This is a genomic window from Janthinobacterium sp. HH104 (genome assembly GCF_001758715.1).
In the GTDB taxonomy this organism is placed as follows: domain Bacteria; phylum Pseudomonadota; class Gammaproteobacteria; order Burkholderiales; family Burkholderiaceae_D; genus Janthinobacterium; species Janthinobacterium aestuarii.
In genome coordinates this window covers 1-56,377 of the sequence record NZ_LRIB01000047.1, presented here as the reverse complement: position 1 = coordinate 56,377, position 56,377 = coordinate 1, and the positions used below count along the sequence as shown (strand labels likewise).

The 56,377-nt window shown below is 63.4% G+C and carries 55 protein-coding genes (1 of these 55 cut by a window edge); 31 read left to right on the top strand and 24 right to left on the bottom strand.

Annotated features, from left to right (window positions below; all coding sequences use genetic code 11):
* The 3 genes from JAB6_RS21535 to JAB6_RS21525 all read right to left on the bottom strand — a co-directional run.
* Positions 1-83, bottom strand: the 5' portion of a protein-coding gene (locus JAB6_RS21535) for an acetyl-CoA C-acetyltransferase (protein WP_034752893.1). It extends 1,096 nt beyond the left edge of the window; only the first 83 of its 1,179 coding nucleotides appear in the window; the start codon lies at positions 81-83; its stop codon lies beyond the left edge, outside the window.
* 213 nt (positions 84-296) lie between these two features.
* Positions 297-782 (bottom strand): TIGR01841 family phasin, encoded by a 486-nt coding sequence (phaP, locus tag JAB6_RS21530; RefSeq protein ID WP_070304455.1) that lies wholly within the window; start codon positions 780-782, stop codon positions 297-299.
* A gap of 129 nt (positions 783-911) precedes the next feature.
* Complete coding sequence (locus JAB6_RS21525; protein ID WP_034752892.1) at positions 912-1,820, bottom strand: LysR family transcriptional regulator; 909 nt, start codon at positions 1,818-1,820, stop codon at positions 912-914.
* Between the two features lie 118 nt (positions 1,821-1,938).
* Here JAB6_RS21525 and metE point away from each other — a divergent pair, with 118 nt between their 5' ends.
* The 4 genes from metE (at position 1,939) to minE (ending at position 6,341) form a co-directional block, all read left to right on the top strand.
* On the top strand, positions 1,939-4,257 hold the full coding sequence (gene metE, locus JAB6_RS21520) for a 5-methyltetrahydropteroyltriglutamate--homocysteine S-methyltransferase (RefSeq protein WP_070304454.1): 2,319 nt from the start codon (positions 1,939-1,941) through the stop codon (positions 4,255-4,257).
* Between the two features lie 228 nt (positions 4,258-4,485).
* A complete protein-coding gene (gene minC, locus JAB6_RS21515) occupies positions 4,486-5,235 on the top strand; it encodes a septum site-determining protein MinC (protein ID WP_034752890.1) in 750 nt (249 codons plus the stop codon).
* Positions 5,236-5,272: 37 nt separating this feature from the next.
* Entirely contained in the window at positions 5,273-6,088 is an 816-nt protein-coding gene (gene minD / locus JAB6_RS21510; RefSeq protein WP_034752889.1) for a septum site-determining protein MinD, read from the top strand.
* A gap of 1 nt (position 6,089) precedes the next feature.
* The gene (minE, locus tag JAB6_RS21505) at positions 6,090-6,341 is read left to right on the top strand and encodes a cell division topological specificity factor MinE (protein WP_034752886.1); all 252 of its coding nucleotides are present in this window, start codon (positions 6,090-6,092) and stop codon (positions 6,339-6,341) included.
* A gap of 3 nt (positions 6,342-6,344) precedes the next feature.
* Here the strand turns inward: minE and JAB6_RS21500 are convergent, their stop codons facing one another.
* Complete coding sequence (locus JAB6_RS21500) at positions 6,345-6,848, bottom strand: hypothetical protein (protein WP_070304453.1); 504 nt, start codon at positions 6,846-6,848, stop codon at positions 6,345-6,347.
* A 168-nt stretch (positions 6,849-7,016) separates the two neighbouring features.
* On the opposite strand from JAB6_RS21500, the gene JAB6_RS21495 reads away from it, so the two are divergent.
* From JAB6_RS21495 to JAB6_RS21465, 7 genes are all read left to right on the top strand, one after another.
* Positions 7,017-7,706 (top strand): response regulator transcription factor, encoded by a 690-nt coding sequence (locus JAB6_RS21495; protein WP_034752882.1) that lies wholly within the window; start codon positions 7,017-7,019, stop codon positions 7,704-7,706.
* A gap of 81 nt (positions 7,707-7,787) precedes the next feature.
* On the top strand, positions 7,788-9,062 hold the full coding sequence (gene hemA / locus JAB6_RS21490) for a glutamyl-tRNA reductase (protein ID WP_034752880.1): 1,275 nt from the start codon (positions 7,788-7,790) through the stop codon (positions 9,060-9,062).
* 96 nt (positions 9,063-9,158) lie between these two features.
* Positions 9,159-10,235, top strand: a complete 1,077-nt coding sequence (prfA, locus tag JAB6_RS21485; protein ID WP_034752877.1) for a peptide chain release factor 1 — start codon at positions 9,159-9,161, stop codon at positions 10,233-10,235.
* A 182-nt stretch (positions 10,236-10,417) separates the two neighbouring features.
* Complete coding sequence (locus JAB6_RS21480) at positions 10,418-10,888, top strand: disulfide bond formation protein B (RefSeq protein WP_034753580.1); 471 nt, start codon at positions 10,418-10,420, stop codon at positions 10,886-10,888.
* Between the two features lie 11 nt (positions 10,889-10,899).
* The gene (prmC, locus tag JAB6_RS21475) at positions 10,900-11,730 is read left to right on the top strand and encodes a peptide chain release factor N(5)-glutamine methyltransferase (RefSeq protein ID WP_070304452.1); all 831 of its coding nucleotides are present in this window, start codon (positions 10,900-10,902) and stop codon (positions 11,728-11,730) included.
* A gap of 216 nt (positions 11,731-11,946) precedes the next feature.
* The gene (gene gshA / locus JAB6_RS21470) at positions 11,947-13,548 is read left to right on the top strand and encodes a glutamate--cysteine ligase (protein WP_070304451.1); all 1,602 of its coding nucleotides are present in this window, start codon (positions 11,947-11,949) and stop codon (positions 13,546-13,548) included.
* 28 nt (positions 13,549-13,576) lie between these two features.
* On the top strand, positions 13,577-14,620 hold the full coding sequence (locus tag JAB6_RS21465; RefSeq protein WP_070304450.1) for a histone deacetylase family protein: 1,044 nt from the start codon (positions 13,577-13,579) through the stop codon (positions 14,618-14,620).
* A gap of 81 nt (positions 14,621-14,701) precedes the next feature.
* On the opposite strand, the gene JAB6_RS21460 is transcribed toward JAB6_RS21465, so the two are convergent.
* Together JAB6_RS21460 and JAB6_RS21455 are read right to left on the bottom strand one after the other, a co-directional pair.
* Positions 14,702-15,484, bottom strand: coding sequence for a LytTR family DNA-binding domain-containing protein (locus tag JAB6_RS21460; protein WP_139143472.1), 783 nt, complete (start codon positions 15,482-15,484; stop codon positions 14,702-14,704).
* The gene (locus JAB6_RS21455; protein WP_070304448.1) at positions 15,471-16,736 is read right to left on the bottom strand and encodes a histidine kinase; all 1,266 of its coding nucleotides are present in this window, start codon (positions 16,734-16,736) and stop codon (positions 15,471-15,473) included. The genes JAB6_RS21460 and JAB6_RS21455 overlap by 14 nt, the downstream gene beginning before the upstream one ends.
* 284 nt (positions 16,737-17,020) lie before the next feature.
* Here JAB6_RS21455 and JAB6_RS21450 point away from each other — a divergent pair, with 284 nt between their 5' ends.
* Positions 17,021-17,446 (top strand): organic hydroperoxide resistance protein, encoded by a 426-nt coding sequence (locus JAB6_RS21450; protein WP_034752862.1) that lies wholly within the window; start codon positions 17,021-17,023, stop codon positions 17,444-17,446.
* A gap of 62 nt (positions 17,447-17,508) precedes the next feature.
* On the opposite strand, the gene JAB6_RS21445 is transcribed toward JAB6_RS21450, so the two are convergent.
* Entirely contained in the window at positions 17,509-18,342 is an 834-nt protein-coding gene (locus tag JAB6_RS21445; protein ID WP_070304447.1) for a type 1 glutamine amidotransferase domain-containing protein, read from the bottom strand.
* 120 nt (positions 18,343-18,462) lie between these two features.
* On the opposite strand from JAB6_RS21445, the gene JAB6_RS21440 reads away from it, so the two are divergent.
* Genes JAB6_RS21440 through JAB6_RS21430 form a run of 3 tightly spaced genes read left to right on the top strand, consistent with a single transcriptional unit; the run spans position 18,463 to position 20,555 of the window.
* On the top strand, positions 18,463-19,371 hold the full coding sequence (locus tag JAB6_RS21440) for a LysR family transcriptional regulator (protein ID WP_070304446.1): 909 nt from the start codon (positions 18,463-18,465) through the stop codon (positions 19,369-19,371).
* A gap of 39 nt (positions 19,372-19,410) precedes the next feature.
* On the top strand, positions 19,411-19,881 hold the full coding sequence (locus tag JAB6_RS21435) for a GNAT family N-acetyltransferase (protein ID WP_070304445.1): 471 nt from the start codon (positions 19,411-19,413) through the stop codon (positions 19,879-19,881).
* Positions 19,878-20,555, top strand: coding sequence for a diphthine--ammonia ligase (locus JAB6_RS21430; protein ID WP_070304444.1), 678 nt, complete (start codon positions 19,878-19,880; stop codon positions 20,553-20,555). The genes JAB6_RS21435 and JAB6_RS21430 overlap by 4 nt, the downstream gene beginning before the upstream one ends.
* A gap of 66 nt (positions 20,556-20,621) precedes the next feature.
* Here JAB6_RS21430 and JAB6_RS21425 read toward each other — a convergent pair whose 3' ends face one another.
* Positions 20,622-21,083, bottom strand: coding sequence for an FKBP-type peptidyl-prolyl cis-trans isomerase (locus tag JAB6_RS21425; protein WP_034752853.1), 462 nt, complete (start codon positions 21,081-21,083; stop codon positions 20,622-20,624).
* A 169-nt stretch (positions 21,084-21,252) separates the two neighbouring features.
* Positions 21,253-23,130: a potassium transporter Kup gene (locus tag JAB6_RS21420; RefSeq protein ID WP_034753579.1), complete on the bottom strand. Its 1,878-nt coding sequence runs from the start codon at positions 23,128-23,130 to the stop codon at positions 21,253-21,255.
* 238 nt (positions 23,131-23,368) lie between these two features.
* On the opposite strand from JAB6_RS21420, the gene rarD reads away from it, so the two are divergent.
* Entirely contained in the window at positions 23,369-24,253 is an 885-nt protein-coding gene (rarD, locus tag JAB6_RS21415) for an EamA family transporter RarD (RefSeq protein ID WP_070304443.1), read from the top strand.
* An 87-nt stretch (positions 24,254-24,340) separates the two neighbouring features.
* Entirely contained in the window at positions 24,341-26,008 is a 1,668-nt protein-coding gene (gene ettA, locus JAB6_RS21410) for an energy-dependent translational throttle protein EttA (RefSeq protein WP_034752850.1), read from the top strand.
* Positions 26,009-26,080: 72 nt separating this feature from the next.
* On the opposite strand, the gene JAB6_RS21405 is transcribed toward ettA, so the two are convergent.
* Positions 26,081-26,662, bottom strand: a complete 582-nt coding sequence (locus JAB6_RS21405; protein WP_034752848.1) for a porin family protein — start codon at positions 26,660-26,662, stop codon at positions 26,081-26,083.
* Positions 26,663-26,886: 224 nt separating this feature from the next.
* Here JAB6_RS21405 and JAB6_RS21400 point away from each other — a divergent pair, with 224 nt between their 5' ends.
* Positions 26,887-27,468 (top strand): molybdopterin-dependent oxidoreductase, encoded by a 582-nt coding sequence (locus JAB6_RS21400; RefSeq protein ID WP_070304442.1) that lies wholly within the window; start codon positions 26,887-26,889, stop codon positions 27,466-27,468.
* Between the two features lie 15 nt (positions 27,469-27,483).
* Here JAB6_RS21400 and JAB6_RS21395 read toward each other — a convergent pair whose 3' ends face one another.
* Positions 27,484-27,846 (bottom strand): hypothetical protein, encoded by a 363-nt coding sequence (locus tag JAB6_RS21395; RefSeq protein ID WP_034752842.1) that lies wholly within the window; start codon positions 27,844-27,846, stop codon positions 27,484-27,486.
* A gap of 267 nt (positions 27,847-28,113) precedes the next feature.
* Here JAB6_RS21395 and JAB6_RS21390 point away from each other — a divergent pair, with 267 nt between their 5' ends.
* Positions 28,114-29,568 (top strand): sensor domain-containing diguanylate cyclase, encoded by a 1,455-nt coding sequence (locus tag JAB6_RS21390; protein WP_070304441.1) that lies wholly within the window; start codon positions 28,114-28,116, stop codon positions 29,566-29,568.
* Position 29,569: 1 nt separating this feature from the next.
* Here JAB6_RS21390 and JAB6_RS21385 read toward each other — a convergent pair whose 3' ends face one another.
* The 7 genes from JAB6_RS21385 to JAB6_RS21355 form a co-directional block, all read right to left on the bottom strand.
* Positions 29,570-30,412: a Rossmann-like and DUF2520 domain-containing protein gene (locus JAB6_RS21385; protein ID WP_070304440.1), complete on the bottom strand. Its 843-nt coding sequence runs from the start codon at positions 30,410-30,412 to the stop codon at positions 29,570-29,572.
* Positions 30,413-30,421: 9 nt separating this feature from the next.
* Complete coding sequence (locus tag JAB6_RS21380; protein WP_083292886.1) at positions 30,422-31,009, bottom strand: DUF924 family protein; 588 nt, start codon at positions 31,007-31,009, stop codon at positions 30,422-30,424.
* A gap of 16 nt (positions 31,010-31,025) precedes the next feature.
* On the bottom strand, positions 31,026-31,766 hold the full coding sequence (locus tag JAB6_RS21375; RefSeq protein WP_034752834.1) for an MgtC/SapB family protein: 741 nt from the start codon (positions 31,764-31,766) through the stop codon (positions 31,026-31,028).
* Positions 31,767-32,015 carry a hypothetical protein gene (locus JAB6_RS21370; protein ID WP_034752831.1) on the bottom strand — a complete coding sequence of 83 codons (249 nt, stop codon included), beginning with the start codon at positions 32,013-32,015 and terminating at the stop codon, positions 31,767-31,769.
* Positions 32,015-33,826, bottom strand: a complete 1,812-nt coding sequence (locus JAB6_RS21365; protein ID WP_070304438.1) for an aminopeptidase P family protein — start codon at positions 33,824-33,826, stop codon at positions 32,015-32,017. Before JAB6_RS21365 ends, JAB6_RS21370 begins: the two co-directional genes overlap by 1 nt.
* Before the next feature lie 108 nt (positions 33,827-33,934).
* Positions 33,935-35,983, bottom strand: a complete 2,049-nt coding sequence (locus JAB6_RS21360) for a DUF4132 domain-containing protein (RefSeq protein WP_139143471.1) — start codon at positions 35,981-35,983, stop codon at positions 33,935-33,937.
* Positions 35,970-36,668 (bottom strand): Crp/Fnr family transcriptional regulator, encoded by a 699-nt coding sequence (locus JAB6_RS21355; protein ID WP_034752824.1) that lies wholly within the window; start codon positions 36,666-36,668, stop codon positions 35,970-35,972. The genes JAB6_RS21360 and JAB6_RS21355 overlap by 14 nt, the downstream gene beginning before the upstream one ends.
* 180 nt (positions 36,669-36,848) lie before the next feature.
* Between JAB6_RS21355 and JAB6_RS21350 the strand changes: the two genes are divergently transcribed.
* The 9 genes from JAB6_RS21350 (at position 36,849) to JAB6_RS21310 (ending at position 46,289) form a co-directional block, all read left to right on the top strand.
* Positions 36,849-38,780: an AMP-binding protein gene (locus tag JAB6_RS21350; protein ID WP_034752822.1), complete on the top strand. Its 1,932-nt coding sequence runs from the start codon at positions 36,849-36,851 to the stop codon at positions 38,778-38,780.
* Between the two features lie 14 nt (positions 38,781-38,794).
* A complete protein-coding gene (locus JAB6_RS21345) occupies positions 38,795-39,610 on the top strand; it encodes an ABC transporter ATP-binding protein (protein WP_034753577.1) in 816 nt (271 codons plus the stop codon).
* 19 nt (positions 39,611-39,629) lie between these two features.
* Positions 39,630-40,526: a branched-chain amino acid ABC transporter permease gene (locus JAB6_RS21340; protein ID WP_175444594.1), complete on the top strand. Its 897-nt coding sequence runs from the start codon at positions 39,630-39,632 to the stop codon at positions 40,524-40,526.
* Positions 40,527-40,604: 78 nt separating this feature from the next.
* Positions 40,605-41,663, top strand: a complete 1,059-nt coding sequence (locus tag JAB6_RS21335; protein ID WP_034752817.1) for a branched-chain amino acid ABC transporter permease — start codon at positions 40,605-40,607, stop codon at positions 41,661-41,663.
* A gap of 58 nt (positions 41,664-41,721) precedes the next feature.
* Positions 41,722-43,041, top strand: coding sequence for an ABC transporter substrate-binding protein (locus tag JAB6_RS21330; protein ID WP_034752814.1), 1,320 nt, complete (start codon positions 41,722-41,724; stop codon positions 43,039-43,041).
* 124 nt (positions 43,042-43,165) lie between these two features.
* Entirely contained in the window at positions 43,166-44,002 is an 837-nt protein-coding gene (locus tag JAB6_RS21325) for an ABC transporter ATP-binding protein (RefSeq protein ID WP_070304436.1), read from the top strand.
* Between the two features lie 16 nt (positions 44,003-44,018).
* On the top strand, positions 44,019-44,378 hold the full coding sequence (locus tag JAB6_RS21320) for an MmcQ/YjbR family DNA-binding protein (protein WP_046681883.1): 360 nt from the start codon (positions 44,019-44,021) through the stop codon (positions 44,376-44,378).
* On the top strand, positions 44,375-45,631 hold the full coding sequence (locus JAB6_RS21315) for a phenylacetate--CoA ligase family protein (protein ID WP_070304435.1): 1,257 nt from the start codon (positions 44,375-44,377) through the stop codon (positions 45,629-45,631). Before JAB6_RS21320 ends, JAB6_RS21315 begins: the two co-directional genes overlap by 4 nt.
* 76 nt (positions 45,632-45,707) lie before the next feature.
* On the top strand, positions 45,708-46,289 hold the full coding sequence (locus JAB6_RS21310; RefSeq protein WP_058049341.1) for a hypoxanthine-guanine phosphoribosyltransferase: 582 nt from the start codon (positions 45,708-45,710) through the stop codon (positions 46,287-46,289).
* 90 nt (positions 46,290-46,379) lie between these two features.
* Here the strand turns inward: JAB6_RS21310 and JAB6_RS21305 are convergent, their stop codons facing one another.
* The 3 genes from JAB6_RS21305 to JAB6_RS21295 form a co-directional block, all read right to left on the bottom strand.
* Complete coding sequence (locus JAB6_RS21305) at positions 46,380-47,333, bottom strand: nitronate monooxygenase family protein (protein WP_034752807.1); 954 nt, start codon at positions 47,331-47,333, stop codon at positions 46,380-46,382.
* Positions 47,334-47,431: 98 nt separating this feature from the next.
* Positions 47,432-48,355, bottom strand: a complete 924-nt coding sequence (locus tag JAB6_RS21300; protein WP_070304434.1) for an MBL fold metallo-hydrolase — start codon at positions 48,353-48,355, stop codon at positions 47,432-47,434.
* A gap of 7 nt (positions 48,356-48,362) precedes the next feature.
* The gene (locus JAB6_RS21295) at positions 48,363-48,596 is read right to left on the bottom strand and encodes a DUF1289 domain-containing protein (RefSeq protein ID WP_070304433.1); all 234 of its coding nucleotides are present in this window, start codon (positions 48,594-48,596) and stop codon (positions 48,363-48,365) included.
* A gap of 277 nt (positions 48,597-48,873) precedes the next feature.
* Here JAB6_RS21295 and JAB6_RS21290 point away from each other — a divergent pair, with 277 nt between their 5' ends.
* Both JAB6_RS21290 and JAB6_RS21285 read left to right on the top strand, forming a co-directional pair.
* Positions 48,874-49,287: a CopG family transcriptional regulator gene (locus JAB6_RS21290; RefSeq protein WP_034752801.1), complete on the top strand. Its 414-nt coding sequence runs from the start codon at positions 48,874-48,876 to the stop codon at positions 49,285-49,287.
* A gap of 54 nt (positions 49,288-49,341) precedes the next feature.
* Entirely contained in the window at positions 49,342-50,613 is a 1,272-nt protein-coding gene (locus JAB6_RS21285; RefSeq protein ID WP_235194242.1) for a PHB depolymerase family esterase, read from the top strand.
* On the opposite strand, the gene JAB6_RS21280 is transcribed toward JAB6_RS21285, so the two are convergent.
* The 3 genes from JAB6_RS21280 to JAB6_RS21270 form a co-directional block, all read right to left on the bottom strand.
* Complete coding sequence (locus JAB6_RS21280) at positions 50,606-51,757, bottom strand: two-component system response regulator (RefSeq protein ID WP_070304432.1); 1,152 nt, start codon at positions 51,755-51,757, stop codon at positions 50,606-50,608. The genes JAB6_RS21285 and JAB6_RS21280 overlap by 8 nt on opposite strands.
* A 31-nt stretch (positions 51,758-51,788) precedes the next feature.
* Complete coding sequence (locus tag JAB6_RS21275) at positions 51,789-54,836, bottom strand: response regulator (protein ID WP_070304431.1); 3,048 nt, start codon at positions 54,834-54,836, stop codon at positions 51,789-51,791.
* Positions 54,837-54,931: 95 nt separating this feature from the next.
* Positions 54,932-55,132 carry a cysteine-rich CWC family protein gene (locus tag JAB6_RS21270; protein WP_070304430.1) on the bottom strand — a complete coding sequence of 67 codons (201 nt, stop codon included), beginning with the start codon at positions 55,130-55,132 and terminating at the stop codon, positions 54,932-54,934.
* A 231-nt stretch (positions 55,133-55,363) separates the two neighbouring features.
* Between JAB6_RS21270 and argB the strand changes: the two genes are divergently transcribed.
* A complete protein-coding gene (gene argB / locus JAB6_RS21265) occupies positions 55,364-56,257 on the top strand; it encodes an acetylglutamate kinase (protein ID WP_010393729.1) in 894 nt (297 codons plus the stop codon).
* The last annotated feature ends 120 nt before the right edge of the window (positions 56,258-56,377 follow it).

The window sequence follows — 56,377 nt, the reverse complement described above, 5'->3', positions numbered from 1 at the left end:
TCGGACGCAGGAATCTTGGCCAGGCTGCCACCGAATTTGCCGACTGCGGTACGGCCAGCGGCCACGATTACGACATCATCCATTTATTTCTCCGATATGCAGGCCACGAGGGCCAAGGTCAAGGTGTTAATAGAATCCAATGAGAATCCGGGAAGACACAGCAAGCTGCGTTTCATTCTAGCGCGGCATGCGCCGCAGTTCCAGCGCCGCACCGCAGGCGGCGGCGATGACAGCCTGCTTGCGGTGGCGACGGGCGGCCAGGCGCGGCGGATAGCCGCTGCCGGGCCGCAAAACGCTTACGCCTGGCGCGCAGGATGCGTGTTTTTATTTTTATCATACCCTTCATCTGCGCTGCCGAAAGTGGTTTTTAGAAAATTATTGAAGGGAATAATCAGGGGTACGGGGGTTTGCTTTACCACCTGCAACAGCTCGCCAAATTTTTGACGCGATGCAGCAAACTCACCCTTTGTCACAGTCTCGAATTTCTCCTGGGTTTCCTGGGCAACATCCTTTGCCTGGCGGCCATATGCACCGATGCGCTCGATGGCCAGTTGCGACTGCGTGCGCGACAGTTGCAGCAGCGCTTGCGGGTCCTTCACGGACAGCAGCTGATTGCCCGCCACCGTAGCGGCGGCCAGCGCTGCGCGGGCCGCATCGAGCTGCAAGTCCAGCACGCTGGCGCCGCTGTCGACGGCGGCCTGGGCATACGCTTGCGCGCTGATCAACTGCGCTTCCACCACGGCCTTGCCGGCCAGTGCCCATTGTTCGGAAAATGAAAACATGTCGTTCCTCCCCAAAGAGTAGGCAGCGCCATGTTGCGCCGCACAGTGCTCAACTGTAAGCGGTGGTTCATTGCTGAACCTTGATATTTATCAAGCTTTGCTGTTGGTTTGTTTCCAACTCAACGTTGATCAAGACAACAACTTGATACCATCGAGCGAGGCCGCGCACTGCTCGCGTATCACGCTGACGAAATCGCGCACGTACGCCTTGTCCTGCAGATGGTCGGGCACGGAGACATACAGGTCGCTCCACAGGCCATGCTCGCCCACCGGGCGCGCCACCACATAATCGTAATCGACGTAATTCTTGATGGCCCAGTTCGGCAAGGCGGCGATGCCGCGCCGGCTCGCCACCAGTTGCAGCACGGCGACCGTCAATTCGGCCGTGCGGCGCTCGAACTGGATGCCGGCGGGTTTGAGCACTTCGCGGATCAGGTCGATGCGCTCTTCCGGTACGGGATAGGTAATCAAGGTCTCGCCCGTAAAGTCGGCCGCCGCCAGCCGGCGCTGTGCCTGCAGCCGGTGCTTCTGCGCCATCACCACCAGCATTTCAAAGCGGAACAGGGGAAACACGGTGAAATCGGGGCCATACGGCGAGCCGATGACCAGGTCCGCCTCGCCCGAACGCAGCAAGTCGGCCGGTTCGCTGTGAAAGCCGGAAACAAGATCGATTTCCACTTCCGGCCAGCGCTGGCGGAACGCATCCATCACGGGCATCAGCCAGTCGAAGCAGGTATGGCATTCGAGCGCCACGCGCAGCTGTCCCTGGTCGCCCTGCGACAGGCGCGCCACGTCGCGCTCGGCCAGTTCGATCTCGGGCAGCAGCTTGTCGGCCAGCTCCAGCAGCCGGCTGCCCGTGGCCGTAAAGGCGATCGGCATCGACTTGCGCTCGAACAGGGGCGCCTTGTAGCGCTCTTCGAGCAAACGGATCTGGTGCGACAGGGCCGACTGGGTCAGGTTGAGCAGCTGCGCGGCGCGCACCAGGCTGCCGGACGAACGCAGGGCACTCAGGGTGCGCAGGTGGCGGATTTCTAGCATCGGGAAATTGGGGGATGTACGTGAATTATTTTCATGTTATTCGTCAAAATGTTTCGTTTTGATTATAGACCAAGTTGCCGCACACTCTAGCGCATTCACATTAAATCTCGATGACATCATGACCATTCGTACCCACATTCTTGGCTTTCCCCGTATCGGCGCCGCGCGCGAACTGAAACTGGCACTGGAAAGCCACTGGCGCGGCGAGCTGACCGAGGCGGCGCTGGAAGCGACGGGCCAGCAATTGCGCGCGCGCCACTGGGCGCTGCAGCGCGACGCCGGTCTCGACTACGTCACCGTGGGCGACTTCGCCTTCTACGATCAGGTCGCCAACCATATCCAGCTGCTGGGCTGCGAACCGGCCCGTTTCAGCTTCACGCCGGAGCAGTCGCCGCTGTCGCGCTATTTCACGATGGCGCGCGGTGCAGAGACCGGCACGCATGCGGAGCACGCGGACTGCGACCACGCGCACCCTGCACATGCCGCAGGCACTGCCGCGCTGGAAATGACCAAGTGGTTTGACACCAATTACCATTACCTGGTGCCCGAATTGTCGCCGCAGACCCAGTTTTCTCTCGCTTGCGAGCGCCTGCTGGCGGAAGTGGCCGAAGCGCAGGCGCTGGGCCACCAGGTCAAGGCGGCCCTGATCGGCCCCCTCACCTTCCTCTGGCTGGGCAAGGAAAAGACACACGGCTTCGACCGCCTGTCCCTGCTGGAACAATTGCTGCCCGTCTACGGCGCCCTGCTCGACCGCCTGAAACAGCAAGGCGTGGCGTGGGTGCAGATCGACGAACCGATCCTGGGCCTGGACTTGCCCACTGCGTGGCGCAGCGCTTTCGAGAGCGCCTACTGGCAGCTGAACCAGGTAGGTATCAATATCCTGCTGGCCACGTATTTCTCGCCGCTGGAAGAAAACCTCAGCCTGGCCTGCCGCCTGCCCGTGGCCGGCCTGCATGTGGACGGCATCCGCGCGCCGCATGAACTGGTCAGCGTGACGGACTGGCTGCCCGCGCATAAAGTCTTGTCGATCGGCATAGTCGATGGCCGCAACATCTGGCGCACCGACCTTGACGCGGCCCTGGCCGTGCTGCAGCCGCTGGCGGCCAAGCGCAACGGCCAGCTGTGGCTGGCGCCGTCGTGCTCCTTGCTGCACGTGCCGTTCAGTCTGGAAGCGGAAACAGAGCTCGACGGTGAAATCCGGACCTGGCTGGCGTTCGCCACGGAAAAACTGGCGGAGATCGCCATCCTCAAGGGCGCGCTCGAAGGCCATCCTGATGACAGCGCACTGGCCGTTTCCCGTCAGGCCATTGCCGGCCGCCGCGCCAGCGCCCGCGTGCATCGTCCGCAAGTGGCGCAGCGCCTGCAAGCGCTCACGCCCACCGTGGACCGCCGCGATTCCAGCTTCCCGCTGCGCCAGGCAGTGCAACGCGCGCGTTTCCAGCTGCCCGACTTCCCGACGACAACCATCGGTTCCTTCCCGCAGACGACAGCCATCCGCGCCGCCCGCGCCAGCTATAAACGGGGCGAACTGGCCATCGCCGATTACGAACAGCAGATGCGCGCCGAAATCGCCCACGCCGTGGGCCGCCAGGAAGCGCTGGGCCTGGACGTGCTCGTGCATGGCGAAGCGGAACGCAACGACATGGTCGAATACTTCGGCGAGCAGCTGGACGGTTTTATCTTCACGCGTCACGGCTGGGTGCAATCGTACGGCTCGCGCTGCGTCAAGCCGCCCGTCATCTATGGCGACGTGCAGCGCCCGGCCGCCATGACGGTGGCCTGGACGGTGCACGCGCAAAGCCTGACGCATAAACCGGTGAAGGGCATGCTGACGGGGCCGGTGACAATCTTGCAATGGTCGTTCGTGCGCGACGACCAGCCGCGCGCCACCACGGCGCTGCAGATCGCCCTGGCCATCCGCGACGAGGTGGCCGACCTGGAAACGGCCGGCATCGGCATCATCCAGATCGACGAGCCGGCCATCCGCGAAGGCTTGCCGCTGCGCCGCGGCCAGTGGGATACTTACCTGGCCTGGGCCACACGCGCCTTCCGCATCGCCGCGTCCGTCGTCAGCGACGCGACGCAGATCCACACCCACATGTGCTATGCCGAGTTCAACGACATCCTGCCGCAGATCGCCGCCATGGATGCCGACGTGATCACGATCGAGACAAGCCGCTCGGACATGGAGTTGCTGACGGGCTTTGGCCAGTTCCAGTATCCGAACGAAATCGGCCCCGGCGTGTACGACATCCACTCGCCGCGCATCCCCTCGACCGTCGACATGGTCAAATTGCTGCAAAAAGCCAGCGTCGTGATTCCACCGGCCCATTTATGGGTCAACCCCGATTGCGGCCTGAAGACGCGGGGCTGGGCGGAAACGGAGGCGGCATTGAAAAACATGGTGGCGGCGGCGCGGCAGATGCGCGCGGCGTGATCCAGGACAGCGCCGCCAAGGCGCATTCTCGGCGGCTTCCAGGGCGGCGCACCGGTTTTCCGGGGCGCCGCCCGTTTTTTTTGACATGAAGTAGGTGTTGCCCTGCGGAATAGCACGCGCCAGGCCCCTGACGCCGATTTTTTTGCAGTAGAATGCAAGAAATTTACTGCTCCCATTGTTGCCGTACGGAACATCTGGCCTGCCGCAGTTTCACTTTGATAAATGTTTATGTCCAAAAGCCCGTCGCAGAAGCCTATCGAAATCAAGATTTCCACCGTCGTTGCTGTCTCCGCCATCATGCATAGCGCCGATACGCAGGCCCTCGATGCCGCCTTGCGCGACATGACGGGAGGCGTGGCCGACTTTTTCGAGGACGACCTGGCCGTGCTGGACGTGGCGGCCTTGCCGCCCGGCAGCGTGCCCATCGACTGGGCCGCCCTCGTGGCCCTGCTGAAGAAATACCGTTTGAATGCCGTGGCCGTGCGCAATGCGCCGGCCGACATGCATGACGCCATCCTCGCGCAAGGCTTGAGCCTCGACAGCGGCAAGACGCGCGACGATGCGCCGCCCAAGGATGGCCCCAAGGATACGCCCACGGCGGCGGCCCAGTCGGGCGCCGATGCCCAGGTGATGGTGATCGACACGCCCGTGCGGGCCGGCCAGCGCATTTATGCGCGCGGCTGCGACCTGATCATCACCGCTGTCGTCAACAATGGCGCCGAAATCATCGCCGACGGCAGCATCCACGTATATTCCTCGCTGTACGGCCGCGCGCTGGCCGGCGCCTCGGGCAATGCCCAGGCGCGCATCTTCGCGCTGGCCATGGAACCGGAACTGGTCTCGATCGCCGGCGTGTACCGCACGTTCGAGGATGGTTTCCCTGCGGAAATGGCGCGCGGACCCGCGCAAATTCGTTTGGCTGGAGACAGAATCGATATACACTCTGTCAATCCGGTCACTCCCGTGAACCGCTCTTAAGCTGCACAATTCAAGAGATATCTGAAAAGGATTATTTGTGGCAAGAATTATTGTTGTGACGTCCGGCAAGGGCGGTGTCGGCAAGACGACCTCTAGCGCCAGTTTTTCCACTGGCCTGGCCATGCGCGGCCACAAGACAGCCGTGCTCGACTTCGACGTGGGCCTGCGTAACCTCGACCTGATCATGGGTTGCGAGCGCCGCGTCGTCTACGACCTGATCAATGTGATCAATAAAGAGGCCACCCTGAACCAGGCCCTGATCAAGGACAAGCACTGCGACAACCTGTTCATCCTGCCCGCGTCGCAAACGCGCGACAAGGATGCCTTGTCGGAAGAAGGCGTGGAACGCGTGTTGAACGACCTGATCAACATGGGTTTCGAGTTCATCATCTGCGATTCGCCGGCCGGCATCGAGCATGGCGCGCTGATGGCGCTGACGTTCGCCGACGAAGCCATCATCGTCACCAATCCGGAAGTGTCGTCGGTGCGCGATTCGGACCGCATCCTCGGCATCCTGCAAGCCAAGTCGCGCCGCGCGCAGACGGGCGGCGAGCCGGTCAAGGAACATTTGCTGATCACCCGCTACTCGCCGAAACGCGTGGAATCGGATGAAATGCTGTCCTACCAGGACGTGCAGGAAATCCTGCGCATCCCGCTGGTGGGCATCATTCCGGAGTCGGAGCAAGTGCTGGCCGCCTCGAACCAGGGCAACCCGGCCATCCATTTCACGGGCACGGACGTGGCGCAAGCCTATGAAGACGTGGTCTCGCGTTTCCTCGGCGAAGAAGTCGAGTTGCGCTTTACCAACTATGAAAAGCCTGGATTACTCCAGCGCATTTTTGGGGCGAAGTGATATGGCCTTGCTTTCTTTCCTCTTCCCCCCCAAGCCGAAGACGGCCACCGCGGCCAAGGAACGCCTGCAGATCATCATCGCCCGCGAACGCAGCGGACGCGATGGTCCGGACTTCCTGCCCGCCCTGCACAAGGAATTGATCGCCGTCATTTCCAAGTACACCAAGGTCAATGCCGACGACATCAAGATTTCGCTGGACCGCCAGGGCAACCTGGAGGTGCTCGACGTCAACGTGGTGCTGCCGGACGCGTAATATTTAATCCGGCCTGACCGTGAGCAATTCCTGCGCCACCGCGGCGCAGGCGTTCACGTGCTGGTTACCGATCTGGCGGAACACGGCGTAGCCGATGGCTGCCGCCACCGCCTGGCCGGCGAACGGCACGAAGCGCGCCACCTGCTTGGTGGCTATCTTGACGCCACTGCGCTTGAGCAGGTGGAGGATCAGTTCGCGCGACACCAGCTTTCCCACCAGCATGCCGCCCATGCCCACCGCCGCGCGGTAGGCCATCATCTTGAACTGCGGGTTCAGGCGCTCGATCTGCTCGGGCGTCAGGCCGAATTCGTGGTTGATATCGTTGATCAGCATGGAAAACAGGCCTACGTCGGACATCAGGTCGACGCCGGGAATGGGAATGGCCGAGGCGCCCGCCGACATCATCGCGCGCCGCTGCACCAGGCGCCGGCAACGCTCGCGCACTTGCTCGATTTCCGCACGACTGGCCGGTATCAGTGTCCAATCGGTAGTGCTCTTGTCTGGCATGGCCGCTTCTCCACAGTAGGGGGTAGATGAACAAGTGTAACGTAAAGGCTCCGCCCTCCGATTTCACTGGACACAGTTGCAATCTCTGTTATATTTCACTTGAGCATTCCTTAACATTACGATAAGCAGAGCAGACCGTCTGTTTGTTGCTACACACTCCAGCCAATTATGCGAATTGCCGTACTCGATAGCGACCATAGCCAGGCAGAGCTGATCTGCCAGGTGCTCACCGCCGCCGGCCACGCTTGCCACGAGTTTCAGAGTGGTAAGGAAATGCTGGGGCAACTGCGCAAGGACAGTTGCGACATGCTCATCCTCGACTGGCATGTGAGCGATCTGGACGGTGCGGAAGTCTTGCGCCGTGCCCGCGAAAAACTGGCGCCGAAGGCGCCCGTGTTGTTTATGACCAACAGTTCCGGCGAAGACGATGTGGTGGCGGGCATGACGGCCGGCGCCGACGACTACATGATCAAGCCCCTGCGGCGCAGCGAACTGACCTTGCGCACCCAGGCGCTGTTGCGCGTAGCCTACCCGGCCCAGAATGGCGCCGAGTACTTGCAATTCGGGTCCTACACGTTTGAAACCCGCCCCGGCCGCCTGCTGCGCGATGGCGAAGTGCTGGACGTGACGCACAAGGAATTCGCCCTGGCGCTGCTGTTTTTCCGCAACCTTGGCCGTCCCCTGTCGCGCGCCTACATCCACGAAGCCGTATGGCAGCGCGACACGGCCCTGCCTTCGCGCACCATGGATACCCACGTCTCGCGCGTGCGCAACAAGCTGCAGCTGAAACCGGAACACGGCTACCGGCTCGTGCCCGTCTACAGCTACGGTTATCGCCTGGAAAAACTGGGCGGCTGAATGGCGGCAAATGGCTGACCTGCTCAAAGCGCGGGCACAAAGCGCTATAATGTCGGCATAAGTCACCCCAACAGCCCTGAAATGCAACTGCTCGCCGTCGGCCTCAACCATACCACCGCTCCAGTGTCGCTTCGCGAACAGCTGGCGTTTGCTCCTGAGCACTTGGGTTCGGCGGTGATGGCGGCGCGTACCTGGTTCCAGCGCATCGACTTGCGCGACAACGACGAAGCGGCCATCCTGTCGACGTGCAACCGCACCGAGCTGTATGCGGCCAGCCATGTGCCCAATCCGCTCGACGCGGGCGCGCATTTCCTGGCCGACTACCACCAGCTCAACTACAGCGAGCTGCGCCCGCACTTGTATATGCTGCCGCAGCACGATGCCGTGCGCCACACCTTCCGCGTCGCCTCCGGGCTCGATTCGATGGTGCTGGGCGAAACGCAGATCCTCGGGCAGATCAAGGACGCCATCCGCACGGCCGACGAGGCGGGCGGCCTGGGCACGTATCTGCACCAGTTGTTCCAGCGCAGCTTTTCCGTCGCCAAGGAAGTGCGCAGCAGCACGGAAATCGGCGCCCACAGCGTATCCATGGCGGCCGCCGCCGTGCGCCTGTCGCAGCGCATCTTCGACAAGATCGCCGAGCAGAACGTGCTGTTCATCGGCGCCGGCGAAATGATCGAACTGTGCGCCACGCACTTCGCGGCGCAAAACCCGAAAAGCATCACCATTGCCAACCGCACCATGGAGCGGGGCGAGGAACTGGCGCACCGCTTCAACGGCAAGGCCATCCGCCTGGCGGACTTGCCCGAGCAGCTGCACCAGTTCGACATCGTCATCTCGTGCACGGCGTCATCGTTGCCGCTGCTGGGCCTGGGCCTGGTCGAGCGCGCCATCAAGGCACGGCGCCACAAGCCCATGTTCATGGTCGACCTGGCCGTGCCGCGCGATATCGAAGCGGAAGTGGGCCGTTTGAACGACGTCTTCCTGTACACGGTCGACGACCTGGGCAAGGTCGTGCAGACGGGCCTGGAAAGCCGGCAAGCGGCCGTGGCACAAGCCGAAGCCATCATCGAGACGCGCGTGCAATCGTTCATGAGCTGGGTCGACGACCGCGCCATGGTGCCCGTCATCCAGCATTTGCATGAAAACAGCGAATCATTGCGCCTGATGGAAGTGGAACGGGCGCGCAAGATGCTGGCCAAGGGCGCCGACATCGACGCCGTCCTCGAAGCGCTGTCGAAAGGCTTGACGGCCAAGTTCCTGCACGGCCCGCAGCAGGCGCTGCACCACGCGCAAGGCGACGAGCGCAAGCAACTGGTCACCCTGCTGCCGAAACTGTTCCGCCCCCGCCGTTAGCGCAGCCCCGCTGGCCGCCCGCGCGCGGCCACCCCTGCCCGCCTGCCGTAGTTGCAGAACCTGCACCATCCCTACACTCTTTTACCGCGAATCGCTATGAAACCATCCATGCTGGCCAAACTCGATCAACTGGCGAACCGCCTGGTCGAACTCGACGAACTGCTGATGCATCCGGACGCCACGTCGAACATGGACAGCTACCGCAAGATGACGCGCGAGCACGCCGAACTGGGCCCGCTGGTGGCCCTGTACCGCTCCTACCAGGAAGCGGGCAACGATATTACGACGGCGCAAGAGATGCTCGGCGATCCGGACATGAAGGAATTCGCCCAGGAAGAAATCGAAGCGGCGAAAACCACCATGGCGCGCCTGGAACGCGAACTGCAGACCATGCTGCTGCCGAAGGACGTCAATGACGAGCGCAATATCTTCCTGGAAATTCGCGCCGGCACGGGCGGCGACGAATCGGCCCTGTTCGCCGGCGATTTATTACGCATGTACACGCGCTTTGCCGAGCGCAACCGCTGGCAGGTGGAACTCGTGTCCTCGTCCGATTCCGACCTCGGCGGCTACCGCGAAGTGATCGTGCGCGTGGTGGGCAATGGCGCATATTCGAAACTGAAATTCGAATCGGGCGGCCACCGCGTGCAGCGCGTGCCGGCCACGGAAACGCAGGGCCGCATCCACACGTCGGCCTGCACGGTGGCCGTGATGCCGGAAGCCGATGAAGTCGAGGACGTCAACATCAACCCGGCCGACCTGCGCATCGACACCTACCGCGCCTCGGGCGCGGGCGGTCAGCACATCAACAAGACGGATTCCGCCGTGCGCATCACCCACTTGCCGACCGGCATCGTGGTCGAATGCCAGGATGACCGCAGCCAGCACAAGAACAAGGCGCAAGCGATGAAAGTGCTGGCCGCGCGCATCAAGGACGTGCAGCTGCGCGAACAGCAGTCGAAGGAAGCAGCCACGCGCAAGAGCCTGATCGGCTCGGGCGACCGCAGCGAGCGCATCCGTACGTATAATTTCCCGCAAGGCCGCCTGACGGACCACCGCATCAATTTGACCTTGTACAAGCTCGACTTCATCATGGATGGGGATTTGACGGAGCTGACGAATGCGCTGGCGGCGGAACACCAGGCCGAGCTGCTGGCTGCCCTGGGTGACTAAATGCCGGCGCCGTTGTGTCGGCTTACGCTGCGCTAAGCCGACCTACGCCGACCACATCGCAGTTGTAGGTCGGCTTGGCGCGCAGCGCGTAAGCCGACAGCTTTAAGTAGCGGCTAAGCAATAAAAATCGGCCCTTGTGCGAAAATGACCAGCTCGATTCCATCCACCTCACCGTGTCGCCCATGAAAAATTCACGCACCGTCCTCCTGTTGACCGCCGCCCTGTGTTTCCTGATGCTGGGTGTGGCCATGTATTTGCAGCATGCCATGAACATGGCGCCGTGTCCGCTGTGCGTGATCCAGCGCTACCTGTTCCTCGCCATCGGCATCGCCTGCCTGGCCGGCGCGGTGGCCAACCGGCCGAAGATCGGCGCCAGCGTCGGCTTGCTGGCAGCCCTGGGCGGCCTGGGCGTGGGCGCCAAGCATTTGTACGTGCTGGCCAATCCCGGCTTCTCGTGCGGCATCGATCCGGTGGAAACGGCGCTGAACAAGGTCTTCACGGCCGAACTCATGCCCTTCATGTTTGAATCGTACGGCGCCTGCGAAAGCGCTGGCGAGCCGTTTTTCGGCCTGTCGATCCCGCAATGGGCATTCGCCTGGTTCGCCATCTTCGCCATCGCCATGCTGTGGACCTTGCTGCGCCGTCAGAAATAATTGAAAGCACCATGCCAGAAATCTTGATTCCCGCCGGCAGCACTGTCGGCGCCCTGCAAATCCGCCCGCTGCTCGACCCGCTCGATAACCGCATTTTGCTCGGCCACGCGCTGGGCCTGTCGCGCGTGAGCCTGATCACGCAATCGGAGCGTGTACTCACTCCCAACGAAACGGAACGGCTGTCGAACTTGCTGGCGCGCCGCCTGCAGGGCGAGCCCATCGCCTATATCGTCGGCCAGCGTGAATTTTTCGGCCTGCCGTTCGAAGTCAACGACGCCGTGCTGATCCCCCGCCCCGACACGGAAGTGCTGGTGGAACTGGCGCTAGAGCGCCTGCCACCGGGCGGACGGGTGCTCGACATGGGCACGGGCAGCGGCGCCATCGCCGTTGCGCTCGCGCACACGCGGCCCGACGCCGTCGTCACGGCCCTGGACGTGAGCAGCGCGGCGCTGGCCGTGGCGCGCCGCAACGCCAGCGCCAACGGCGTCAACATCACCTTCATGGCCAGCGACTGGTTCGAAGCGCTGGGCACGGAAAAATTCGACCTGATCGTTTCGAATCCCCCCTACATCGCCAGCGGCGACCGCCACCTGGCCGAAGGCGATCTGCGCTTCGAACCGACGGGCGCGCTGACCGACCACGCGGACGGCTTGTCGGCCCTGCGCACCATCGTTTCCGGCGCCGCGCGCCACCTGGCCTCAGGCGCCTGGCTGCTGATGGAGCACGGCTACGACCAGGCGGCGTCCGTGCGCGGCTTGCTGGCCGACGCCGGCTACAACAAAGTGCAAAGCTGGCGCGACCTGGCCGGCATCGAACGGGTCAGCGGCGCCCGCCTGGGCTGACGGCCGCCACGTGCGCAAAGCTTGACCCGGCAGCGCGCCAGATCCCCCCGCAGTTTGTTAAACTATCAAGCGAATTCCTGACCGAAGCGCCGTCCCCGTTGCCCGGGACGGACGCTGGCGACGCGGCGTTTTTTGGGCCGGCGCCGACGCATTTGCCAAAATTCGGTTAATCTCAGCACAAATTATTTATATGCTGCACAAGAAAGGAAGCTCAAATTGCCCAACCTGTTGACTCGCCGCCTGGCATTGCTGACCGAAGATGCCAACCGCGCGCTGCTGGGCGGCTTGCGCGGCATCGAACGTGAAACCCTGCGCGTCGACCACGCCGGCCATCTGGCTTCCACGCCCCATCCCGCCGCTCTGGGCTCGGCGCTGACGCACCCTGAAATCACCACCGACTACGCCGAGGCGCTGCTCGAATTCATCACCCCGGCCGAAGCCGACATCGGCGTCACGCTCGACAAGCTCGATACCGTGCACCGCCACGCCTACAGCCGCCTCGGCGACGAGTTGCTGTGGAGCCAGTCGATGCCATGCCAGCTGCCGCCCGAAGCGGAGATCGAGATCGCCAACTACGGCAGCTCGAACATGGGCATGCTCAAGCACGTCTACCGGCGCGGCCTGGCCTTGCGTTACGGCAAAGCCATGCAATGCATCGCCGGCATCCATTACAACTACTCGCTCGACGAGCAGCTGTGGCAAGTGCTGGCCAGCAATCCGGACACCAGCGCCAGCGCCACGCAAGCGGCAGCCACGCCGAAAGACGTGCAGTCGGAAAGCTATCTGGCAACGATCCGCAATTTCCGCCGCTACAGCTGGCTCCTGATGTACCTGTTCGGCGCTTCGCCGGCCCTGTCCGCCGGTTTCCTGCGCGGCCGCGCGCACAAGCTCGACACCTTGTCCGACGACACCCTCTTCCTGCCGTACGCCACCAGCCTGCGCATGAGCGACCTCGGCTACCAGAACGATGCCCAGTCGGGCCTGCGCCCGCACGAAAACAGCCTGGACGACTACGTCAACGCGCTCACGCACGCCGTCAACGACCCGTATCCGCCATATGCGGCGCTGGGCACCAAGAAGGATGGCGAGTGGATACAATTGTCCACCAACGTGCTGCAGATCGAAAATGAATACTATTCGACCATCCGCCCGAAGCGCGTGATCCGCACGGGCGAGCGCCCGATCCAGGCTCTGTGCCTGCGCGGCGTGCAATACATCGAAGTGCGCTGCATGGACGTCGACCCGTTCGAACCGGTCGGCATCAGCCTGGAAACGGGCCGTTTCCTCGACGCGTTCCTGCTGTTCTGCGCGCTCGACGACAGCGGTCCCATCTCGGCCGAGCAAAGCGCCTGCTACACGAACAATTTCGCGCGTACCGTCAAGGAAGGCCGCAAGCCGGGCTTGACCCTGCGCCGCGATGGCGAGGACATCGGCTTGCAGGCGTGGGGCGAGGAATTGCTGGCACGCATCGCACCGGTGGCAGCCTTGCTCGATGCGCGCCATGGCGGCACGCAGCACGCGGACAGCCTGGCGGCGCAAGCCGTCAAACTGGCCAACCCCGATGCGACGCCATCGGCGAAGGTATTGGCCGAGCTGCGCGCCAACGGCGGCTCGTTTGCCGCCTTCGGCCTGCAGCAAAGCGAACGCCACGCGGCGTTTTTCCGCGCGCATCCGCCCACACCCGAGCAAAGTGCGTACTTCGACGCGATGGCCGCCAGCTCGCTGGCCGAGCAGCGCGCCATGGAAGCGGCACCGGCCGGCAGCTTCGACGATTTCGTCGCCGCCTACCGCGCCAGCACCCTGTGTTCGCACACCTGATCCTGCCCGACTTTCCGCCTGGCGCCCCATGCTGACCTTCTACAATGAATTGCACGGCCAGCACCGGGGCCGCTTCGAGATGTTTCGCGGCGCCATGGTGCCCTGCTTCGAGACGCCCGAGCGGGCCGACATGGTGGTGGCCGAGCTGGGGCGGCGCAACCTGGGCCGCATCGTCACGCCGCACGGCGTGCCGCTGACATCGCTCGAGCGCATCCACACGCCCCGCTACCTGCATTTCCTGCGCCACGCCTGGCACGACTGGCTGGCGCTCGACCCCGACAACGCGGGCAAGGATGCACTGCCATCCGTCTGGCCCGTGCGCACCCTGCGCAGCGATATCGAACCGGACGACTTCACGGCCAAGCTGGGCCTGTACTCGATGGACAACGGCACGCCGCTGACGGCCGGCACGTGGACGGCGGCCAAGACGGGCGCCGACTGCGCCGTCAACGCGGCCCACGCGCTGCGCCTGGGCGAGCGCGCCACGTTCGCCCTCACGCGCCCACCGGGCCACCACGCGGGCAGCGACTTTTTTGGCGGCTACTGTTTTCTGAACAACGCGGCCCTGGCCGCACAGCATCTGCTCGACGATGGCGCCCGCAAGGTCGCCATCCTCGATATCGACTACCACCACGGCAACGGCACGCAAAGCATCTTTTACCAGCGCGACGACGTGCTGTTCGCCTCCATCCACGCCGACCCGCGCAATGAGTATCCGTTTTATCTGGGCCACGCCGACGAGACGGGCAGCGGCGCGGGGCTCGGCTACAACGTCAACCTGCCGCTGCCGGCCGGCAGCACCACGGCCAGCTGGTTCGCCGCGCTGGAAACGGCCTGCCTGCGCATCAATATGTACGCGCCCGACGCGCTGGTGGTGTCGCTCGGTGTCGACACCTTTGCTGGCGACCCGCTGTCGCACTTCGCCCTGCAAAGCGGCGACTATCTGCGCGTGGGCGAGCGCCTCGCGCACCTGAACCTGCCCACCGCCTTCATCCTCGAAGGCGGCTATGCGGTGAAGGAAATCGGCATCAATGTCGTCAATGTGCTGGAAGGCTTTGAAACGGCGGAGTAATTCTGGGGTCAGACCCCCGTCCACGTTGATGATGAGCCTGGCGTTAGCGGTGTTGAGGGTCTGACCCCGGCTTTAGCAGCTCTACATATTCCGGAACAAGGCCATGAACGGCTGGCTCACGGCCAGCGTTTCCGGCCGTGTCTTCAGGCGCAAGGCGCCGCGCCCGACCTCGTCGCGCGTCACCGACGCTACCATCTTCATGTTGACGATGGTGGAACGGTGGATCTGCTTGAAGATGGCCGGGTCGAGCACGTCGAGCAGTTCGCGGATCGGCTTGCGCAGCAGCGCCTCGCCGTCCGCCGTCATGACGGCCGTGTACTTGGTGTCGGATTGAAAATAGGCGATGTCTTCCACCATGATCAGCCGCGTATCCTTGCCGCTGCTGGCCGTCAGCCACACCAGCGGCGGCGACTTGGCCGCCGCCGGCAAGGCGCTGCTCAATTGCTGCAGCAGGCCGGCCAGCCCGCCGTCGCCCGCCCGGGCCTTGCCGGCCCGCGCCTGCACGCGCTGCAGGGTCGCTTGCAGGCGCTCGCGGGCGATCGGTTTCAATACATAATCGACGGCGCCCTTGTCGAAGGCATCGATCGCGTACTGGTCGTAGGCCGTGACGAACACCACCTGCGTGGCGGGACTCGCGTCGAGCGCGCCGGCCGCCACTTCCAGCCCCGTCAGGCCCGGCATGCGGATGTCGAGGAAGGCGACGTCGGGCTTGTGCGTGGCGATGGCCTCGAGCGCCGTGCCGCCGTCGTCGCAGGCGGCGACGATGCGCAAGTAGGGCCACTCTTCGGCCAGCAGGGCCACGAGCGCGTCGCGCAGCAGGGTTTCATCTTCAGCGATGACGCAAGTCATCTCAGGCTGATGCATACGACACTCCTTGCGCCGTGCTGTCCGGCACCGTGATGGTGGCTGTCACGCCATCGGGAAAATTGGCGACAATGGCAAACGCGGCGGCATTGCCGTAGGTCAGGCGCAGGCGTTCGCGCACATTGCGCAGGCCGATGCCCGTGCCGGCGCCATCGTCGCTGAAACCCTTGCCGTCGTCGGCCACCGTGACGATCACCGTGCCATCGCCGCTGCGCGCCATGATCCAGATGGTGCCGCCGCCGCTTTTCGGCTCCAGGCCATGCTTGATGGCGTTTTCCACCAGGGTTTGCAGCATCATCGGCGGCAGCTCCACCTGGCGCAGGTATTGCGGCACTTCGATCTGCAGGTTCAAACGCCCGCCCATGCGGATTTTCAAAATATCGAGATAGGCGCGCGCCCGTTCCAGCTCCGTGCCCAGGGTCGACATCGCTTGCTCCGTGCGTGGCAGCGAGTGGCGCAGGTACAAAATCAGGTTGCCCAGCATTTCATCGGCGCGCACGGGGTCGCTGCGCGTGAGCAGCTGCGCGCTGGCCAGGGTGTTGTACAGGAAGTGCGGCTCGACCTGCGCATGCAGCAGGCTCAGCTTGGCCACCGTGAGTTCCTTTTCCGTCACCGTCTGGCGCGCCTCGGCCTGCTCGCCGCGCCGGCGCTGCGCCACGCGGCGCGTCAACGCCCGCGTCACCGCCTCCGCGTTTTCCAGGTTGCTGCCATGGTCGACGAGGAACCAGTCGGTCCAGGCGTTGCGCGCCGGCTCGCAGATCAGGGTCACGCTGCCCGCCTCGCCATTCGGCGTGACGGTGGCGAGGATCTGGTTCGGCCGCGGCTCGAGGAAACCGAGCACGCGCATGCGGGGCAAGCCCGTGTGCGTGTACGGCGCCGGGCGGCGCACTCTAGCCTGCACTTGCAGGCTGTCGCGCGCGCTTTCGACCACTTCGCTGCCCGGCAATTCGCGGATGGCCGCGTCGATCATGTCGAACGCCTCGCCCGCCTCGAACGGGATCTCGATCTGGCGCCGCTGGCGGCTCGACAGGGTGCCGGCATTGACGGCGCCGGCGATCAGGCGCACGCGCCGCACGTGCGAAAACGCATTCGTGATGACGGCGCTGGCCAGCAGCGCGCCGACGATGACAAAGAAGCCTTCCGTATTCCCGAAGATATAGCGCAGGAAGTTCTCGACCAGGATCGCTGTGGCGATGATGTAAGTGAGCATCGTGGCCACGGTGATGCGCAGGATAAAGAAGAGGCTAGTCATGATTTTTCCTTGGGGTTTGAAGTGGGCCAAGCATAACCATCGGCCCCGGCGGCGGTGGCCATTATGCGATGGAAGCCAGGTAGTGGCGACAAAGGCATCAAAATAAAGCATCAATCCGCGCCACTCCAAAATAAAATCGCTTGCAATTAAATAGTACACGATATATATTGCGTACATGGACGCCGGCAAGTGCTTCTGCAGACGGAGATCCTGGGGCGAGAGCCCACGAAACAAGTAGCACACTATTTAGTAGTCACCTATTTATCTACCTAAAGGAAACCATCATGTCGATCAAACAAGTCCTGTACCGCGCTCAAGCCACCGCCACCGGAGGCCGCGAAGGCCGTGCCGTGTCGTCCGACAATGTGCTGGACGTCAAGCTCACCACGCCAAAAGAACTGGGCGGCAATGGCGCCGTCGGTACCAATCCGGAGCAACTGTTCGCCGCCGGCTACTCGGCCTGCTTCATCGGCGCCATGAAATTCGTCGGCGGCCGCGACAAGATCGCCGTGCCAGCGGATCTGTCCATCGAAGGCAACGTCGGCATCGGCGCCATCGAAACAGGCTTCGGCATCGAAGTGGAACTGAAAATCTCGCTACCAGGCATGGAACGCGCCGCCGCCGAAGCACTGGTCGCCGCCGCCCACATCGTCTGCCCATACTCGAACGCCACGCGCGGCAACATCGACGTCACCCTGACGATCGTCTAATCCCCGCCGCATGAGTCGCACATCCCCGGCCGCGCCACCAGGCGCCGCCGGGGATTTTTGCTTTAGCGCAGCGCCTGCAGCAGCTTGCCCGCCAGGGCCGGCGCCGAGGCGGGATTCTGCCCCGTGATCAGTTCGCGGTCGACCACGACGTTGCTGGTCCACGGAGTCTGGTTCTGCACATACTGCGCGCCGGCCGCCTGCAAGCCCGACTGCGGGTAGAACTTCATCGTCCCGCCCTTCAGCGCACCTTGCGCAGCCAGTTCTTCCTGATTGCTGATCACCGTCATGCGGTAGCCGCTGTAGATCCAGTCCGCCGGCTTGGGCGGCGTGCGGCCCGCTTCCAGCGCGGCCGCAAACGCGCCCGCCTGCGGCAAGGCCGACAGCAGGGCGATGGGGCCATGGCACAGCAGCGCCGTCGGCTTGCCATCCGCGTGGAACTGGCGCAGCAAGGCGCCCAGGCTGGCGTCCTTCAACAGATCCTGCATCGGCGCGTGGCCGCCCGGCACCAGCACGGCCGCGTAGTGGCCATAACCGATCTGCTCCACCCGTTTCAGGCTGATCACGGGCGAGCGGCCCGGCACCGTCAGCGCCAGCTGGTCCAGCAGCGCCTTGTGCGCCGCGTGCGCGCTGGCGTCACCGCCAAAGTAATCGACCGTATCCGAGCTGGCGTCCAGGGTGGGCGCCTGGCCCTGCGGCGTGGCGAACGTCACCGTGTGGCCCGCGTCGAGCAGCTTTTTCACGGGCTGCATCAATTCATTCAGATAAAAACCCGTCGGGAAGACCTTGCCGTCGCGCAGCTTGAGGTGATTGGCGTCCGACAGCACGACGAGGACCTCGGCCGCCTGGGCGTTGGAAAAGGCGGCGAGCAACAGGCTGCTGATCAGTAATTTTTTCATGGTGTGGCCTTTCTGTAGAGAGGTCACCAGCATATTCCGAATCAAAATGGGGAAAAATGATGAATAATGCACAGCACTGATGCAGAATAAGACCGAATAGAAGCGCCGAATAGGAATGAAATGGACAAATTGCAGGCGATGCAGCTGTTTCGCCGCGTGGCCGAGCTGGGCAGCTTTCGCCGCGCCGCCGATGAACTGGACCTGTCAGCGTCATATGTGAGCCGGCGCATCGGCCAGCTGGAGCAGGAACTGGGCGGGCGCCTGATGACGCGCACCACGCGCCAGCTGGCCCTGACGGAAACGGGCGCCGCCTACCTCGAGCACTGCCGCAAGCTGCTCGACGAGCTGGCGCAAGCGGAAGACATGGTGGCCCACTCGACGGCGCACGTGACGGGCCGCCTGCGCATCAACGCGCCGCTGACCTTGGGCGTGGGCGAGCTGGCCGAGGGCCTGGCCGATTTCATGGCCGACTGGCCCGCGCTGCGCCTGGACGTCGACCTGAAGGATGAATATGTCGATCTGGCGGCCGCCAACTACGACCTGGGCTTTCGCGTCACCACCGCGCTCAACGATTCGAGCTACGTGGCGCGCCATATCCACGACTACCGCCTGCACATCTGCTGCGCGCCCGCCTACCTGGAACGCCACGGCCCCTTGCGGGAAGCCACGGACCTGACGCGCCAGCGCTGCTTCATCTACAGCCACGCGCTGTTCGGTAGCCGCTGGCCGCTGCGCCATGCGGGGCCGCACAGCGACATCGAAGTGCCGAACTGGGTCCGCACGAACAACACGCTGTTCATGCGCAGCCTGATCCTGCGCGGCCTGGGCATCGGCATCCTGCCCACCTTTGTCTGCCGCGAGGAACTGGCCAGCGGCGCCCTGGTCGAGCTGTTTCCGGACATCGAGCGGCCCAGTCTGGCGCTGTTCGCCATCTATCCGTCGCGCCAGCTGGTCGCGCCCCGCGTGACGCGCTGCATCGAGCACCTGAAGCAGTGGTATGCGCAGCGCTATCCCACGCCGGCCGCGTGAAGCCGGTAAAATCACGCCACTCTCAATCAAGGATGACCCATGATCAGCTGGCAATGGAACACGTTCGACGAACTCGGCCCCCACGATTTGTACCAGGTGCTGGCTCTGCGCCAGCGCGTGTTCGTCATCGAACAGCAGTGCATTTACCCGGACCTGGACGGCCATGACCAGCAAGCCATGCATTTGCTGGGCTGGCAAACGGTCGATGGCCAGCGCCGGCTGGCCGCCTACCTGCGCGTGCTGGCACCGGGCGCCAAGTATGTGGAAATGTCGCTGGGCCGCGTGCTGACGGCGCCCGAGGCGCGCACCACGGGCGCCGGCAAACAGCTATTAACGGAAGGCATCGCCCGCGCCGAACACCGGCACCCCGGCCACGCCATCCGCATCGGCGCGCAGCAGTACCTGGAGCGCTTCTACCAGTCGTTCGGCTTTGTCACCGTCAGCGCGCCGTACGACGAAGACGGCATACAGCACGTCGACATGCTGCGCGCGGTGGAGCAAGCGGCATGACGACGGCCCTGATTTCCTGGAGCGGCGGCAAGGATTCCTGCCTGGCCCTGTGGCGCGCGCGCAACGCCGGCATGGACGTGCCGCTGTTGATCACGGCCATGGATGAAGATGGCCGCAAGTCGCGCTCGCACGGCGTGCCGCCCGAGCTGCTCGCCGCGCAGGCGGCCAGCTTGGGCGCGCGCCTGCAGCGCTATCACGCCAGCTGGGCCAGCTACGAAGAGCAATTCATCGCCATGCTGCGCGCGGCCAAGGCCGAGGGCATAGCCCACGCGCTGTTTGGCGACATCGACCTGCAGCCGCACCGCGACTGGGAAGAAAAAGTCTGCGCGGCCGCCGGCCTGACGGCGCACCTGCCCCTGTGGGGCGGGGATCGCCGCGCGCTGGTCGACGAATTTCTCGCCGCCGGCTTCAAGGCCATCGTCGTGTGCATCAATGGCCAGCACCTGCCGCGCGCATTTTGCGGACGCGAGTTCGACGCTTCCTTCCTCGCCGACCTGCCGCCCGGCGTCGACGCCTGCGGCGAAAACGGCGAATTCCACACCTTCGTCTACGACGGTCCCGCCTTCAGCGCACCGGTGGCGCTGCGCCGCACGCAAGTGCTGCAATATGACGCGCCGGCCAATCTGGGCGGCGCCACGTATTACTTCCAGGAGCTGGCCCCGCCCGAGGCGTAAAGGGCCCGCCAAAGCAAAAAGGGCGATTCCGTGGAATCGCCCTTTTGTTTGCTGCCCTGCGCGTGCCTACTTTTTCGTCACGCTCACCAGCTTGATCTCGAACAGCAAGCCGGCATAGCCAGGAATCTTCGGCGCGCTGCCCGCCTTGCCATAACCGAGGTCATACGGAATGGCCAGCACGCGCGTGCCGCCGACCTTCATGCCGACCAGGCCGCGGTCCCAGCCCAGGATGACCTGGCCGATACCGAGAGGGAAACTAAAACCGGCGCCGGTCTGGTTCGCATCGAACTGCACGCCCTTGTTGCCCGGCTTGCTTGCGTCATACAGCCAGCCCGTGTAAGTCACCAGCAGGGTGTCGCCCGCTGCCGCTGCCGTACCGGTGCCGACCACCGGATCGGTAATGGTCAGTTCTTTCACTTGCGTATTCGGGTCGAGCACGACCGGCTTCTCGGTGTTGGCAGCAGCACCGCAAGCGGTCAGGGCCACGGCACAAGCGAGGGTGGCGATCATTTGAAATACCGATTTCATGGTTTCCCTTTAAATATTGGTGTGTGGCTGAGGCCCGTACGGTGCGGACCGGTGCGAGCAGCAGTTTAACAGGAGTCGCGCAGCCAATTTGTAAGCAGACGTAAGCGCGGCGGAAGATTACGCAACAATACAACATTGCCAAAATAACCATTCCGCCCCATTGTCACGTCTAGATTTCCACCTGCGTGCCCAGTTCGATCACCCGGTTGCTCGGGATCTGATAGTAGTCGGCCGCCGTGCGCGCATTGCGCGACATGGTGACGAACAGGTGCTCGCGCCATGGCATCATGCCGGCGCCCGGCGTCGAAATGATGGTCTGGCGCGCGATGAAGAACGACGTTTCCATCATCTCGAAATCCAGTCCCTGCTGCGCGCACTGGGCCAGCGCGGACGGAATGTCCGGTTCATCCTTGAAGCCGTAATGCACATTGACCTGGTAGCACTGGTGGCCCAGGTCCACCACGCGCACGCGCTCCGATGGCGCCACCCACGGCTCTTCATGCATGAAGACGGTGAGGAAAATGACGCGCTCATGCAACACCTTGTTGTGCAGCAAGTTATGCAGCAGCGCATGCGGCACGCCATCCGTTTCGCCGCGCAGGAAGATGGCCGTGCCCGGCACGCGCAGCGGCGGCGCGATGAACAGCGACGAAAGGAAATCGTCGAGCGGAATCGCATGCTTTTCCAGATTCTGGAACACCAGCTGGCGGCCGCGCTTCCAGGTCAGCATGACGATGAACAAAATCGAGCCCAGCAGCAGCGGGAACCAGCCGCCATGGAACAGTTTCAGGGCAGTTGCCGACACCAGGTTGACGTCGATGATCAGGAAAAAGCCCGTGGCGGCCCAGCACAGGGCCAGGTTCATCTTCCAGCGGTAGCGGATGACGAAGAACGTCAGGATCGTGGTCGACAGCATGGTGGCCGTGACGGCGATACCGTAGGCGGCGGCCAGGTTTTCCGAAGAACCGAAGCCGATGACGGCCAGCAGCACCACGGCCAGTTGCAGCCAGTTCACGGCGGGGATGTAGATCTGCCCGATTTCGCTTTCCGACGTGTGGCGCACACGCATGCGCGGCAAGAAGCCCAGCGCGATCGCCTGCTTGGTCATCGAGAAGGTGCCGGAAATGGTCGCCTGCGAGGCGATCACGGTGGCCATGGTCGACAGGATCACCAGCGGGTACACGCTCCACGCACCCAGCTGCTGGTAAAACGGATTCGTGACGGCTTCCGGATGCGCGAGCAGCAAGCCGCCCTGGCCCAGGTAATTCAGCGCCAGCGCGGGAAAGGCGATCAGGAACCAGGCCAGGCGGATCGGCTTCTTGCCGAAGTGGCCCATGTCGGCGTACAGCGCCTCGGCGCCCGTCAGCGCCAGCACCACGGCGCCCAGGGCAACGAAGGCAACGAAGCCGTTATTCATCAGGAAGGTCGCCGCGTGCAGGGGATTGAGCGCGGCCAGGATGGCTGGCGACTTGATGATGTTGACCACGCCCATGCCGGCCAGCGCGGCAAACCACAGCACCATGATGGGCGCAAAATAGCGGCCGATGCCGGCCGTGCCGTGCGATTGCACCGAGTACAGCGCCACCAGCACGACGATCGTCAGCGGTACCACGTACGGACTGAAGGCGGGCGTGGCCACTTCCAGGCCTTCGATGGCCGACAGCACGGAAATGGCCGGCGTGATCACGCTGTCGCCATAGAACAGGGTGGCGCCGAAGACGCCGATCACCATCAGCGGGAAATGCCAGCGCGACAGGCGGCTGACGGACGACAGCACCAGCGCCATCAGGGCCATGATGCCGCCCTCACCGCGGTTATCGGCGCGCAACACCAGGGTCACGTACTTGAGCGAGACGATCAGGGTCAGGCCCCAGAAGATCAGCGAGACGATGCCCAGCAAGTTCTCGGGCGACAGCATCAGGCCGTGGGCCGGGTCGAAGACGGTCTTCAAGGTGTACAGCGGACTGGTACCGATATCGCCGTAAACGATGCCGACGGCCGCCAGGGTCAGGCCAGCCAGGCCGCTTTTTTTATGTTCCGACGTCAAGATTGCACCCATTTTTGTTTTGTTGCATCGCACAATATGATAGGTATTAGCAAATAGCAAGAGTATTTTTGCATGGTTCCGCAGCTGCCCCAAAGTCGTGGTTTTGTGCCGCTCCGCCTTGCTGCGCGGGCTTGCGGCCATTGATTTGTTGCCATTCTACGCCTCGCCAGCGGCGCCGGGCAGCCCCCGATGTTTTCAGCCATAATGACAGACTGTCTACTCTCCTGCGAAGCCCATCATGAATCCAGGCATGTTGTACGCCTCCCTCGCCTTCCTGTGCTGGGGCCTGTTCCCCCTGTACTTTCATGCCATCGGCGAGATCGCGCCGCAGGAGATCCTGGCGCACCGCATGGTCTGGTCGCTATTGTTCCTCGGTATCGTGCTGACCGTGCGCCGGCAGTGGAGCTGGCTGGGCAGCCTGAAAGCGCAACCCAGGGTCGTGGCCAGTTTCGTCGCCAGTGCGTTTTTGCTCTCGGCCAACTGGTTCATCTATATCTGGGCCGTCAACAACGGCCACGTGGTCGACGCCAGCCTCGGCTACTTCATTACGCCCCTGATCAATGTCATGCTGGGCTTTCTGCTGCTGCACGAACGCCTGCGCCGCCTGCAGTGGCTGGCCATCGGCCTGGCCGCCTGCGGCGTGGCCTGGCTCACCTGGCAGGCGGGGCAAGTGCCCTGGATCGCCCTGCTGCTGGCGGCCTCGTTCGGCGGCTATGGCTTGCTGCGCAAGACGGCCGCGCTGGGCGCGCTGGAAGGCCTGTCGTTCGAAACATTGATTCTGTTCCCCCTGGCGCTGGCCTACATGCTGTGGCTGGCCTGGCATGGCCGGAGCGGCTTCGTCAATACAGATTCCACCGCCACGCGCGCGCTGCTGCTCGCGTCCGGCCCCATCACGGCCATTCCCCTGCTGCTGTTTGCCGCCGGCGCGCGCCGCCTGCCGCTGGCCGTGCTGGGGCTATTGCAATACATCGCGCCCACGGGCCAGCTCCTGATCGGCGTATGGGTCTTCCACGAATCGTTCACGCCCGAGCGCATGCTGGGCTTCCTCGTCATCTGGACGGCGCTGGGCCTGTATGCGGCCGAAGGCCTGTGGAGCAGCCGCCGCGCGCGGCTGGCCGCCTGACCGGCCCGTTCCGGCAGCGCACAGCGCTGGCCGGAAGCGGGCGTTTACCGTATCCTGTCCGTCTTTGTATATCACCCGAGATTTCTAATGGCAAATTACGTCTACACCATGAATCGCGTGGGCAAAATCGTCCCGCCCAAGCGCCAGATTCTGAAAGATATTTCCCTCTCCTTCTTCCCAGGCGCGAAGATCGGCGTGCTGGGCCTGAACGGCTCCGGCAAATCGACCCTGCTGAAAATCATGGCAGGCATCGACACCGACATCCAGGGCGAAGCCGTGCCAATGCCGGGCCTGAACATCGGCTACCTGCCGCAGGAACCGCAGCTGGATCCGGCAAAAACCGTGCGCCAGGAAGTGGAATCGGGCCTGGGCGAAGTGTTTGAAGCGCAAGCCAAGCTGGAAGCCGTGTACGCCGCATATGCCGAGGAAGACGCCGATTTCGACGCCCTGGCCACGGAACAGGCACGCCTGGAAGCGATCATCTCGACTTCCGACGGCGGCAATCTGAATCTGCAGCTGGAAATGGCCGCCGACGCACTGCGCCTGCCGCCATGGGACGCCACCATCGGCGTGCTGTCCGGCGGTGAAAAGCGCCGTGTGGCGCTGTGCAAGCTGCTGCTGTCGAAACCCGACATGCTGCTGCTCGACGAACCGACCAACCATCTGGATGCGGAATCGGTCGACTGGCTGGAACAATTCCTGCTGCGCTTCCCCGGCACCGTGGTAGCCATCACCCATGACCGCTACTTCCTCGACAACGCGGCAGAGTGGATTCTGGAGCTGGACCGCGGCCACGGCATTCCATGGAAGGGTAACTACTCGACCTGGCTGGACCAGAAGCAAGCCCGCCTGAAGCAGGAAGAGGCGACGGAATCGGCGCGCCAGAAAGCGCTGCAGAAGGAATTGGAATGGTCGCGCCAGAACCCGAAAGCGCGCCAGGCCAAGTCGAAAGCCCGCCTGGCCCGCTTCAACGAGCTGTCCGAGCACGAATACCAGAAGCGCAACGAAACGCAGGAAATCTTCATTCCCGTGGCAGAACGCCTGGGCAATGAAGTCATCGAGTTCAAGAACGTGTCGAAAGCGTTCGGCGACCGCTTGCTGATCGATAACCTGAGCTTCACCGTGCCGCCAGGCGCCATCGTCGGCATCATCGGCCCCAACGGCGCCGGTAAATCGACCCTGTTCAAGATGATCACCGGCAAGGAAACGCCGGACAGCGGCGAAGTGGCCATCGGCCAGACGGCGCGCGTGTCCATCGTCGACCAGAACCGCGATAGTCTCGCTGACAACAAATCCGTGTTCGAGGACGTGTCCGGCGGCGCCGACATGCTGACCGTGGGCCGCTTCGAAATGCCGTCGCGCGCCTACCTGGGCCGCTTCAACTTCAAGGGCTCGGACCAGCAAAAGCAAGTGGGCAACCTGTCCGGCGGTGAGCGCGGCCGTCTGCACCTGGCGAAAACCCTCTTAATGGGCGGCAACGTCCTGCTGCTCGATGAACCGTCGAACGATCTGGACGTGGAAACCTTGCGCGCGCTGGAAGACGCCCTGCTGGAATTTGCCGGCAGCGTCATGGTCATTTCCCATGACCGCTGGTTCCTCGACCGTATCGCCACGCACATCCTGGCGTTCGAAGGCAACTCGCAAGTCACCTTCTTCGACGGCAACTATCAAGAGTACGAAGCCGACAAGAAGAAACGCCTGGGCGAAGAAGGCGCGAAGCCGAAACGTATCCGGTACAAGCCTTTGACCACGTAATTTCGGTCTGGCCATGCAAAAAGGCAGTTACCTCGCGGTAACTGCCTTTTTTTTCAGCAAACTTCCAAGTGATTAGAAGTTGTAGCGTGCGCCTAAAGCGAGGCCGGTAGCCTTGCGGCCCTGGTCGGCGCTCTTGCCGAAGTGTTCCACTTCCGCCGTCAGCGAGACTTTCTCGTTGATCGCGTACTGGGCGCCGACGGAAGCGTACACGCCCGTCTTGTCGTTGCCGCTGATGCCGGTCGACAGGCCCGTGCCGCTCAAGCTATTCTTGACCTTGGCCACGCCCAGCTTGCCAAACACGCCGACCTTGTCGGTCACGGGCATGGTGGCCTTGCCGGCCAGGTAGTAGCCGTGCGAATCGCTTTTCACGGAACCGTTGCCGGCGCCGGTGACATAGCTGTAATCCTTGCTGCCGAAATCGGCATAGCCACCTTCGACCGCCCAGGTCTTATCGAAATCGTAACCGGCGAAGATCTTGGCGCCAGCCTTGTAGCCGCTGTGATTATCGGCGCTGGTGGCGCCAGGAATGTCGAAGTTATAACGGTTTCCCGTGACGCCGGCACCCACATAGGCGCCCTCGGCGTGTGCGGCGCTCATGCCGGTCAGTGCGGTAACGGAAGCGATCATTGCAAACAGGATTTTCTTCTTCATCATGTTCTCTCTCTCAATTAGTGAATGGTGCCTGGATTCGCAGTTCAGCGAAGTGCGATGAGGACACAATAACAGCCGAAAAAAGCTACGTCTTTCACCATTCCGTAAGAACTGTGACAAGATGTAAGCCGAGATTCAAAACTGACAATAACCGTAAAATGCGCACCGTTGAGCGAACTTAAGATAGACTTAAGGACATTATCGATTTTCAGTCAGAGGAGAAGTGCATGCATAAACGCCAGTTTCTCGTCGCCGCCATGGCCGGCGCGGCCCTGCCCGCCATCGCCCAGGCGGCACCCGCCGGCCTGCGCGGCCCGGCCTTGCTGACCGTCACGGGCAGCATCGACAAGCCGAACCGGGGTCCGTTCGACGCCGTGCGCGACCAGATGATGCACAAGCAAAAGATCAGTTTTGAGCGGGCGCGGGCATTCGACTTTGCGGCGCTGGCGAACTTGCCGGCGCGCACAATCCACCCCACCCTGGAATACGACGGCAAGGCGCATGCCCTGCGCGGACCATTGCTGGTCGATGTCTTGAAGGCGGCGGGCGCGCCCGAGGAAGGTGAGATTCGCTTGCTGCTGCGCGCCGTCGATGGCTATGCGGCGGCGCTGACCATGGCGCAGGCGCGCGCGCAGCGTTTTATTGTCGCCACCCACCTGGACGGGCAGGCGATGGCGCTGGGCGGGCTGGGGCCGCTATGGGCGATCCATGATGCGGACCGCATCGCGGCCGTGGCGGCGCTGCCCCTGACCGAACGTTTTGCCAGCTGCCCATGGGCGCTGTATCACATCGGCGTGGAGGCGGGTTGACGCGGTTGAGGCAGATTAGGCGTAGGCTTCCGCCATCGACATCACCCGTGGGGAGATCGTGATGCCATGCTCTTCGAACAGCGCCGTGATGGCCGCCACGTTCTGCGTGCACTCCTCGGTTTTCCAGCCCTTGAAGATATCCGTGCCATCCTTCTGGAAATGCAGGTCCAGCACTTTGCCCCCATCCTTGTGCAGGTAGGGCGAGCTATAGGTGTTCTCGAAGCCGAGCGCCTTCAATTGCCCCAGCAAGGCTGATGGTGGATGGTCGGGATCGGTGGCGAGAAAAATGCCGAAGGTCTTGCCAGGCGGCTTGGCGGCGATGTCGACCTCGTAGATGCCGGGGGCCTTGCTGACGGACGTACTCTTTAAAAATAACATGCAACACTCCCTGCGCGTAATATCCTGCGCCTGAAACGGGCGGCAAGACAGGGGCGGTGCGCAATGATTCCCCTCATCAAATCTTATTGCTAATTGGCATCTTTGTCGACAAATCGGCACTTTTATTTGGTAAGTCGTGGTTATCTTGTCGCGTTAGCCAGGGTAAATTATCAATAAAACCAGTTATCATTGCGCCAATACCTGCCCTGCTGCATACTTTTGGCTTGCGTCACGATAGCCTTCCCGCCGGCCACTCCCCCCGTCTCCATGCGTCTTCTGTCGATCAAATACCGCCTGCTCATCCTCCTGACCCTGATCCTGGGGGCGGGCTTCATGGCGACCAGCCTGGCCAGCTACCTGGCCTCGCGCCAAGCCATCGAACACGGCATCGCCGACCAGACCCTGCCGCTGACGGGCGACAATATTTACTCCGAAATCCAGAAGGACATGCTGCGCCCCGTCTTCATCTCGTCGCTGATGGCGCACGACACCTTCGTGCGCGACTGGATACTGGCAGGTGAAAACAAGCCGGAACAGATCGTGCGCTACCTGGCCGAGGTCAAGAAGAAATACGGCGCCATCACCAGCTTTCTCGTCTCGGACAAGAGCAGCCAATATTATTATGCGGAAGGCACCTTGAAATCCGTCAGCCCGCAGGCGACGCGCGACATCTGGTACTACCGCGTGCGCGCCATGGACAAGACCGATTATGAAACGAACGTCGATATCGACATGGCCAACCGCGACAGCATGACCATCTTCATCAACCACCGCGTGGTTGACTACGACGGCAAGTTCATCGGCGCCACCGGCATCGGCCTGACCCTGGACACCATGAGCCACATCATCGACCGCTACCAGGCGCGCTTCCACCGCAACATCTATTTTGTCGATGCCGCCGGCACGCTGGTATTGGCGGGCAAGACCATGCGCAACGGGCGCGGCAACATCCGCAGCCTGCCCGGCGTGAGCGCCATTGCCGGGCAGATCATCAACCACCGCAGCGAACCGACTCATCTGTCGTACCAGCTGGGCCGCGCGGAAATCCTCGTCAATTCGCGTTTCATTCCCGAACTGGGCTGGTACCTGGTGGTCGAGCAAAATGTCAGCGACGAAGTCCAGTCGCTGCAGCGCGTGTTCATCTTCAACCTGGCCATCAGCTTTGGCGTCACCCTGCTGGTCCTGGGCTTGACCCTGCTGACGGTAAACCGCTACCAGCGCCGCATCGAGCGCATCGCCTCCACGGATGCGCTGACCGGGCTATTGAACCGCCAATCGCTGGAATTGCTGTTCCAGCGCGCCATGCTCCTGTCCAGACGCAACGAGCAGCCGATGTCCGCCATCCTCTTCGACATCGATTTCTTCAAGCGCGTCAACGATACCCACGGCCACCTGTGGGGCGACAAGGTCATCCGTGGCGTAGCCGACGTGGCGCGCGCCACCGTGCGCGAAAGCGACGTCATCACGCGCTGGGGCGGCGAGGAATATTTGGTACTGCTGAATAACTGCAGCCTGGCGCAAGCGGCGGAAGTGGCGGAAAACCTGCGCGCCGCCATCGAAGGCCACGATTTCGGCCTGCCCGCGCCGCAGCTACCCGTGACGATCAGCCTGGGCGTGGCCGAGTACCGGCCGGAGGAAAGCGAATCGGCCTTTTTTTCACGTGCCGACAGCGCCTTGTACCAGGCCAAGCATCACGGCCGCAACGGCGTGCACGCGGCCTGAGTCATCCACCGCGCTTGCGCCTGGCCAGGTCCTGCGTGGGCGCCACCAGCGCGCGGTACAGCTCGCCAGTGGCGGCATCCCAGCTTTGCACCGCCAGCTGCTGGCGTTGCACGGTGGCAGAATCGCCGCGTGCGATGGGGCCGGACAGCGCTGGCGCGGCGCCCAGGCGGAATACATTGGCCACCGCTTCCGTCACCAGCGGCTGCGCCAGTTCGCGCGCCACCGGCTCGGGAATGCCGGCCGCCTGATACGCGCGCAAGGCCGCGTCGAGCACCGTCACCAGGTAATTGCTGGCGAAGACGGCGGCGGCGTGATACAGGGTCTTGGCGGCCGGATCGATGGGCACGGGGCGCGCGCCGATGGCATTCAAGGCCGGCGTGAGGAAGGCCAGCGCCAGCGGGTCGCCTTCGACGCCGCAAAACGTGCCGTCAAAGGTGGCGGCCACCTGTGCCGGGTCGGCAAAGCTGCGGATCGGGTGGGCGCTGGCGACAAACGCGCCGGCCTGCGTGGCCGCCAGCAGCACGTTCGAGGCCAGCGCGCCGCTGCAGTGAAACACGATGGCGCCCGCCTGGCGTCCCTCGGCCACCAGCGCCGCGCAGGCCGGGCCGATCTGGTCGTCGGAGACGGCCAGCATGGTGACGTCGGCGTGGCGCAAGGCAGCATAGCTGTCGACGGGCGTACCGGCGCCGATGAAAGCGACGGCCGCTTGCGCCGAGGCCATCGACCGCGTCAGCACATCCTGCACCAGGATTTTTCCACCATGCGTCCCCTCGGTTTGCGCAAACAGCCTGCCCAGCACGCGGCCCACGTGGCCGGCGCCGATGATATTGAGTGTGACGTTCATGATGATTTTCTAAAAGCTCGATCCCGGCTGGCGCAAAAATTCCAGCTCTTGCGGCGTGGACGCGCGGCCGAGGATGGCGTTACGGTGCGGGAAGCGGCCAAAGCGGGCGATCACTTCCTGGTGGCGCTCGGCGTAGTCGAGCATGCCGTCAAAGCCGGGCTGCGCCTGCGACAGCAGCTGGAACAGCTCGACGGCGCGCGCCTGCATTGCCAGGTCTTCCACGTGTTCGAACGGCAGGTAGGCAAAAGCGCGCAGCATCGGCGGCAGTTGTCCATCCTGCCCAGCTTGCGTCAAGGCGATGGCCAGCGCCAGCGCCTGAGCGTCGCCGGCAAAGGCGCGCGGCGTGCCGCGATACACATTGCGCGTGAACTGGTCGAGCACGATGAGGCGCGCCAGCGCGCCGTGCGGCGTCGCATCCCATTCGCGCAAGCCGCCGTCGATGGCGGCATCGATCAGCGCGCCGAAACGCGCGCGTATCTGCGCGTCGAAAGCATCATCCTTGCGGAACCATTCCGCGCGCGATTGGCCATAGTCTGGGTTATCCGGCGGCTGGAACCAGAAATCGAGTACCTCTTGGGCCTGTGCATCCATGTCCATCCTCTCAGCATCCATGTCAATTGCGGGCATGCGACAGCTGGAAGCCGGCGATGCCTTCGAAGGCGGCCAGTTCGGCCGACATGGCCGACAGGCTGGCGCCCGTGTTCTTGCCATGCGCGATGGCGACAAAGCGCCATTCCTGCATGCCTTCGTTGCTGCCGATGGTCAGCGAGCCGCCGGCAATGTCGTAGCCGCGCTTGGCGGCCATGCGCCGCAGCGCATCTTCACGGGGAATGAATCCTTGCTTGAAGCGCATGGTGATGGCCACGGCGTGGCGCGACGGCAGCCAGTTCTCCAATTTTGACAGAAAAATCATCGCCATCGCGCACAAAAAGGCCAGGCCCATGGCCGACAGATAAAAGCCGATGCCGACCATGATGCCGATCACGGACGAAGCCCAGATCGAGGCGGCCGTCGTCAGGCCGCTGATATTGAACCCCTCGCGCATGATGACGCCGGCGCCGAGGAAACCCACGCCCGTGACGATGCCCTGGATCACGCGCGTGGGGTCGCTGCCGACGATGGCGCCATGGCCGCCGTACCAGAACTCGGGATAGCCGCCCAGCACCGTCAGCGCGGCCGAGGCCATGCAGACAAGGCTGTAGGTGCGCATGCCCGCCGCGCGCCCGTGATACGAACGCTCGTAACCCACCAGCAAGCCCAGCAGCAGCGCGCCCAGCAGGTTCAGCAGGATCACGCCATTCGTCGCCAGCTCGGCCGGCGACCAGTAGGCGCGCAGGAAGTCGATGGTCGGCATTTAGGGCTTTTTCGTCAGCTGCTTTTCAAACGCCACATCGAGCTTGCTGACGCGGCGCGCCTTTTGCGGTCCCAGGCCATTGACGAAGGCGACAAAGGCATCGAGTTCCAGCGGCGGGCACAAAGGCGGCAAGCCGGGGCCTTCGGTGAGGAAAAACAGTTCATCGCCCGTGCGCGCCATCGTGTAGAGGCGGTTGCCGGTGCGTTCCTTGAGCCGTTCGATGGCGGAGGTGGCGCGGGTCGAGCGCATCAGATGGCTCCCGTGCGCTGTTCCAGCCACGCCAGCGCACCGCCGGCCAAGTGCGGCGCCAGGCGCGCGCGCACGGTGGCGTGATAGTCGTTGAGCCAGGCCGCCTCGTCATCGCGCAACAGCGAGCGTTCCACGCAGCGCGTGTCGATCGGGCACAGGGTCAAGGTCTCGAAACGCAGGAATTCGCCGAACTGCGTCGTTTCCGCCGCGACGTTGAGCACCAGGTTCTCGATGCGGATGCCCCACTGGCCAGGGCGATAAATGCCCGGTTCGATGGACGTGATCATGCCCGCTTCCATGGCCGTCTGCGGCTCCGGCATGGCGGACTGCGAAATCGATTGCGGCCCTTCATGGACGTTGAGGAAAAATCCCACGCCGTGGCCCGTGCCGTGGCCAAAGTCGATGCCTTCGGCCCACAGCGGTGCGCGGGCAATAGAGTCGAGCATGGGCGACTTCACGCCGCGCGGGAACTGCGCGCGCGACAGGGCGATCATGCTGCGCAAGACCAGGGTGAAATCGCGCTTGTGCTGGGCCGTGATCGTGCCGACGGGGACCACGCGCGTGATGTCCGTCGTGCCGCCCCAATACTGGCCGCCCGAGTCGATCAGCAGCAAGCCGTCGCCTTCGATGGTGGCTGCCGAATCCGCATGCGCGTGGTAATGCATGATGGCGCCATGCGCATTGAAGCCGGCGATGGTGCCGAAGCTGGGGCTGACAAAACCGGTGCGGCGGGCACGCGCGGCCGTCAGGTGTTCGTCGACGCCGATTTCCGTCAACGGCGCGCGCTGCGGGTCGGCCAGGGTGGCATCCAGCCAGCTGAAAAATTCGCACAGGGCGGCGCCGTCCTGCTCCATGGCGGCGCGCACGTGGGTCGCTTCGCCGTCCGTCTTGCGCGACTTGGCCAGGGTGGTCGGGTTGATGGCTTCCACCACCCGCACGCCCTCGGCCACGGCCTGGCGCGTGCCGAACGTGATGCGGCGCGGGTCGAGCAGCAAGGTGGCGCCAGCCGGCAAGGCGGCCAGCGCGGCCGCCGTGCGGTCATACGCGGCCACGTCGACGCCTTCGCTTTTCAGGGTGGCGCGCAGGGCGGCCGGCACTTTGCCGTCGGCGACGAACAGGGTGGCGCGCTCCGGTCCCACCAGCGCATGCGCGAGGAAGACGGGGTTGTAACTGACGTCGGCGCCGCGCAGGTTGAACAGGTAGGCGATATCGTCGAGGGTGGAAATCACATGGTGGCTGGCGCCGTGGACGGTCATGCTGGCGCGCAGGGCCGCCAGTTTTTGCGTACGCGACAGCGACGGATAGGCGGCCGCATGCTCAACCACGGGCGCGGCCGGCATGGCCGGGCGATCGGGCCAGACGGCTTGCAGCACGTCGGTGTCCGTGCGCAGGGTCACTTGCTCACCCAGCGCCTGCTGCAGCAGGCGCGCATTGGCCAGGCCCAGCACGGCACCGTCGACGGCCACCGTCTGCCCCGGCTGCATGGTCTCGCCCAGCCAGTCGATATACAGCACGCTGGCGCCGGACGGGATTTTCTTGAGGACGATGCCGCTGCCGGCCAGCTCGTCTTCCGCCTGTTCCCAGTAACGGCCATCGGTCCACACACCGGCGACATCCTGCGTCACGACCAGGGTGCCGACGGAACCCGTAAAGCCCGACAGCCACTCGCGGCCCTGCCAGCGCGCCGGCAGGTACTCGGACAAATGCGGGTCGGCCGATGGCACGATCAGCGCATCGATATGCTGCGCGCGCATGGCGGCGCGCAGCAAGGTCAAACGGGAGGCGGGATTACTGTGAACGGATGTCTGCATGGCGGCGAAAAGGTGCTGTGCTGGGAAGCGATCATGATACTCCGATTGCCGGCAATGCAGTACTCACACAGCCTCAGGGCCAGGATCAGACAGGATGCGGGGTCATCTTCAACGCTTGAGCAGCTGGCCGGCGAGGCCGACGATTTTTTCCAGCAGTGCCTCATCGTGCGGCAGCCACGGCACGGCGCCCAGCTTGTTCCCCTTCGCAAGCACCTCGGTCGCCACTTCGGCGCCGTCCAGTGTGACCCTGCCGGTGACCAGGTGAATCGCGTGCCTGCCTACCGTCAGGTGACGCGGTTCGAGCGCCATGCGCCCGGCTTCGATCTGCTGGGCAAACACCTGACACAGCACGGTGCGCCGCATGCCCGCCATCGGCCCCGGTGCCAGATTGGCCAGGTAAAACAGGCGCTCTTCGCGCTGCACGCTTTGCTCTTCTTCCACCAGCGCCAGGGCGCTGGCGCTGACCAGCAGGTCCACCGCGCGGCACGCTTCCGAATACGCCACCGGCGCCATCGGCATCATCTGCGCGGGCGCCAGTCCATTTGACGTGCAGGCGCCGCCCGCGCCTGGATATACGCGTCCTCCGAGGCGCAGCAATACGCGCCAGGCGCCGAACTGGCGCGACAAGCCTTCATCGTCATCCAGCCGCCAGCCTTCGCGGCGGGCCAGTCCCAGCAAGGTAGGCAGCGACAACTGGTAACCGGAAAATGGGGCGCTATCGTCGCCGGACGGTGCATATATTTCACGATACACCTGGCGCAGCGGCTGGCGCACGCGCCGCTGCGCGAGCAACGCCTGCCAGGCGGCGCGCTGCTCCCCGCTGCCGTGCAGGGGATGCCACAGGCCGATGTCGCCTTGCTCAGGCAATTGCACTGGCTGCCCCTGCGCATCGATGGTCCCCTCGCCATCAAGCATGAAAGCCTGGCCGTCGGCCGTGCGCCAGACCAGCGCGCGCGCCACCGTCTCGATATCGGCATCGTCGCGCAAGACGCGCCATTGGTCCAGGCCAAACCACACCTCGCTGGCGTAGCCCGCTTCCAGGCGGCGCGCCAGCATGGCCTGGCGCCGCTTGCCCATGGGGCCGGGCATGCCGATCCTCCAGGCGATATCGGGCCGCTCGGCCAGCGCCCGTTCGGCCGGTTTCAGATTGCGTTCCAGCTTCTTGCGGATGCCCGCATGGCGTACCTGCGCCAGCGCCGTGCGCAGGGCCAGCAAGCTTTCGGGCGTGGGGATGGTTTCCACCGCATGGCCCAGCGCCATCGCCAGCGATTGCGACGGCGCGCTTTTTGCCGCGCCGGGCGCCACGCAGGCCAAGGGCAGCAAGACGGTGATCACGGGCCGGAACCAGGCATCATCGCGATAGGCGGCGACCCGCGCGGCGCGCGCCAGCACCGGAGAGTCTGCCGTGGCAAAGGCGGCATCGGCCGCATACGGCACGCTGCCGTCATGGATGGCGGCGATATGACGCGCCGCCTGTTCCAGTATCGTGCGCGCAAAATCGACATACGCCGCATCGTCGGCCAGCACCTCGGCGGGATCCGCCTCGCCGATACTGTTGCGGTTCCAGAAGCTGCTATGGGGCGAACCGGCCAGCGCCAGCAGGGACGCTTGCGCCAGCTGCGGCAGCAGTGCCAATTCCTGCAAGGTCAATGGCATCGGATAACGGGCGTGGCGCTCCTCCATTGCCTGCGCATATTGCGCAGGGGCGTCGTCGCCGGCAAGGCGCGCCAGCAGCCAGGCCTGGTAGGGCCGCTCGGCCCAGCCCGAGGTTTCGCCGAGAATGCGCCGCGCCTGCGCCGCCGTGCCTGCCGGTGCCTCGCCCTGCAGGCAGGCCAGGCAGCCGATGACATACTCCCATTCCCCGTTGTACTCAGCGGCCGCGTCGAGCGCGTCGAGGAACACGGCGCCGGCCAGCAACGGCGCCAGTCCGGCCTCAGTCACCTGTTCCAGCAGCGTGTGCGCCAGATTAAACCGCGCAATATCATCATGGCCGAAGCGCGCCGCGCGGTGCAATGCACCCCAGATGGCGCCCAGTTCTTCCGGTGTCCAGTCGTTGAAATCGACAGGCGGCCCCGCGAACCGCGCATGGTCGACGGCAGCACCCTCGAGGCGCGCACGCAGCGCTGCGGCACGGCTGGAGACTTCAGTCTCCATCATCGGCCTCGTAGCGGCGCAAGCCTTCCAGGTCCAGCACGCGGATGCCGCCGTAATCGAGTCGCAATAAACCCTTTTTTTCCAGCACCTGCAAGGCCTGGTTGGCGCGCTGGCGCGAGGAACCGGACAGCAGGCCGATTTCTTCCTGCGACAGTTGCACCAAGGTGTCCACGCTCGGGTACAGATGCGAATGGAACATCGACGCCAGGCAGCGCGCCACACGCGTGTTCAGGTCGAGCAGGCGCTCGTTTTCCATCATGCCGATGAACTGGCCCAGGCGCTCGTTGAGCTGCATCAGCAGGAAGCGCGTGAATGGCAGGCTCGTTTCCAGCAGCCAGTGGAAGGTACTGGCAGGCAGGCGCGCCACGCGCGTATCGCGCACGGCGATGGTGTCGTATTTGCGCATCTCGCGCTTGAGCAGCGAACCTTCGCCAAACCAGCTGCCCGGTGACAAGCCCGTAAACGTCATGGCCTTGCCCGAGGCGGAAAAATTATTCATCTTGACCATGCCGCTGATGACGCCGATCCAGTTGTCCACCGGCTCGCCCTTGCGGCAGACAAAGCCGCCTTTCGGCACGAAAGTCTCGAACACATCGGCCTCGACCCGGGCCATTTGCACGGGGTCGAGCAATTGCGCCCAGTGGGCCGCGCGCACGGCATCCTTGAGGCTGATATCAGGATTGATCATTGTGCGATGCACCATCGAAAAGTGGGTAAATGTCCCCGAAAAGACAACTTGGCAAACTAACGCAAGCTACTATCATTGCACAAACGCCTTACACATAAAAAACACAGAGCGCCATCCAACGAGGTGGGGCCTGAGACAAGCAACAGGGAGACACTGGTGCAAACGAATACCACAGCAGCAATGCCGACTTTTCCGCGGCGCTTATTGCAACACGGGACAGTACGATCCGACAAGCCCGCCTTTCGCGAAAAATACCTGGGCATCTGGCAAACCTGGACCTGGTCCGAGGTGAACGAGGAAGTGCGCGCGCTGGCCTGCGGCCTGGCCGCCATCGGCTTCCAGCGCGGCATGAACCTGGCCATCATCGGCGACAACCGTCCCCGCCTGTACTGGGCCATGCTGGCCGCGCAAAGCCTGGGCGGCGTGCCCGTGCCACTGTACCAGGACGCGCCGGCCGCCGACATGGCCTATGTGCTGCAGGATGCGGAAATCCGCTACGCCATCGTCGAAGACCAGGAGCAGGTCGACAAGCTGCTCGAACTCAAGGCCCTGTATCCGCACGTCGCCCACATCGCCTATGACGATGAACGGGGCATGCGCCATTACCGCCAGCCGGAGCTGACGTCCTTTGCCGCCCTGCAGACGCTGGGCAGGGCCTATGACCGCGAACACCCGGGCTTTTTCGACGCCGCCGTGGCAGCGGGCCAAGGCAGCGACTCGGCCGTGATCCTGTACACCTCGGGTACCACGGGCAAGCCGAAGGGCGTGTGCCAGAGCCACACGGCGCTGCTGGCAGCCGGCGAAGGCGGCGTCGCCTTCGACAAGCTGACCGACAATGAAGACATCCTGTCCTACCTGCCCATGGCGTGGGTCGGCGACTGCCTGTTCTCGCTGGCGCAAGCCATGGTGGCCGGCTTTACCGTCAACTGCCCCGAATCGGGCGACACGGTGATGATCGACATGCGCGAAATCGGCCCCACCTGCTACTTTGCGCCGCCGCGCGTGTTCGAGAACATGCTCACCAGCGTGATGATACGCATGGAAGACGCGAGCAGCATCAAGCGCCACATGTTCAGCCATTTCATGGACGTGGCCAAGCGCTGCGGCGCGCAGATTTTGGATGGCAAGCCCGTGCCGCTGGCGGACCGCATCAGCTACAAGCTGGGCGAACTGCTCGTCTACGGCCCCTTGAAAAACGTGCTGGGACTGTCGCGCGTGCGCGTCGCCTACACGGCCGGCGCCGCCATCGGCCCCGACCTGTTCCGCTTCTACCGCTCCATTGGCGTCAACCTCAAGCAGCTGTACGGCTCGACCGAAACCTGCGCCTATGTGTGTCTGCAACCGGACGGCAATATCAAGTTCGACAGCGTCGGCTTGCCCGCACCGGGCGTGGAAGTCAAGCTGGCGGCCAATGGCGAAGTGCTGGTCAAGTCGCCCGCCACCATGAGCGGCTACTTCAAGCGCCCCGACGCCACGGCCGAAGTGATCGACGATCACGGCTACTTCCATACGGGCGACGCGGGCGTGTTCGACAGCGAAGGCCATCTGAAAATCATCGACCGCGCGGCCGACGTGGGCAAGATGAATTGCGGCGCCATGTTCGCGCCCAACTACATCGAAAACAAGCTCAAGTTCTTCCCCTTCATCAAGGAAGTGGTGGCCTTCGGCCATGCGCGCGACCAAGTGTGCGCCTTCATCAACATCGACATCGAAGCAGTGGGCAACTGGTCCGAGCGGCGCGGCATCGCCTACTCCGGCTATACGGATCTGGCGGCGCGCGACGAAACCTATGGCTTGATCCGCGACTGCATCGAGCAAGTCAACGCGGAACTGGCGGCCGACCCGCTGATGGACCGCACGCAGGTGCACCGCTTCCTCGTGCTGCACAAGGAACTCGACCCGGACGACGACGAGCTGACGCGCACGCGCAAGGTTCGCCGCAAATTCATCGCCGAAAAGTACGCGGTGCTCATTTCTGCCCTGTATGAAGGCAAGACAACGCAATACATCGAGACCCAGGTGAAATTCGAGGATGGCCGCACCGGTTCGACCAGCGCCGACCTGCAGATCTGGGACAGCAAAACGTACCGGCCCCAAGGCCTGGCCGCATGATGGAGCACAGCACGATGCAAATGAACGAACCCGACGCCCATTTCGGCACAGCCCGCAAGGCGGGCCCCGTGATCCTCGACCTGAAGAACATCTCGCTGTCGTTCGGCGGCGTGAAAGCGCTGACCGACATCTCGTTCGACGTGAAGCAGCATGAAATCCGCGCCATCATCGGCCCGAACGGCGCCGGCAAAAGCTCGATGCTGAACGTGATCAACGGTGTGTACCGCCCGCAGCAGGGCGAAATCATCTACCGGGGCGAGCACCGGCGCGGCATGGACTGCTATGCGGCCGCCAAATCCGGCATCGCGCGCACCTTCCAGAACATCGCCCTGTTCAAGGGCATGACGGTGCTCGACAACATCATGACGGGGCGTAACCTCAAGATGAAGTCGAATTTCCTGCTGCAAGCCCTGTACTGGGGCCCGGCGCGGCGCGAGGAAATCGAGCACCGCAAGAAGGCAGAAGAGATCATCGACTTCCTGGAAATCCAGGCCATCCGCAAGACGCCCGTGGGGCGCCTGCCCTACGGCCTGCAAAAGCGGGTGGAACTGGGCCGCGCGCTGGTGGCCGAACCGGAAATTTTGCTGCTCGATGAACCGATGGCCGGCATGAACGTGGAAGAAAAGCAGGACATGTGCCGCTTCATCCTCGACGTCAACGACCAGCTGGGCACGACCATCGTGCTGATCGAGCACGACATGGGCGTGGTGATGGATATCTCCGACCGCGTGGTGGTGCTCGATTACGGCAAGAAGATCGGCGACGGCACGCCCGACGAGGTGCGCAGCAACCAGGATGTCATCAACGCCTATCTCGGCGTGGCGCACTAGACGAGGAATAGCAATGAATATCAATTTTTTCTTTGAAGTGCTGATCGGCGGCCTGCTGTCGGGCGTCATGTACGCGCTGGTGGCGATCGGCTTCGTCCTGATCTACAAGGCGTCGGGCGTGTTCAACTTCGCGCAGGGAGCGATGGTGTTTTTCGCCGCCCTCACCTGCGTCGGCATCATGGACAAGTTCGGCCTGTCGCTGTGGCTGGCCATCCCGCTGACGATGGTAACGATGATCGTGCTGGGCATGGCCATCGAAAAAGTCGTGCTGCGCCCTCTCGTCAACCAGCCTGAAATCACGCTGTTCATGGCCACCATCGGCCTGACCTTCTTCATCGAAGGCCTGGCGCAGCTGATGTGGGGCTCGCAGGTGCACAAGCTGGACCTGCCCATCGAAGACGTGCCGATGCCCTTCCTGATGGACCATTTCAACATCATCATCTCGCAGTTCGACGTGGTGGCGGCCGGCATCTGCGCGCTGCTGGTGATCTGCCTGGCCTTGCTGTTCTCGAAAACCAAGGTGGGCCGCGCCCTGCGCGCCGTCGCCGACGACCACCAGGCGGCGCTGGCGGTCGGCATTCCGCTGCAGCGCATCTGGGCCGTCGTGTGGGGCGTGGCGGGCCTGGTGGCGATGGTGGCCGGCTTGCTCTGGGGCGCGCGCAACGGGGTGCAGTTCGCCCTCACCTTCATCGCCCTGAAAGCGCTGCCGGTGCTGATCCTCGGCGGCTTTACGTCGGTGCCGGGCGCCATCGTCGGTGGCCTGATCATCGGCGCGTCGGAAAAGCTGGCCGAAGTCTACCTCGGTCCCATGGTGGGCGGCGGCATCGAAGGCTGGTTCCCGTATGTGCTGGCCCTGCTGTTCCTGCTGGTGCGTCCGGAAGGCTTGTTCGGCGAGAAAATCATCCGACGAATATAAGGCCCCAAGAGCAACGTAGGTCGGATTAGCCGAAGGCGTAATCCGACAAACACCCCAACAGCCAGTAAAGGACACGCTATGATTTACCGTGAAGCAGGACAATTCAAGACCAGCTACCAGGCTGACAACCAGATTTTCCCGATCCGGCAAGACCGCCTGGCGCTGACGGCCACGCTGCTCGTCGCCGTCTTCCTCCTGCCGTATTTCGCCTCGCCCTACATGCTGTCGGCGATCCTGATCCCCTTCCTGATCTTCGCCCTGGCAGCGCTGGGCCTGAACATCCTGACCGGTTACGCGGGCCAGCTGTCGCTGGGCACGGCCGCCTTCATGGCCGTGGGCGCCTTTGCCTCGTATAACTTCATGGCCCGCCTGCCTGGCTTGCCGCTGCTCGTGTCCTTCATCCTCGGCGGCCTGTGCGCGGCCATGGTGGGCATCGCCTTCGGCCTGCCCTCCTTGCGCATCCGCGGCTTTTATTTGGCCGCCTCCACCCTGGCGACGCAGTTCTTCGTTGTCTGGTGCCTGACCAAGATTCCGTATCTGACCAACTACAGCTCCTCGGGCGTGATCACGGTGCAGAAGATGACCATCCTCGGCTACCAGTTCGACACGCCGCAAAGCAAATACCTGCTGGTACTGGCGATTGTCGCCGGCATGGCGCTGCTGGCCAAGAACATGATCCGCTCGAACGTGGGCCGCTCGTGGATGGCCGTGCGGGACATGGACATGGCGGCCGAAGTGATCGGTTTCAGACTGATGCGCACGAAACTGCTGGCGTTTGCCGTCAGCTCGTTCTACTGCGGCGTGGCCGGCGCCCTGTATGCGTATGCCTACCTGGGCACGGTGGAACCGGAAGCGTACAACCTGGACCTGTCCTTCCGCATCCTGTTCATGATCATCATCGGCGGCGTCGGTTCGATTCTCGGTTCCTTCCTCGGCGCGGCCTTCATCGTGCTGCTGCCCGTCTTCCTGAACACCATCGCGCATGGCCTGGCATTGCCGACCAGCGTGGCTTCGAACCTGGAACTGATGGTGTTCGGCGCGCTGATCATTTTCTTCCTGATCGTCGAGCCGCACGGCCTGGCCAGGCTGTGGCAGATCGCGAAGGAAAAGTTGAGACTCTGGCCCTTCCCACACTAAGTTTTTGCAGTCGATGTCGGTTCACTTGAATACCAAATAAAACAAGAGGAGACACATAATGAAACACATCAAATCGCTCATGCTGGCCGCCGCCATCGCCAGTGCCGCACTCACCATGGCCGGCAGCGCGCAAGCGCAGGACAAGGAACAGTACATCGCCCTGCCGTCCTACCGCGTGGGTCCGTATGCGGCCGGCGGCTCCGGTTTCTACGGCGGCATCATCGATTACTTCAACCTGGTCAACCAGGCCGGCGGCGTCAATGGCGTGAAAATCAGCTGGGAAGAATGCGAAACCGAATACAACCCGTCGCGCGGCGTCGAATGCTATGAACGCCTGAAAACCAAACAGGGCGGCGCCACCCTGGTCGAAACCCTGTCCACGGGCGTCGCCTACGGCATCCTCGACCGCGTGGCACAGGACAAGATCCCCATGACGATGATCGGCTACGGCCGCTCGGACGCCGCCAACGGCAAGGTCTTCCCGTATGTGTATCCGCTGATCTCCAGCTACTGGAGCCAGGCCGCCGCCATGATCAAGTACCTGGGCGACAAGGATGGCGGCATGGACAAGCTGAAAGGCAAGAAGATCGTCCACCTGTACCACGATTCTGCCTTCGGCAAGGAGCCGCTGCCCGTGCTCGAAGCGCTGTCGAAACAGTACGGCTTCGAGCTGGTGAAAATTCCCGTCGCGCCGCCAGGCAGCGAACAGCAATCGCAATGGCTGCAAATCCGCCAGGCCAAGCCGGACCACGTGATCCTGTGGGGCTGGGGCGTGATGAATTCCGTTGCCATCAAGACGGCGCAGCGCAACGGCTTCCCGCGCGACAAAATGCTGGGCGTCTGGTGGGCCGGCTCCGAGGAAGACACGATTCCATCGGGTGACGCGGCCAAGGGCTACACGGCGATGACGTTCAATACCCCGGGCAACTACCCCGTGCTCGACGACATCCGCAAGAAACTCTACGCGTCCGGCAAGGGCAACCTGTCCGACCAGTCGCGCATCGGCTCCGTCTACCACATGCGCGGCGTGACGGCCGGCATCCTGTGGGTGGAAGCGATCCGCGTGGCGCAGGAAAAATTCGGCAAGGGCAAACCGATCACGGGCGAGCAGATGCGCTGGGGCCTGGAAAACCTGAACGTCGACGACGCGCGCCAGAAGGCCGTCGGTGCGCTGGGCATGTTCCCGACCGTGAAAACCAGCTGCGACGACCATGAAGGTTCGGGCGCCGTGAAAGTGCAGCAGTGGGATGGCAAGAAGTGGACCGCCATCACGCCGAAATGGATCGTCGGCGACAAGGCCCTGGTGCGCAAGCTGGTCGAGGAATCGTCGGGCAAGTACGCCGAAGAGAAAAAGATCACGCCGGCGTGCATGAAGTAAGCGGCTTTCGGGGTGGTGTCGGATTACGGCCTGCGGCCTAATCCGACCTACGCCGCATCCACGTAGGTCGGATTAGCGTAGCGTAATCCGACAAGCACCAACATCACATGAAAACGAAGCAGCCATGACACCCACTGCCACGCAAACACCGGACACCGCGCCGCCCTACCTGTCGGTCAACAACATCGAAGTCATCTACGACCACGTGATCCTGGTCCTGAAGGGCGTGTCACTGCAAGTCCCGCAGGGCAAGATCGTGGCGCTGCTGGGCGCCAACGGCGCCGGCAAGTCGACCACCCTGAAAACCATCTCGACCCTGCTGCGCGGCGAACGCGGCGACGTCACCAAGGGCGAAGTCCAGTTCAAGGGTGAGCGCGTGGACCAATTGACGCCGAATGAACTGGTCAAGCGGGGCCTGTCGCAAGTGATGGAAGGGCGCCACTGTTTCGGCCACCTGACTATCGAGGAAAACCTCTTGACCGGCGCCTACACGCGCAGCCTGTCGCGCGGCGAACTGAAAGACGCGCTGGACAAGGTCTACCACTACTTCCCGCGCCTGAAAACGCGGCGCAGCAGCCAGGCCGGCTACACCTCGGGTGGCGAGCAGCAGATGTGCGCCATCGGCCGCGCGCTGATGGCCAAGCCGTCGATGATTTTATTGGACGAGCCCTCGATGGGCATCGCACCGCAGATCGTCGAAGAGATCTTCGGCATCGTCAAGGATTTGAACCACAAGGAAAACGTCTCTTTCCTGCTGGCCGAACAGAACACCAACGTGGCGCTGCGCTACGCCGACTTCGGCTACATCCTGGAAAACGGCAGAGTCGTGATGGAAGGGCAAGCGCAGGACCTGGCCAGCAACGAAGACGTCAAAGAGTTTTACCTGGGCGTGTCTAGCGCCGGGCGCAAGAGCTTCCGCGACATGAAGTTCTACCGCCGCCGCAAGCGCTGGCTGGCCTGATATCGGAGCTGCCGTCATGGACCTGGAACGGGCGAAGCAAGTGTGCCGCGGCTTTCCCGGCGCGACAGAAGACATCAAATGGAGCAACGTGCTGGCGTTTTCTGTCGGTGGCCGCCTGTTCGCGCTATGCGGCGCGGAAGCGCACAGCACGCGCGGCATGAGCTTCAAGGTCGATGCGGAGCGCTTCCTGGAATTGACGGACCGTCCCGGTTTTCGCCCGGCGCCCTACCTGGCGCGGGCCAAATGGGTGCTGGTCGCCAGTCCCGACGCCCTCGACGACGACGAAATGGCCGCCCTGCTGCACCGCTCATACAGCCTGATTTTTGCGGGGCTGACGAAAAAAATGCAACGTGACATTGGAGAATCCGCAACATGACCGATACGCTCGACAGTCTGGAAGCACGCGCCCCCGAAGCGCGCGAACGCGAATTGATGGCCGGCCTGCCGCAGCTGATCGCGCGCGCGCAACAGGCGCCGGGCTGGGCCCGCATCCTCGATGGCGTCAACGCGGCCGACATCACCAGCCGCGCCGCGCTGGCGCAGCTGCCCGTGACGCGCAAATCCGACCTCAAGCAATTGCAGCACGACGCGCTGCCGTTCGGCGGCTTGAACACGACGCCGAAGAACGCCCTGTCGCGCGTCTTCGTCTCGCCCGGTCCCATCTTCGATCCGGAAGGCCGCGGCCCCGACTGGTGGCGCTTTGCGCGGCCCATGTATGCGGCCGGCGTGCGCGCCGGCGGCTTGTTGCAGAACTGCTTTTCGTATCACTTCACGCCGGCCGCCTTCATGGTCGAAGGGGGCGCCGCGCGCATCGGCTGCACCGTCATCCCGGCCGGCATCGGCCAGACGGAAATGCAGGTGCAGGCGATGGTCGACCTGAAGCCGGATACGTATATCGGCACGCCGTCATTTTTAAAACTGATCATCGAAAAAGCGCGCGAAATGGGCGCCGACATCAGCAGCGTCACCAAGGCAGTGATGGGCGCCGAAGCCCTGCCTGAATCCCTGCGCAGCTGGTTTGCCGCAAACGGCGTGCCGCACGTGTTCCAGACCTATGCCTCGGCCGATATCGGCAGCATCGCCTATGAGACGGCCAGCAATGGCAAACTCAATCCGGGCATGGTCGTTGATGAAAACATACTGCTGGAAATCATCCATCCGGGCAGCGGCATTCCCGTCGCGCCGGGTGAAGTGGGCGAAGTCGTCGTCACCGTCTTCAATGCCGACTACCCGCTGATCCGCTTTGCCACGGGCGATCTGTCGGCCGTGCTGGTCGATACGCCGGAGTCGCCGTGCGGACGCACGAATACGCGCATCAAAGGCTGGATGGGACGCGCCGATCAAACCACCAAGGTGCGCGCCATGTTCGTGCATCCGTCGCAGGTGCATGAAATCGCGCGCCGCCACCCGCAAATCAAGAAGGCGCGGCTGGTGGTGTCTGGCCGCATGGCCAACGACGAAATGACTTTGCATTGCGAAGTCGATAATCCCCATGACGCCAGTGGCACCGAGGCCATCATCGGCTCGATCCGCGAACTGACCAAGCTGCGCGGCGACGTGGTGCTGGTGGCCGTGGGCAGCCTGGCGCAGGATGGGAAAATAATCGACGACGTGCGCGATTACAGCTAGGCGTAGCGCACGGATGGCGTTTGCGGGATAATACCCGCATTCATCATCAGCCCCATTCATCGCCATGCAAGAGTCCATGCAAGAATTTCATCACAATCGTGCCCGTGACCTGATCAAGAACGCGGAACTGCTGTTCGACCAAGACGCCGTGCAGGCGTCGATCACACGCATGGCCGATGTGCTCAACACGCGCTTCAACGCCGAGGACTCGAAAGAGTTCCCGCTGGTGCTGGGCGTGATGGGCGGCGCCGTCGTGTTTACGGGCAGCCTGCTGCCGCAACTGAGCTTTCCGCTCGAATTCGACTACATCCACGTGAGCCGCTACGGCGACGACGACAAGGGTGGCGAAGTGGTATGGAAAGTCATCCCCCGCTCGAACGTGGCGGGCCGCACCGTCATCGTGCTCGACGATATTCTCGACGAAGGCGAAACCCTGGCGCACGTCAAGCAGCGCTTGCTGGACATGGGTGCTTCGGAAGTCATCCTGGCCGTGTTCGCGGACAAGGCCATCGGCAAGAAGAAGCCCGTACAAGCCGACATCGTCGGCCTGGTCATCCCGAACCGTTTCGTCGTCGGCTTCGGCATGGATGCGTATGGCTACTGGCGCAACCTGCCGGGGCTGTGGGCCATCAAGCCTGAGGATTTGAAGCAGGAGTGATTGTGGTGTTGTCGGATTACGCGCTGCGCGCTAATCCGACCTACCACTGCCCGGTGGCGTAATCCGACACCACCACCATCGCAACAACGATTACAGCTTCAACCGCGCGCGCGCCGCATCGTATTCGGCTTTCAGGCGCGCCACCATCTCTTCCACGCTCGGCACGTCATCCATCAAGCCCACGCCCTGGCCCGCGCCCCAGATGTCGCGCCAGGCCTTGGCGCTGCCCGAGCCGAAATTCATCGCGCTCTTGTCCGCTTCGGGCAGGGCTTCCGGATCGAGTCCGGCCGCTTCGATCGATTTTTTCAGGTAATTGCCGTGCACGCCAGTAAACAGGTTCGTGTAGACGATGTCGGCCGCGCTGGAATCGACGATGGCGTCGCGGTAGCCGTCGCTGACGTTCGATTCCTTGGTTGCCAGCCAGCGCGAGCCGATGTAGGCGAAGTCGGCGCCCATCGCTTGCGCGGCCAGTACGGCGTCGCCCGTGGCGATGGAGCCGGACAGGGCCAGCGGACCGTCGAAGAATTTGCGCACTTCGCCCACCAGCGCGAATGGCGACAGGGTGCCCGCGTGGCCGCCGGCGCCACTGGCCACCAGGATCAAGCCATCGACACCGGCTTCCAGCGCCTTTTTCGCGTGACGGATCGAGATCACGTCATGCAGCACGATGCCGCCATAGCTGTGGATGGCGTCGAGCATTTCCTTGGGCGGCGCGCGCAGCGAGGAAATGATGATGGGGATCTGGTGTTTGACGCACACTTCCACGTCATGCGCGAGGCGGTCGTTCGACTGGTGCACGATCTGGTTGACGGCGATCGGCCCGACTTTCTTGTCCGGATTGGCGGCCTGGAAGGCGGCCAATTCGGCCTGCAGCTCCGTGAGCCAGGTGTCGAGCAATTCGGCGGGACGCGCGTTCAGGGCCGGGAAAGAACCGACGATGCCGGCCTTGCACTGCGCCGCGACGAGGGCCGGGCCGCTGGCGATGAACATCGGCGAAGCGATAACGGGTAAGGAGAGGTTTTGCAACGCAACAGGCAATGCCATGGCGGACTCGCTGGAAAGTTGATCGGGATGAGAAACACACTGAGGTTGATTATAGTGCAGAAAAAGTACGATCGTGCTGAATTTATCGCACCTACGCTTCAACCCTCATTAAGCAAGTACTCACCCTCGACGCGTGCCGCTGTGGCCCGCATCAATTGGGAAACGGCCCACTCGGCCAGCGCGGCCGCCTCCTGGCGCAGGAAGCGCCGGTTGGCCTCTTCGAAGACGGGCATGCCGCGCAGCAGGGTCGGTATCTCGACGAGGGCGATGCGCTGGCGTTCCAGCAGCAGGAATTTGAGCAGCACTTTCACGGCGTTCTGCGCATTGCGCACGGGATCGGACGACAGGTAATCGAGGCGCGAATACGCGCGCTGCAAGGCGCCGTCCGTATCCTGGAACGGCCGCCCGTGGCCGGGGATCACCACGCGCACGTCCAGGCCGGCGATCAGGTCCAGGGTGGCGCGCGCTTCCAGAAAGCCGGAGCCGCCATCGAGTTCGGGGAAGATCACGCCAAAGCCGTTTTCCCACAGCGCGTCGGCGGAGATCAGGATGCCCTCGTCGGCGCAGTAAAAAATCAGCGAGTGCGGATCATGGCCCGGCGCGCCCAGCGCTTGCCAGCGCATGTCGGCCAAGGTCAACGTGTCGCCGGGCGAGACGGTGGCGTCAAAGCCGAAGCGCGGACATTGCTGGCCCGTGGCCTGGAAACTCAGGGCATCGACATCCCAGGCGCGCACCTTGTCCGCTTCCGACACGGGAATGGCCGTATGGCAGCCGTATTCCTCTTGCAGCAGCGCGTTGCCGCCGCAATGGTCGGAGTGCAGATGGGTATTGAACAGGCGGTCCAGCGGACGGCCGGCAAGGCTATGGCGCAGCAGGGCCAGGGTTTGCGGCGCATGCGTGACATAGCCGCTGTCGATCAGGGCCGTGTCGTCCCGGCCCAGGAACAGGATGTTGTTCGACGAGAGCCAGCCGCGTTCGAACACCTGCATGGCATCGGGGAACAGCGCTGGCGATCGCGGCATGGCTTCCTCAGTAGTCGGGCTCGAAATCGAGCAGTGATTCGCGTCCTGGCAATTCGGCCCACACGGCGCGCTTGAAGTCGTCGTCGGCCTTGCTCCAGGCAATGATCTCGTCGAGCGTGCGCAAACAGCCTTCGCACAAGCCGCTGTTGCGGTTCATCTTGCACAGGCTGACGCAGGGCGACGGTACCGGCGACGGCAAGGGAAGCGGAACGGCTGGAGGAGGTGGGGTAGCGACCATCATGGAGCGGCATCGGTAAACGTGGAGGCTTCATTATGCCGCGAAACGGCGCCGGCGAGTCGGCGGCGTCGGCATGCAATATTTCTGTGGATATATTTTCCAGAGTAAAAATGATCAATAACGCATCTTTCGGAAATTTATTTTGCGCTGCATTCTCACTCTGCGGGTACCCGTCCTACAACACGAGCAGGCCAGATCCTGCTTGACTTGAGATATTACACAACTATACTACCATCCATACAGATGGCAAATGGATGCCACGTGGAGTTTATGGAGAGATATGGCCAAGCAAGACAGCAAGCCCAAAATTGGGGAATCCGAAAAAATCACGATCAACCTCGGCTTGATCGACCTGGGGCAGATCGATCTGCTGGTCCAGGAGGGATTTTATTCCAACCGCACGGATCTGATCCGTACGGCCATACGCAACCAGTTGGGTACGCACGCCGACGTGGTGAAACAAACCGTCGCCCGTAAAAGCCTGGTATTGGGTATGCAGCATTACTCGCGCGCCGACCTGGAGGCGATCCAGGCAGCCGGCCAGCGCCTGCAGATACAGGTGCTGGGACTGGCCAGCATCGCCAGCGACGTCTCCGTGGAACTGGCACTGGCCACCATCGAGTCGATTTTCGTATTAGGTGCCCTGCACGCCAGCACCGTCGTCAAGACGGCGCTCGCAGGGCGAATTCACTAGCGTATTGGTTCGCGGCGATGACCCGGCCGATGCGCTGCACCGTTAAGGATGGTCATGAAACTACCTCTCAACATGCTGGCGCAGATGCGCGCCGCAACCCGCAACCTGATGGGCAGCGGTCCCGCCGCCGCCACCGAGGCGATCCAGCAAGCGCTGTCCGCCGCCGGCCTGGCGCCGCAGGCGGCCGCCACGCAAACGCCGCCACCGCAGCCGATGCGCGACATTAATCCGCCACCTGCGCCGCCACCTGCGCCCTCCCCAGCGCAGGCCCGGGCCGAGCAGCCGGAAGCGGCATCGGTGCCACCCACGCCCGCACAGGCGGCGCAGGACTTCGCGCAGGATTTCATGTCGCGCCTGGGCGTGCCCGCCGGCCTGGGCCAGCACAGCTTCGACATGCCCAGCTTCGAGCTGCCGAACTTCCACCCGCCCGGTTTCAATGCGCCGTCCGCCACGCCGGTGGAGATCCCCGCTGGCGCGCAATTCATCGATGGCGTGTACCGCAACCATGCGGGCACACGCTCGTACAAACTGTATATCCCCAGCAGCTATCACGGCCAGGCCATGCCGCTGATCGTGATGCTGCACGGCTGTACGCAAAATCCCGACGACTTCGCGGCCGGCACGCAGATGAATGCGCTGGCAGAAGAAAAGGAATGCTTTGTCGTCTACCCGGCGCAGACGCAGGGCGCCAACAGTTCGCGCTGCTGGAACTGGTTCAACGCCATCGACCAGCAACGCGACCAGGGCGAACCGTCGCTGATCGCCGGCATCGCGCAGCAAGTGATCGACGAATACCCGGTCAATGAACGTGAAGTGTTCGTTGCCGGCCTGTCGGCGGGCGGCGCCATGGCCGTCATCGTCGGCACCTTGTACCCGGATTTGTTTGCCGCCGTCGGCGTGCATTCGGGCTTGCCCTTCGCTTCGGCGCAGGACTTGCCGTCGGCGCTGGCAGCCATGAAGGGCGGCGCCATGCCCAACGCCCAGCGCAAGGCGCCGGCCGGCGGCGTGCCCATCATCGTCTTCCACGGCGACCGCGACACCACCGTCAACCCGCGTAATGGCGATGAACTGATCGCCCAGGGCGTGCGCAGCCAGGCGGGCGGCAAGGCGGCCAAAGCCGCTTCCATCGACGGCAGCGTGCCGAATGGCCACCGCTACACGCGCACCACGCACAGCCAGGCCGACGGTTCGCCGCTGGGCGAACACTGGGTCATCCACGGCGCCGGCCATGCCTGGTCGGGCGGCAGCGATAACGGCAGCTATACGGATGGAAAAGGGCCGGACGCCAGCCGCGAGATGCTGCGCTTCTTCAAGACCGTCAGCTGATGTTGGCGGTGTAGGGCGCGATCTGCCGCTGCTTGTCGGCGATCTCGCATACACCGTCGGCATAGCGGTGGGAGATGGCGATGAACTGGTCCTGGATCTGCAAAAAGGCGTCGACGATCTCGGCGTCGAAATGCGAACCGCGTCCTTCGACGATGATCCGCACGGCCTGCGCATGGTCCATGCCCTGCTTGTAGATGCGCCGGCTGATCAGAGCGTCGTACACGTCGGCCAGCGCCATCAGGCGCGCCGAAATCGGGATGTCTTCGCCAGCCAGCCCTTGCGGGTAGCCGCTGCCATCCCATTTCTCGTGGTGGCTGTAGGCGATCTCTTTCGCGTACTTGAGGAAATCGACTTCGATGCCAAGCTCGTGCTCGGCCGCCAGGATGGCGTCGCGCCCTAGGGTGGTATGCGTCTTCATGATGGCCATTTCGTGCGGCTCGAAACGTCCCGGCTTGAGCAGGATATGGTCGGGGATGCCCACCTTGCCGATGTCGTGCAGCGGCGCCGTCTTGAACAGCAGTTCAATATTCTTGTCCGTCAAAAAATCGCGGAAACGCGGCAAGCCGCGCACTTTTTCGGCCAGCGCTTTCAGGTAGTGCGAGGTGCGGCGGATATGGTTGCCCGTCTCGCTGTCGCGCGTCTCGGCCAGCGAGGCCATGGCGTGGATGGTGACATCCTGCAGCGCCGCCACTTCCTGCACGCGGCGCTCCACTTCCGTTTCCAGGTATTGGTTCTGGTCGCGCAAGAAATCCTGCATCTGCTTCATCGCCAGTTGCGTCCTGATGCGCGCCAGCACGATGGGCGCCGAGATCGGCTTGGTGATGTAGTCGACGGCGCCCAGGGCCAGGCCCAGCTGCTCGTCCGCCACTTCGCTCATGGCCGTGACGAAAATCACGGGGATGCCGGCCGTGGCGGGATCGGCCTTCAGCGCGCGGCACACATCGTAGCCGCTCATGCCCGGCATCATGATGTCGAGCAGGATCAGGTCGGGCTGGTCGCTGCCGGCGGCGATCTTCAGGGCGCGCTCGCCATTGACGGCGATCTTGGTGCGGTAGTCGTCTTCCAGCACCGCGCGCAACAGGTCGATATTGTCTGGCGTGTCGTCGACCACCAGGATGGTTGGCTTGCTTGCCGGCGCTCTCATGCCCGTCCTTCGTTCTGCATCATTATCCTTCTCACAGTGTCAGCTCCAGCGCATCGGCCACTTCGCCCAGCTGCGCCAGCGCACCTTCGAAATCGTATTGTCCCAGCATGCGCTTCAACTGGCGCGCGTGTTCCGCCTGCCCCGCCGCGACCAGCACGGGGCCGATGCCGTCGAGGTGCTTGACGGCCTGCGCATCGTCCTGCTGCAGCAGCTGCGACAGTTCGCGCAAGCCCGCTTCCAGGCGCGCCCGGTCCACCGGCGCCACGTGCGCCAACGCCGCGCCGCCCGCCTCGGCCGCATGGCCGCGCGACTGCATGGCCAGCACGATCTTCGGCACCAGCTCGTCGAGCGCCAGGGTGCAGGCAGCCAGCGCCTGCGGCAAGCCGTCGTGCGAGCCCAGGCTGAGCAAGTGCTCGACCCGCGCGGCGCTGTCGGCCAGGCCGCCGGCGCCGATATTGCCGGCCAGGCCCTTGAGGGTATGCGCTTCGCGGATGGCCGTTTCCAGCTGGTTGTTCTCGATGGCGGCAACGATGCGCTGCATGGCGTCGAACTGGGTTTCCACGAAGCGGTCCAGCAATTTTCGCATCAAAGCGGCATTGCCGCCCACGCGGCGCATGGCCTCCGCCATTTTCAGGCCCGCGATCACGGGCAGCTCCGCTTCCGGCTGCGCCACCACCGCCGCCATTTCCTGCGGCGTGGCCGGCGCGATCCAGCGCGCCAGGGTGCCGAACAGCTGCGCCACGTCGATCGGCTTGGCGATGAAATCGTTCATGCCGGCGTCCAGGCATTTTTCCTTGTCGCCCACCATGGCATTGGCCGTCATGGCGATCACGGGCAAGTTCGAATACCGGGGATCCTGGCGCAGCTTGCGCGTCGCCTGGTAGCCATCCATCACCGGCATCTGGCAATCCATCAGCACGCCGTCATAGGCGTTTTCCGCGATCTTCGCCAGCGCGATGGCGCCGTTGCCCGCGATGTCGACGCGGATGCCGGCGTCGTTCAGGATATGCTGCGCCACTTCCTGGTTCACTTCATTATCCTCGACCAGCAGCAGCCAGGCGCCGCGCAGGGCGCGCTCGTCGTCGCGGTAGCTGCTCTGGCGCTGCGTCTTGCGGCTCTGCCCCGTCACGCCGCCAAACACGAACGCAATCTGGTCGAGCAGGGTCGAGGCGCTGATCGGCTTGTTCAATACGCCGTCGAGCGGCAAGTCGCGCTGGCGCGCCGCCTCGAGCAGCGCTTCGCGATGGAAGGCCGTGACCATGATGCAGGCCGGTGTCGCATCGATGCCGGCGGCATCGGCGCGGATGCCGGCCAGGGTATCGAGGCCGTTCATGCCCGGCATTTTCCAGTCCATCAGCACCAGCCCGTACGGCCGCCCCTCGGCGCGCGCCTGCGCCACGGCGCCGATGGCCAGCGCGCCGCCAAGCACGGCACGCGCCTCGAAGCCCAGCGCCGTGAGCATGCTGACGAAGATTTCACGCGCGCTGGGGTTGTCGTCGACCACCAGCACGCGCAAGCCATGGAATTGCTGTGGCAATAGCAAATTATCGCGCGGCACGGCGGCCAGGCCGAAGCGGGCCGTGAAGAAAAAGGTGCTGCCCACACCCGCTTCGCTGACCAGGTCGATCTCGCCTTCCATCATTTCCACAAGCCGCTTGCTGATGGTCAGCCCCAGGCCCGTGCCGCCATGGTGGCGCGTGGTGGACGTGTCGGCCTGCGTAAAAGCCTGGAACAATTTGCTGCGCTGGGGCGGCGTGAGGCCGATGCCCGTGTCGCGCACGTCCACGCGCAAGACAGCCGCATGTTCCTCCAGCTGCTGCAGGCGGATAGTGACGACGATCTCGCCCCTGTCCGTAAATTTGATGGCGTTGTTGGTCAGGTTGATCAGCACCTGGCCCAGGCGCAGCGGATCGCCCTGCAAGGCGTTCGGCACGTCGGGGGCGACGTCGAACAGCAGTTCGAGTCCCTTGTCCTGCGCGCGCATCACGGACAGGTCGGCGATCTGCGCCAGCACGTCCTCGAGGAAGAAATCGACTTTTTCAAAGGCCATCTTGCCCGCCTCGATCTTCGAGAAATCGAGGATATCGTCGATGATGGCCAGCAGGTTCTTCGAAGCCGATTCCACCTTTTCCAGGTAGTTGCGCTGGGTCGACGTCAATTCCGTCTGCAGCGCCAGGTGTGTCATGCCGATGATGCCGTTCATCGGTGTGCGGATTTCGTGCGACATATTGGCGAGGAAATCCGACTTCATCTTGGTCGCATCCTCGGCCACTTCGACGGCGTGGCGCAGGTCCTGCTCGACGGCCAGGCTGGTGCTCATGTCCTTGAGCGCCTGCAGCAATTCGCCCGTCTCGTCGCGCGACGTCACTTCGATGACGGAACTGAGGTCGCCATTGGCCACGCGCGTGGCGATCGCCACCGCCTCGCCCAGCGGACGCGTGATCGAGCGCGCCGACCAGGCAAAGGCGAGACCCGTCAGCAAGGCCGCCAGGCCGATGCCGCCCATCAGCAACAGCGAGGTGTCGATGTCGTTGCGTATCCTGGCGGCGCTGTCGCGGATCAGCTGCTGCTGCAGGTCGTCGAGCTGGCCCACGTACAGCAGCACTTTTTCCAGCACCGGCAAGGTCTGCGTCTGCATGGCCTGCTCGGCGCGGGCATGCTCGCCGCGCTCGACCAGCTCGAACATTGCCTTGAGCGACACATAGTAGTCGGCGCGCGCCAGGTGCATCTGCTCCAGCAGGCGCCGTTCCTCGGGCCGCGCATCGAGGCCGTCGAGAATGCGCACCTGCTCGTCGATGCCTTGCTTGATCGCTTCCAGGCGCGCCTGGTTCGCCTGGCGCAGCGCCAGCTCGTGCTGGTTCGGCAGGTTGCCGATGCGCGTGGCCGCCTCGCGCGCCAGCCCGTGGATCTTGCTGGTGGCCTTGGCGGCGACCCAGTCGCGCTGCAGGATATCGTCGGTCTCGGCGCGGATGGCATAGATGCGGCTGCCAGACAGGACGATGACGACCAGCATCAGCACGATCAACATGGCATAACCGGCATTGATGCGCACGCCGATACTGATATCCCTGAAGCGCATAACTTTCCTATAAGAAATTCTTGAAAGTCGAAGTCTGAGCGTATTCCCCTACAAAATGCAAGGTCTTTTGCAAAGGAAAAAGTATGCCGATGCGCTTATTTGGCCGCTGTCGGGACTTTTGCAGGCGGCGTCAGGGTGTCGATATGGGCTTGCAGGCAGGAGGGGCACCAGCAGCCCACAGCGCTGCCGGGCACGGGAACGGCCGGCGGCAGGGCCACGCACCAGCAGGGTTCGTTGGCGTCCGGGTCAAGCTGGCCGCACTGGAAAGTGGCGCCGCACAGGCTGCACTGGCTCATGGCTGTGTGTGAATTGGCAAGTGTGTGTCATGCCGCGCCGGGATGGGACGCAGATGTAACGGGCAGTAAAAGGGCTGGCTGGGGGACATATCGGGCCAGACTATAGGATCATCAGGGAAAATACAACAAGATCGCCCTATAATGCCTCCAAGATTTTCTTCTTCCCTGTAAAATCGCACAAATCTATTTTCCGGACTCGCCATGAATCAACTAGCTAACTTGAACCTGGACATGAATGACGACTTGACGGCGGTGTCGCCGCAAATCAAGGCGCAGATTCTGGCCGAGGCCCTCCCCTACATCCGCAATTTCCACGGCAAGACCATCGTCATCAAATACGGTGGCAATGCCATGACGGACGAACGCCTGAAGCACGGCTTCGCGCGCGACGTCATCCTGCTCAAGCTGGTCGGCATGAACCCGGTCGTGGTGCACGGCGGCGGACCGCAGATCGACAACGCGCTGAAAAAAATCGGCAAGCAGGGCACCTTCGTGCAAGGCATGCGCATCACCGATGAAGAAACCATGGAAGTGGTGGAGTGGGTGCTGGGCGGCGAAGTGCAGCAGGATATCGTCATGCTGATCAACCATTACGGCGGCCAGGCCGTGGGCTTGACGGGCAAGGATGGCGGCTTGATCCGCGCGCGCAAGATGCAGATGCCGGACCGCGAACATCCGGGCGAATTCCTCGACATCGGTTTTGTGGGCGAGATCGACGCGATCAACCCGGCCGTCGTCAAGGCGCTGCAGGACGACGCCTTTATTCCCATCATTTCGCCGATCGGTTTCGGCCAGGATGGCCAGGCCTACAACATCAACGCCGATGTCGTGGCGGGCAAGATCGCGGAAATCCTGAAAGCGGAAAAGCTGATCATGATGACCAACATCGCCGGCGTCCAGGACAAGCAGGGCAACCTGGTGACCGACCTGTCGGCGCGTGAAATCGACGAGATGTTCGCCGATGGCACGATCTCGGGCGGCATGCTGCCGAAGATCTCGTCCGCGCTCGACGCCGCCAAGTCCGGCGTGAACACGGTGCACATCATCGATGGCCGCATCGAACACTCATTATTGCTGGAAGTGTTGACCGAGCAGGCTTTTGGTACTATGATCCGTTCGCACTAAAAAAATCGCAATGCATCACAGCGAGTAGTTTGGCGGCGCAGATCACCTGGCGCCGCTTTTAATTTGCCCTTGTAGCTCAGTGGTAGAGCACTCCCTTGGTAAGGGAGAGGCCACGTGTTC

Bases quoted from the DNA above. Each gene is read 5' to 3' on its own strand.
- JAB6_RS21360 (WP_139143471.1), bottom strand. From the start codon at position 35,983: ATGATGGAGACTGAAGTCTCCAGCCGTGCCGCAGCGCTGCGTGCGCGC.
- JAB6_RS21370 (WP_034752831.1), bottom strand. From the start codon at position 32,015: ATGCGCTCGACCCGCGCCACCTCCGCCATCGAACGGCTCAAGGAACGC.
- JAB6_RS21385 (WP_070304440.1), bottom strand. From the start codon at position 30,412: ATGAACGTCACACTCAATATCATCGGCGCCGGCCACGTGGGCCGCGTG.
- JAB6_RS21335 (WP_034752817.1), top strand. From the start codon at position 40,605: ATGATTTACCGTGAAGCAGGACAATTCAAGACCAGCTACCAGGCTGAC.
- JAB6_RS21405 (WP_034752848.1), bottom strand. From the start codon at position 26,662: ATGATGAAGAAGAAAATCCTGTTTGCAATGATCGCTTCCGTTACCGCA.
- JAB6_RS21285 (WP_235194242.1), top strand. From the start codon at position 49,342: ATGAAACTACCTCTCAACATGCTGGCGCAGATGCGCGCCGCAACCCGC.
- JAB6_RS21460 (WP_139143472.1), bottom strand. From the start codon at position 15,484: ATGCATCAGCCTGAGATGACTTGCGTCATCGCTGAAGATGAAACCCTG.
- JAB6_RS21295 (WP_070304433.1), bottom strand. From the start codon at position 48,596: ATGATGGTCGCTACCCCACCTCCTCCAGCCGTTCCGCTTCCCTTGCCG.
- JAB6_RS21315 (WP_070304435.1), top strand. From the start codon at position 44,375: ATGACCGATACGCTCGACAGTCTGGAAGCACGCGCCCCCGAAGCGCGC.
- JAB6_RS21305 (WP_034752807.1), bottom strand. From the start codon at position 47,333: ATGGCATTGCCTGTTGCGTTGCAAAACCTCTCCTTACCCGTTATCGCT.
- JAB6_RS21495 (WP_034752882.1), top strand. From the start codon at position 7,017: ATGCGAATTGCCGTACTCGATAGCGACCATAGCCAGGCAGAGCTGATC.
- JAB6_RS21525 (WP_034752892.1), bottom strand. From the start codon at position 1,820: ATGCTAGAAATCCGCCACCTGCGCACCCTGAGTGCCCTGCGTTCGTCC.
- JAB6_RS21395 (WP_034752842.1), bottom strand. From the start codon at position 27,846: ATGTTATTTTTAAAGAGTACGTCCGTCAGCAAGGCCCCCGGCATCTAC.
- metE (WP_070304454.1), top strand. From the start codon at position 1,939: ATGACCATTCGTACCCACATTCTTGGCTTTCCCCGTATCGGCGCCGCG.
- JAB6_RS21330 (WP_034752814.1), top strand. From the start codon at position 41,722: ATGAAACACATCAAATCGCTCATGCTGGCCGCCGCCATCGCCAGTGCC.
- JAB6_RS21390 (WP_070304441.1), top strand. From the start codon at position 28,114: ATGCGTCTTCTGTCGATCAAATACCGCCTGCTCATCCTCCTGACCCTG.
- JAB6_RS21350 (WP_034752822.1), top strand. From the start codon at position 36,849: ATGCCGACTTTTCCGCGGCGCTTATTGCAACACGGGACAGTACGATCC.
- JAB6_RS21425 (WP_034752853.1), bottom strand. From the start codon at position 21,083: ATGAAATCGGTATTTCAAATGATCGCCACCCTCGCTTGTGCCGTGGCC.
- JAB6_RS21275 (WP_070304431.1), bottom strand. From the start codon at position 54,836: ATGCGCTTCAGGGATATCAGTATCGGCGTGCGCATCAATGCCGGTTAT.
- JAB6_RS21280 (WP_070304432.1), bottom strand. From the start codon at position 51,757: ATGAGAGCGCCGGCAAGCAAGCCAACCATCCTGGTGGTCGACGACACG.
- minC (WP_034752890.1), top strand. From the start codon at position 4,486: ATGTCCAAAAGCCCGTCGCAGAAGCCTATCGAAATCAAGATTTCCACC.
- JAB6_RS21380 (WP_083292886.1), bottom strand. From the start codon at position 31,009: ATGGACATGGATGCACAGGCCCAAGAGGTACTCGATTTCTGGTTCCAG.
- JAB6_RS21450 (WP_034752862.1), top strand. From the start codon at position 17,021: ATGTCGATCAAACAAGTCCTGTACCGCGCTCAAGCCACCGCCACCGGA.
- minE (WP_034752886.1), top strand. From the start codon at position 6,090: ATGGCCTTGCTTTCTTTCCTCTTCCCCCCCAAGCCGAAGACGGCCACC.
- JAB6_RS21320 (WP_046681883.1), top strand. From the start codon at position 44,019: ATGGACCTGGAACGGGCGAAGCAAGTGTGCCGCGGCTTTCCCGGCGCG.
- JAB6_RS21465 (WP_070304450.1), top strand. From the start codon at position 13,577: ATGCTGACCTTCTACAATGAATTGCACGGCCAGCACCGGGGCCGCTTC.
- ettA (WP_034752850.1), top strand. From the start codon at position 24,341: ATGGCAAATTACGTCTACACCATGAATCGCGTGGGCAAAATCGTCCCG.
- JAB6_RS21445 (WP_070304447.1), bottom strand. From the start codon at position 18,342: ATGAAAAAATTACTGATCAGCAGCCTGTTGCTCGCCGCCTTTTCCAAC.
- phaP (WP_070304455.1), bottom strand. From the start codon at position 782: ATGTTTTCATTTTCCGAACAATGGGCACTGGCCGGCAAGGCCGTGGTG.
- rarD (WP_070304443.1), top strand. From the start codon at position 23,369: ATGAATCCAGGCATGTTGTACGCCTCCCTCGCCTTCCTGTGCTGGGGC.
- JAB6_RS21325 (WP_070304436.1), top strand. From the start codon at position 43,166: ATGACACCCACTGCCACGCAAACACCGGACACCGCGCCGCCCTACCTG.
- JAB6_RS21290 (WP_034752801.1), top strand. From the start codon at position 48,874: ATGGCCAAGCAAGACAGCAAGCCCAAAATTGGGGAATCCGAAAAAATC.
- JAB6_RS21500 (WP_070304453.1), bottom strand. From the start codon at position 6,848: ATGCCAGACAAGAGCACTACCGATTGGACACTGATACCGGCCAGTCGT.
- JAB6_RS21365 (WP_070304438.1), bottom strand. From the start codon at position 33,826: ATGCAGACATCCGTTCACAGTAATCCCGCCTCCCGTTTGACCTTGCTG.
- JAB6_RS21400 (WP_070304442.1), top strand. From the start codon at position 26,887: ATGCATAAACGCCAGTTTCTCGTCGCCGCCATGGCCGGCGCGGCCCTG.
- JAB6_RS21310 (WP_058049341.1), top strand. From the start codon at position 45,708: ATGCAAGAATTTCATCACAATCGTGCCCGTGACCTGATCAAGAACGCG.
- hemA (WP_034752880.1), top strand. From the start codon at position 7,788: ATGCAACTGCTCGCCGTCGGCCTCAACCATACCACCGCTCCAGTGTCG.
- JAB6_RS21345 (WP_034753577.1), top strand. From the start codon at position 38,795: ATGCAAATGAACGAACCCGACGCCCATTTCGGCACAGCCCGCAAGGCG.
- JAB6_RS21455 (WP_070304448.1), bottom strand. From the start codon at position 16,736: ATGACTAGCCTCTTCTTTATCCTGCGCATCACCGTGGCCACGATGCTC.
- JAB6_RS21480 (WP_034753580.1), top strand. From the start codon at position 10,418: ATGAAAAATTCACGCACCGTCCTCCTGTTGACCGCCGCCCTGTGTTTC.
- JAB6_RS21440 (WP_070304446.1), top strand. From the start codon at position 18,463: ATGGACAAATTGCAGGCGATGCAGCTGTTTCGCCGCGTGGCCGAGCTG.
- JAB6_RS21355 (WP_034752824.1), bottom strand. From the start codon at position 36,668: ATGATCAATCCTGATATCAGCCTCAAGGATGCCGTGCGCGCGGCCCAC.
- argB (WP_010393729.1), top strand. From the start codon at position 55,364: ATGAATGACGACTTGACGGCGGTGTCGCCGCAAATCAAGGCGCAGATT.
- prmC (WP_070304452.1), top strand. From the start codon at position 10,900: ATGCCAGAAATCTTGATTCCCGCCGGCAGCACTGTCGGCGCCCTGCAA.
- JAB6_RS21375 (WP_034752834.1), bottom strand. From the start codon at position 31,766: ATGCCGACCATCGACTTCCTGCGCGCCTACTGGTCGCCGGCCGAGCTG.
- prfA (WP_034752877.1), top strand. From the start codon at position 9,159: ATGAAACCATCCATGCTGGCCAAACTCGATCAACTGGCGAACCGCCTG.
- JAB6_RS21430 (WP_070304444.1), top strand. From the start codon at position 19,878: ATGACGACGGCCCTGATTTCCTGGAGCGGCGGCAAGGATTCCTGCCTG.
- JAB6_RS21435 (WP_070304445.1), top strand. From the start codon at position 19,411: ATGATCAGCTGGCAATGGAACACGTTCGACGAACTCGGCCCCCACGAT.
- JAB6_RS21300 (WP_070304434.1), bottom strand. From the start codon at position 48,355: ATGCCGCGATCGCCAGCGCTGTTCCCCGATGCCATGCAGGTGTTCGAA.
- JAB6_RS21270 (WP_070304430.1), bottom strand. From the start codon at position 55,132: ATGAGCCAGTGCAGCCTGTGCGGCGCCACTTTCCAGTGCGGCCAGCTT.